Raw genomic sequence first — 57154 nt, 5'->3', positions numbered from 1 at the left:
AGGAAGCCAGGCCCAGGGTCAGCAGAAGCGTAATGACCACCGTCGCAGCCCACAGCCACCATTCCCGCCTTTCAATTCGGCTGTGATGGCTGCGGAACGTGCCGCCCCCAGCGTGGTTTTCGTCTTTCCCGGTCTGCGCTTTCAGTGGCCCCATACCGCTGGAATCCCTGCACGGCACCCACCAACTGCCATCTGTGGCTTTCTCCCCACGGCTCGTTTCAACTTACTGCGTCCGTGAGGGTTAGCCGGAGCGCTGGCACCCCCGCAAGCGCTGGTACCCCCGCGCCGGTGTCCCATCTCGGACTGCGCGTGGCAGTTCGAAACATAGGCCGTGACACAATCCTCCCTTCCAGCAGTTCTCGCCGCCCTAGCCCTTCCTTCCCGCACTGCCCGCTGCGCCATAACTCGCCGCACACACCCATCCTCCGCACAAGGCTGTCGCTCGCTGGCGGGGATTCTTCCTTCTTCACGAATCAGGGGTCGCGGGTCGCGGATCGCGCGCTCCGCGGGCGGCCCGCAACCTGCCAGGAAAGAAAAAACTGCGGTCGCTACGATTTGGTGAGGGCCTTCAGTTTGACCTGGTCGCCGACCACTTCCACCACGTATTCCACTTCCTTCACGCCCTTCTGCTTCTGCAGGTCGCTGGTCTTCTTGCGCACGAACTCCCGGAAATTCGCGCGCGTAAACTTCTCCGTCGGCTCCCCGGCCTTTTCCTTGGCGCTGATGAATGCCTGGTAGAGCTCTTCCACCTTCTCGCTCTCCTTCTCCGGCGCGGAGCAGCTGATGCGGAAGGCCGCTCCCTGCTCCGCAGGCTGCGCCGCGGCTTCCGCGGCGTGCCGCTGGGCGCGCTCCGCCTCGATCGCTTTGGCGGCCGCGCCGTAATGCCGCTCCACTTTGCCTTCTTCCTTCTGCTGCAGCCGCTTGCGGAAAATCTCTTTATACTTGGCGTAGGTTTGCGCGAGATTGTTGAAACGGAAGCTCTGCCCGAATTTCAACTGCCCCATGCGCTCGGAATAGCGCTTGATCAGCGAATCGATGCGCCATTCCACGTCCGTCGGAGGACGCTTGCGGCCTCCGCCGAAGAACTGGTCGTATTCAATTTTCAGCTGGCGGATGTCCTTCTCCAGCTGGCTCAGTTCTTCGTCAATGGTTGCCATCGGCGAGCCCTTCCACCGTCCATGCTAGGTGGCCCGCGCAGGTTGCGTCAATCGTAACAACCGCCGGGGATACGCATCGGGCAATGCGCGCCGCCGGTTCGCCCCGGCGGGCCCCCGCCGGCGCTCCGGCAATTGCTCCCCGGCCCCGCCTGTGCTGAAATGGCGGCATGGACCCTCGCGCCAAGCCGGCCCTCTCCCCCGCGCAAGCCGATCTCCTGCGCCAGTTGCCCTCCGTTGACGAGTTGCTCGCCCAGCCGCGCCTCCGCGCGCTCGCTTCCCGGGTGAGCCGCGGCCTGCTCCTCGAGGTAACGCGCGCTGCCCTCGCCGGCATCCGCACGCGCATCACCGGCGCGGAGGCGCGCACCGTCCTCGCGCTTGCTCCCGCGGAGATCGAGGCGCACATCACCGCCGAGGTCGAACGCATCCTCGCGCTCTCCCTCCAGCCGGTCATCAACGCCACCGGCGTCATCCTGCACACCAATCTCGGCCGCGCCCCGCTGCCCTCCGCCGTCGCCGACCACATCCGCCACGCCGCCACGCACTACAGCAACCTCGAATACGACCTCGATGCCGGCGCGCGCGGCAAGCGCGATGTCCACACCTCCCGCCTCCTCGAGCGCCTCACCGGCGCCGAAGCCGCCATCGTGGTCAACAACTGCGCCGCCGCCGTCCTCCTCTCTCTCGCCGCTCTCGCCAAAGGCGGCGAAGTCCTGGTTTCCCGCGGCGAGCTCATCGAGATTGGCGACGGCTTCCGCATCCCGGAGATCATGGCCGAAAGCGGCGCCATCCTCCGCGAAGTCGGCACCACCAACCGCACCCGCATCGAAGACTACGAGCGCGCCATCACCGACAAGACCCGCCTCCTCCTCCGCGTGCACCCCTCCAATTTCCGCATCACCGGCTTTACCGAGCGTCCCGAGCTCCGCGAACTCGCCGAGCTGGGCCGCCGCGCCAATCTTCCCGTCATGGAAGACCTCGGCTCCGGCTGCCTCGTGGACCTCTCCGCCAGCGGCGTCAGCGAACCCGTCGTCCGCCAGAGCTTCGAGGCCGGCGCCTCCCTGGTGGCCTTCAGCGGCGACAAGCTCCTCGGCGGCCCGCAGGCCGGCGTCATCGCCGGTCACAGCACCCTGGTCACCCGCATCCGCCGCTATCCCCTCTTCCGCGCCCTGCGCGTGGACAAGCTCACCATTGCCGCGCTGGAAGCCACCCTCGGCGCCTACCTGCGCGGCGCCCTCGACGAAATTCCCGCGCTGCGCATGATTCGTATGAGCCCCCGCGAGATCGGCCAGCGCGCCGAACAGTTTCTCGGCGCTCTCCGCCCCGCTCTCCCCCTCGAGGAACTCGAAGCGGACATCGTCGCCGGCGCCTCCCTCATCGGCGGCGGCTCCACTCCCGCGGAGTCCCTCCCCACCATGCTCCTGCGCATCGCCAGCGCCCGCCATTCCGCCGCGAAACTCGAAGAGCGCCTGCGCCGCCCTCCCGCCGGCGTCTCCGTCATCGCCCGCGTCGAGAACGACCGCCTGCTCCTCGATCTCCGCACCGTCTTCCCCGACGAGGAACCTGCGCTCGCCGCCGCCCTCTCCGCGGCTCTCCGCTGAAGGAACCCGCCCCATGCTGGCCTTCACCGTCCGCAACAACCGCCTCGTCCCTGCAAAAAAGCCTCTCCCCAAGCTCCGCCCCGGCTGGGCTCTCCTTCAGCTCCGCCTCGCCGGCATCTGCAACACCGACGTCGAGATCCTCCGCGGCTACCACAGTTTCCGCGGCACTCCCGGCCACGAATTCGTCGGCGAAGTCGTGGCCGTGCGCGGCGTCTCCACCCGCGAGAGCGCGCACTGGCTCGGCCGCCGCGTCGTCGGCGAGATCAACATCGCCTGCGCCGCCCTGGGCTTTCGCCCCGTGTGCCGCTTCTGCCGCCGCGGCCTGAAAACGCACTGCGCGCGCAGGAAGGTGCTCGGTATCGTCGCCCACAACGGCGCCTTCGCCGAATTCCTCGCCCTGCCCCTCGAAAATCTGCACCTCGTTCCCGATGGCCTCTCCGACGAGCAGGCCGTCTTCACCGAGCCGCTCGCCGCCGCCTGCCAGATCCTCGCCCAGCTCCCGGTGGCGCGCTTCCGCGACGCCGCCGTCCTCGGCGACGGCAAGCTCGCGCAGTTGATCGCCCGCGTCCTGCACTCCGTTATGCCGCGCGTCACCCTCTTCGGCAAGCACGAAGCAAAATTGGCCCTGGCACGCCTCGCCGGCATCCCCGTGCAAAAAGTCCGCGGCGACGCTTCCGACCTCCGCCGCATCAAGGAAAACTTTCCGCTGGTGGTGGAAGCAACGGGCTCGCCTAGCGGCCTGACTCTGGCGCAACACATCACCGAGCCGCGCGGCACCCTCGTCCTGAAATCCACCTTCCACGGCGCCGCCCCCGTTGAAACCTGGCCCACCGTCGTCAAGGAGCTCACCATCCTCGGCTCCCGCTGCGGCCCCTTCGCCAAAGCCCTCGCCCTCCTCCGCTCCGCCCACGTGGACCCCACCCCGCTCATCTCGCGCACATTCCCGCTCGTCCAAGCCCCCGCCGCCATCGCCTACGCGCAAAAACCCGGCGTCATGAAAGTCCTGCTAAGAATGGATTAACGCAGAGGCACAGAGTTAACAGTCGAAAGTTAAAAGTGGAAAGTTAAAACCTGAAGAGCCCTACCGCTAGACGTTTTTGCAAGTATCTCTCGGAATTTCCCTCTGCTTCTCTGCGTCCTCTGCGCCTCTGCGTTAAATCCCCTCTTACAGCCGGTTGATACACGACGCCACACACCCCGCCCCAAACCCATTGTCAATATTCACCACTGTCACATTCGACGCGCAACTGTTCAGCATCCCCAGCAGCGCCGCCACCCCGCCAAAGCTCGCGCCATACCCCGTGCTCGTCGGCACCGCGATCACCGGCACGCCCACCAGCCCGCCCACCACGCTCGGCAGCGCCCCTTCCATCCCCGCCACGCAGATGATCACCCGCGCCTCGCCCAGCTTCCCGCGATGCTTCAGCAGCCGGTGAATCCCCGCCACGCCCACGTCATAAATCTGCTCCACCCGGTTGCCCATCATCCGCGCCGTCAGCACCGCCTCCTCGGCCACCGGAATGTCGCTCGTCCCCGCGGACACCACCACGATCGTGCCCTTCCCGCGCATCACCCGCGTCCGCTCGATCGTGATCACCCCCGACAGCGCGTGAAATTTTGCCGCCCGGCCCGCCTTCCCGTTCAGCCGCCGCACCGCCGCGTAAATCTTGCGGTCCGCCCGCGTGATCAGGATGTTGTGCCGGGTGGCCTTCGCCCGCAGCATCGCCCGCACGATCTCCGCCACCTGCCCCGGCGTCTTGCCCTTCCCGAAAACCACCTCGGCAAACCCCTGCCGCAGCGCCCGGTGATGGTCCACCTTGGCAAACCCCAAATCCTCGAACGGCAGATGCTTCAGCCGCGCAATCGCCGCCCCGGTCGCGAGCTTCCCCGCGCCCACCGCCTCCAGAATCTTCACGATGTCCCGTTCGTGCATGGTTTCCCGCTGCGCATTCTACCACCCTCCCCGTCCAAACCCCGCCAGGTCCGGGTGGATATACTTCTGGTATTTTGCATCCAGGGAGGCTATATGAGGACAGTTATGAAGCTCCCTTCGCTCATTGCGGCTTGCGCGTTGTTCGCTTTAGCGTCTTCGGAACCATGGTCCGGGAATATGGCGGCTGCCGGCGATAAGGGTCTGGAAGCACAAAAGCTCCTGCAGCAAGCCGAAGATCTCACGGACATACGCTCATCGGGGAGTCGCTCGTTTCACCTGGCGGCTCGTGTGTACATGTATGAGGGAAAAGATCTGGCGGCGGACGGGACGTATGACCTGTTCTGGGCATCGCCAACCGCTTGGCGAGAGGAGATTAAGTTTGCGCATTTCTCCCAGGTTCGCGTCGCAATCGGCGACAAACTCTCCATAAGCCGTAACCCGCCCATTTTGCCGCTTGAGATTTTCCGGCTGCACGAGCTTTTGGATTTTCCAAACGTTCTCCATCCCAACCTGGCCGTTAAACCAGGCAAAGTGAAGGAAAGAACAAGAAATGGCTCGCGCGAGAGAACGATCGAAGTTGGATCCCGGATCGTCATCCTGGATGGGTCATCCCCAATCCCGATCCGCGTCGAATTCAAGAGCTTTCATTTTGAATACCAGTTCAAAGACTACGTGTCTTTCGACGGACGCCAATTTCCCCGAACCCTCGCCGAATTCATCTTGAATAGACCGCTGGTTCAGGTTCAAGTACAAAAACTTGAGCAAGCGGCCTTCGACGCTTCCTTTTTTATTCCGCCAAAGGATGCAACCGTGCTTCGCTGGTGCCCGCATCCGGAACCCGCGAAACTCGAGGACCTGGGCGCACTCTCTCTTTTGCCCTCGCAGCTTCGCGACGCTGCCCACCAACATGTTGCAGCCATCTACGGAATCATCGGAATCGACGGCAGGTGGCACGACCTTGCCGTGGTGAAGTCGGCTGGCAAAGAGGTGGATTCATACTGGATGGATCAAATGCTCCAGCAGCGCTATACCCCGGCCAAATGTGCCGGAGTCCCCGTTGAACAGGAGTCCGTGAAGGAACACCATTACGAATGGCTGGGACAGTTCATCGTCCCTAACTGATTAGCAGGGTATCGTCAATGCTTGTCAGCTAGAGTGACGGAGGGTTCTATCTCGGCCAACCCCAAGAGTGGCACAGCCATTCTTGGCTGTGCGCCTTTCCTGCTCGCTAAAACTCCCTGCAGGGGGTCAGTTCCCGATAAGCGTTAATCAGGAGCCACAAGGAACTGGCATTGCTCAATCGACAGGACTATTGTGCGTGCCGGGCCAAGTTGGGGATAAGGAGAACAGGTCATGGTGCGAGGTACTGAGTGGGTGCCGAGACCTCAATATCCTGCGAAACGGATTTCACTTCCAGTGAGTGGAGCTTATGCCGTTTTGCGGGGAACGCCGAGAAACTCAGCAGGTATTGGTTGTCAATAGATTCGACCAGACGAGAAACGAAGTCGCCCGATTCATCCAGAGAAACGATGTCCCCGCCTGTGTTTTGGCTCAGAGCACGGAGGTTTGCCGACTCCTGCTTACCCGGCTTTTTTGAGGGCATGGCAATGGGGAACACGGAAATACCCTCACGCTGAAGTACTGTTAGCGTGTGTTCAAGAGAATTGCGGCTGGCGTTGTCCCCACCGTCCGAGAACAGAAAAATTGCTCGCCGCGACGAAGGGTAATTTTTGGCTGAGGTGAGCTGCTGCTTGGCTGCGTGAACGATCGCGTCAAAAAGTGCCGTGGAACCCCGGGGATCTTCCTGGTTTAATATCTGCTCCGCTATTGGCGCGTCGACAAACTGATCATTCGTGGTGACCTCATCTCCAAACAAAATCAAGTAGCCGCGGTTGCCCTGTTTGGAAAGAGCGTTGAACAGTCTAATTGCTCCTGCAATTTGTGAAGACCTTATGCTCCGCATCGATCCGCTGGCATCCACCAACAGAGAAAAGATTAGGGGCTCATCCTTCACGGAACGGAGTTCCTTCACTTCGACGGAATGCCGGTCATCCCGAATGAGAAAATCACTCTTCGCAGGTGCCGAGACCGGGCTGCCGCCCTTACTGACAATCGTGATCAACACTTGGGCCCCGGGTTGCGAATCGTGAGAAGCGGCTGTAAGTGGATTAGGACCTGGAGTTTGAGAAGCTCTTTGAGAAACAGCCCCAAAGAAGATGATGGGTAGTAGAACGCCAACCAAGAAGCCAAGTCGGATAATTCGCATGAGATCGTTACTCTCCTGGAACAGTTAGGATTCTACACTTCAGAGGTCCCAACTTGTAGTGGTGCCGCGAGCGTCTTAGCAAAGCCCAACTAACTCCCGATAAGTCGGCTTATCGAAAACCGCCCCACCGCCCCTCCCGCCCCGCTTGACTTGCCCCCGATACCGCTGCGAGACTGACTTTTCCGTACCCAGACAAATAACCATGCCCAAAACTGAAGGCCAAATCATCACCGTCGGCGTCACCGGAGCCAGCGGCGCTCTCCTCGCGCAAAAGGCTCTCGCCCTCCTTGACGAAGACCCGCGCGTCGCCCGCGTCCATCTCGTCGTCACTGAAGCCGGACAGCGCCTCCTCGCCGAAGAACTGCTCCTCTCCTCCGGCGATCTGAAAAAACTTCCCGCGCGCCTCCTCGGCCGCCCCACCAAAAAGATCGCCGCCCTCCCCAATCAGGATATCGGCGCCGCCATCGCCTCCGGCAGCTACCCCGTGGACGCCATGCTGGTCATCCCCTGCTCCATGGGCACCCTCGCCGCCATCGCCTGCGGCCTGAGCGACGACCTCGTGTCCCGCGCCGCCGACGTCATGCTCAAGGAATCCCGCAAGCTTGTCCTCTGCGTGCGCGACACCCCCTTCAGCCGCATCCACCTGGAAAACATGCTCCGCGCCCAGCAGGCCGGCGCCGTCATCATGCCCGCCATCCCGGCCTTCTACCACAAGCCCAGAACCATCGACGACCTCGTTTCCCAATACGTCTGCCGCGTCCTCGCCCAGATCGCCCTCCCCCAGCAAATCATGTACCGCTGGGAAGGCAGTTCAAAAGTCAAAAAGTAAAAAAGTCACAAAGCCAGAAAATCTGAACAACTCAAAGGGGAAATACACTCCCCGGCTCTTCGAATTTTGGACTCTTGGACTTTTAAACTCTGGAACTCTTATACTTTCTTCCTGTCCCCATGACTCCCAGCCCCCACAGCCGCCTCCGCACCGTGCTCGAAATGATCAAGTTCGAGCACTCCGTCTTTGCCCTGCCCTTCGCGCTGACCGGCGCGTTGCTGGCGGCGCGCGCGACCACCCACACCTGGCCCGCTTGGCGCCAGATTCTCTGGATCGTCGTGGCCATGGTCGCCGCCCGCTCCGCCGCCATGACCATGAACCGCATCGCCGACCTCCGCTTCGACAAGGCCAATCCCCGCACCAGCCAGCGCCCTCTGGTTACCGGCGCTCTCTCCCTCGGCTTCGCCTGGGGCTTCACATTCGCCGCCGTGGCGGTCTTCTTCCTCGCCGCCTGGCGCCTCAATCCCCTGGCTCTCAAACTCGCTCCCGTGGCGCTCGCCATACTCTTCTTCTATTCCTACACCAAGCGCTTCACCACTTGGTCGCATCTCGTCCTGGGCTTGGCCCTCGGCATCTCCCCTGCCGCCGCCTGGATCGCCATCACCGGCGCGCTCGATCTGCGCATGCTCCTCCTCTGCGCCGCCGTCACCCTGTGGGTCGGCGGCTTCGACGTCCTCTACGCCTGCCAGGATGTGGCCTTCGACCAGCAAGCCGGCCTTTACTCCGTCCCCAAGCGCTTCGGCATCCCCCGCGCCCTGCTGATTGCCCGCGGAATGCACGTCGCCGTCGTCGCCCTTCTCGCCGCCCTCGCCGCCAGCTTCGCCCTGCCCTGGCCCGCCTGGGCCGGCGTCGCCGTCGTCGCCACGCTCCTCGCCTACGAGCACTCCCTGGTCCATTCCGACGACCTCAGCAAGCTGGACGCTGCGTTTTTCACCGTGAACGGCTATATTAGTCTCTTGTTCCTGCTCTTCTGGGGAGCCGCCGCCGCCCTCTGGCGCGGATGAGGGTGTTGCACGAATTCGATGGATTCGAAATGAGCGACCTGACCATCACCGACCAGCAACTGAAGCCCATCGCCGCCAAGGTGCTCGCCGGCGAACGCCTGTCCATCGACGACGGCATCGCCCTCTACCGCTCCCCCGATCTCCTCGCCGTCGGCTGGCTTGCCAACCACGTCCGCGAGCAGCGCCACGGCAACGTCACCTATTTCAACGTCAACCGCCACATCAATCCCACCAACGTCTGCGTCGCGCACTGCAAGCTCTGCGCCTTTGGCCGCGACCCCAACGCTCCCGGCGCCTACACCTTCGCCCTCGAAGAGATCTACCAGCGCGCCGAGCAGGGCGTCCGCGAAGGCGCCACCGAGTTCCACATCGTCGGCGGCCTGCACCCTGACCTGCCCTTCGACTACTTCCTGGAGCTCGTCCGCGGCCTCAAGCAGCGCTGCCCCGGCGTGCACCTCAAAGCCTTCACCATGGTCGAGGTCGGCTACTTCGCGCGCATCGCCAAGCTCTCCATCAAGGACACATTGCTCAAGATGAAAGAAGCCGGCGTGGATTCCCTCCCCGGCGGCGGCGCGGAAATCTTCCACCCCCGCGTGCGCAAGATCATCTGCGACCACAAGGTCAGCGGCCAGATGTGGCTCAACGTCGCCCGCCAGGCCCACCAGCTCGGCCTGCCCTCCAACGCCACCATGCTCTACGGCCACGTGGAAACCGAAGAAGAGCGCGTCGACCACCTCGTGAAACTCCGCGAGCTGCAGGATGAAACCCACGGCTTCGTCGCTTTCATCCCCCTGGCCTTCCACCCCGCCAACACCGCGCTCGCGCACCTTCCCCCGACCACCGGCTACGCCGACCTGCGCAACATCGCCGTGGCCCGCCTGCTTCTCGACAATTTCCCGCACATCAAAGCCTACTGGGTCATGCTCACCACCAGCATCGCGCAGATCTCCCTGCGCTTCGGCGCCAACGACCTCGATGGCACCGTCGTCGAAGAAAAGATCTACCACGACGCCGGTGCCACCACCGCTGAGTTCACCCCCCGCGCCGAGCTCGAGCGCCTCATCCGCGCCGCCGGCCGCGTCCCCGTCGAGCGCGACACCCTCTACCGCCCCGTCGACCGCTCCCAGCTGCCTCCGCCCCCCGCCGCGCGCCCCGGCGTCACCCTCAGCCTCAACGTCTGACGCTTTATGTCCATACGCGCCGGCATTTCACCCGGTGCTTTTCCGCATTCAACACTATTCATGAATGGTGTTGACTCTTCTCCATCCAGCGGGTATTTTTTAAAGGAGGGATCTTATGCGCCACCAATTTGTCCTCGACAAGAAAACCAACAAACTCCTCAACGAGCTCGCCTCCTACCGCGCCGGCAACCGCAGCCTGGTCGTCCGCGAAGCCATCCAGCGCTATGCCGACATGGAAGAGCATCTGGACAGGATCGAAGCCGACCCCGCCTTCCAGAAAATGATCGCCCAATCCGAAGCCGACATCCGCGCCGGCCGCGTGACACCCCATCGTGAAGTGAAAAAGATGTTGCACGCGAGGAGGAAGAAAAGGTGAAGGCCCGGGTCGTCTGGACCCGCACCGTCTGGGTACTTTTCCAGGAACTCCCCGATGAAGTTCAAGATGAGCTCCTGGAAAAAGTGCAGTACCTCGAGCCCTTTCCCCATCTATATCCCGTGATAATAAAGAGCCGGCGCTTCCGCCGCCACCGCTGGTTCCGCGCCGGAAATTGGCTGCTCTTTTACCGCGTGGCGGACAATACCGTCTACATCCGCGGCCTGTGGCCCGCGCGAATTCCCTAAACCCATGACTCATTCGTCGTTTTTGTACCTTGGCCCGCAAAAAGGAGAAACGCGCCGTGCGAACCATCGTCCTGCTGACCATTTCCAATATCTTCATGACCTTTGCCTGGTACGGCCACCTCAAATACCGCAGCGCGACGCTCTGGAAAGTCGTCATCGCCAGCTGGAGCATCGCCTTTTTCGAATACTGTTTTCAGGTCCCGGCGAACCGCATCGGTTCCTATCAGTTCTCTACCGCGCAGCTCAAGACCATTCAGGAAGTCATCACCCTCGGCGTCTTCGCCGTCTTTTCCGTGTTTTACCTGAAGGAGCAGTTGCGCTGGAACTATTTCGCGGGTTTCGGCTGCATCGTCCTGGCCGTCTTCTTCCTCTTCCACAAGTGGTAGGCTGGAGCCCGCAAAAGTCCGGGATGCATTTCCACGAGCGGGAAAGGCCGTGAAAGCCATTTCTGAAAGTGGTGCTAAACTAACGGCTATGCGACAGGTCGTCCTTTACCCCGGCGAAGATGGCTACTGGGTGGCGGATTGCCCCAGCCTTCCCGGCTGTGTCAGCCAGGGAAGAACAAAAGAAGGCGCCATTCAAGATATTCGCGAAGCCAGGGAAGACTATCTTCTCGCACTACAGCAAGATGGGCTCGCCGTTCCTCCCGATCATTGTGATGCGGTTCGCGTGGCGGCAGGAAAGTTCATGCCTTGAATATACCCCTCGAAGGGGCTCCGGAATCGAATTCTCTGGATTTAAAGAGAACGAAAAAGCCCAAAAGAGAGGAATCATGCAGCGAAAAGCTTCCGCGGTTTGGCAGGGCGGTTTGAAAGATGGGAAGGGCTCGATTTCGACGGATAGCGGCGTCCTGAAGCAAACGCAATATTCGTTCAGCACACGGTTTGAAAACGGCGCCGGCACAAACCCCGAGGAGCTCCTCGCCGCGGCACACGCCGGCTGTTTTACGATGGCGCTTTCCGCGCAACTGGGCAACGCGGGCATGACCGCCAGCAGGCTCGAGACGACGGCGACGATTTCGCTCGAAAAGCTGCCGGACGGCTTCGCGATCACGAAAAGCCACCTGGACCTGACCGCGCAAATCCCCGGCGCAGACAAAGCCAAATTCGACGCCGCAGTGAAAGCCGCGGAAACCGGCTGCCCGGTATCGAAACTCTTCAAGGCAGAAATCAGCGTCACCGCCCGGCTGGAATCCTAGGACTTAGAGGTTTTTGCCGGACATTCTCATCGAGCGTCTTCGTGGAACGTTCTTACCGGACGTTCTCCTTGAAAGGCCTAAATAGGTGCAATGCCGCACATGATTCCAGCTCCGGGAGTGTTCGCTGCAGGTGTCGCGATCTTTCTGATCGTGCTCTGGGATGCGTTCGAGGCGATCATTCTGCCGCGCCGCGTCACGCGGAAGTTCCGCCTCGCTCGTCTTTTTTACCGCTCCACCTGGAGCATGTGGAAATTCGTGGTCTGTCTCATCCCCACGCGCAAGACGCGCGAATCCTTGCTGGGTTTTTATGGCCCGCTCTCGCTCCTCGTTCTCGTCGGGGTTTGGGCGGTTGGCCTCGTGCTCGGCTTCGGGCTCATGCAATACGGCGCGGGGTCCGCGCTGGTGGTGACCGGCGGCCAGCCCGGGTTTCAGACCGATATTTATCTGAGTGGCACGACCTTCTTTACTCTTGGGCTGGGCGACGTCATTCCCCGGTCGGGTTTGGCCCGCGTCCTGGTCGTTCTGGAAGCTGGTTTTGGTTTCGGATTCCTTGCCGCTGTGATCGGTTACCTGCCTTTCATCTATGGGTCGTTCTCCAAGCGCGAAGTGAATATTTCCCTGCTCGATTCCAGAGCCGGCACGCCCCCCACCGCCGGCGAACTGCTTCGCCGTCACAGCTACGCCGACGGCCTGTACGCCCTCCGCGTTCTCCTCAAGGATTGGGAGCAGTGGTGCGCCGAGCTGATGGAGAGCCATCTTTCCTATCCCGTGCTCGCGTATTTTCGTTCGCAGCACGACAACCAATCCTGGATCGCTTCGCTCACGGCCATTCTGGACACGTGCGCGCTCGTTATCGTTGGTCTCGAGGGCGCTTGCGAGAAACAGGCAGAGCTTACTTTTGCGATTGCCCGTCACGCCGTCGTTGACCTTTCGCAAGTTTTCGGAACGGCGCCGAAGCCCCTGCCGCAAGACCGGTTGCCTGCGCAGCAGTTGCGCCAAATCCGCGACATCCTCGCGCAACACGGAATGAAACTCCATGACGGAGAACAAGCCGATCACAAGCTCACGGAGCTTCGCAGGTTGTATGAGCCCTACATCCATGCGCTGGCCAATTACCTGAACCAGACGCTACCGCCCTGGATTACCCAGAAAAAAGGCAAAGACAATTGGCAGACCACGGCCTGGGCGCAGTCCGCCGGGCTTATCGCGAAAGAAGTGGCCATGATCGTCGCCGATGACCATTTCTAGTTTTCTTGGAATGCCGCGGCTTGAAGCCGTATCTTTCGTTCGCTAATTTTTTCGCTGGAGAGGAACCATGAAAGCCATTCGCGTTCACGAATTCGGCGCGCCGGAAGTGATGAAGCTCGAGGAAATTCCCGCACCCAGGCCCGCAGCCGGCCAGGTCCTCGTCTGCGTGCACGCCACTGGCGTCAACCCCGCCGACACCTACATGCGCAGCGGCAACTACGCCATCAAGCCCCCGCTTCCCTACACTCCCGGCGTAGACGCCGCCGGCATCATCGAAGCCGTCGGCGCGGGGGTCACCCGCGTCAAGCCCGGCGATCGCGTCTACACTTCCGGCTCGCTCACCGGCACCTGCGCCGAATACGCCGTGGCTCTGGAATCCCAGGTGCATCCGCTCCCCGAGCGCATCAGCTTCGCGCAGGGCGCCGGCATCTACATCCCCTATGGCACCGCTTACCGCGCCCTGCGCCAGATCGCCCGCGCCCGCGCCGCGGAAACCGTCCTCGTCCACGGCGCCAGCGGCGGCGTGGGCCTCGCCGCCGTGCAGTTCGCCCGCGCCGCGGGCATGACCGTGCTCGGCACCGCCGGCACCCCGCAAGGCCTCGAACTCATCCAGCGGGAGGGCGCGCACCACGCCTTTGACCACCGCGCCCCCGGCTACACCGACGGCATCCTCAAAGCCACCGCCGGCCGCGGCGTTGACGTCATCCTCGAGATGCTTGCCAACGTCAATCTCGGCGCCGACCTCAAGCTCCTCGCCACCCGCGGCCGTGTCGTCGTCATCGGCAGCCGCGGCGACGTCACCATCACCCCGCGCGACGTCATGGTCCGCGAAGCCTCCATCCACGCCTTCACCCTGTGGGGCATCCCGCCCGCCGACGCCGCCGATGTTCACGCCGCCATCCTCGCCGGCCTCGACAACGCCACCCTCCGCCCCGTCGTCGGCAAGGAGCTGCCCCTCGCGGAAGCTCCCCGGGCCCACACAGAGGTCATGGAGTCCCACGCCTTCGGCAAAATCATCCTGATCCCGTAAGCGGAGTAGTAAGGTCGGACCCGCCGACCACCAAAAGCAAAATGCCGGGCTGAAGCCCGGCATTGCCTCAACTTCCATTCCTCGCTCTGCCAGCGCCGGCCTTCAAGCCGGCGGCTGTCTCTTTCTCTCGTACAAAAACTGCCCCGCCAGCAGCGCATAAAACGGCGCGTACACCAGCCACTGCAAAAACGGATCGAAGTGCCACTTCCCGTTGATCCCGTAATCCACCAGCACGTTGTACGACAGAAACTGCAGCACCGTCAGCAGCAGCCACGCCGAATTCGGATAAAAGCAGAGAAACGGCACCACCCACGTGAAGTACCACGAATACCCGTTCGGCGCGAACAGCAGGATCGTGCCGAACAGCAGAAACGCCGCCCGCTCCGGCTCCGCGCGCCGCGCCGCCAGCCACAGCGCCAGCCCCCACACCACCGCCACCCCTGCCAGCCCCGCCACCCGCGGATCCCCCGCCGCCCAGGCCATCACCGTATACAGGCTCGCGTGATAATTCCGGAACGTCGCCTCATAGGCGATCAGGTTCGCATGCAGCATCGGCAAACCCCGCCAGTACGGCGCCAGCAGCATCCCCGCCGTCGCTCCCGTGAGCAGCACCGCGACCCAGCCCTCTCTTTTCTTCGGCCAGCCCGCCCGCCGGATCCACAGCGGCAGCAGCACCACCGGAAACGCCTTGGCCAGCGCCGCCGCCGTCAGCGGAATCGTTGACAGCGCCGGATGCCGCCTTATAATCAGCAGTGCGGCTACCACCCCGGCTAACGCCAGGGCGTCGCTGTGTCCGCTGCCGGCAAACTCCACAATCACCAGTGGATTCCAGGCGTACACCGCCAGGCGGAAGACGCGATCTTCCGCGCGGCGAAAATGCCACGCCAGCAGCAGCAGAATCAGCAGGTCGGCCAGCAGAAACGGCGTCTTGAACCCCGTCGGCCCCGGCAGCACCTTGTCCGTCAGCCGGAAGATCAGTTGTGCCGCCGGCGGATAGATGGACGGCATATCCGCGGCGGGCATCCAGCGCCAGTGCGCATCGCGCAACGGCGCAAGCCGCGGGTCCAGCCCGGTTACGGCGTACGGATTCCAGCCGTGATTCTGGATGCGGCCGTCCCAGCGGTAATGGTGCAGGTCGTCGGAAAGCGACGGCTCGAGCGGGAACAGCGTCACGCGGAACACCAGCGCCGCGGCGATCAGCAGCAGATAGGCTCCCCGCGCCCGCGCCGACTGCTCCAGCAGGTACAGCGCCACGAGATACACCACGCCGGCGCACAGCGCCAGCGCGATGAACTCGATGACGTGCAGTTTCAGGTCGTTCAGATGATGCATCCGCGCGTACAGCGCTTCGAGCACGGCGCCGCCGCAGATCACGCTGCCGAGCTGGGTTCGGGAAGAAAAACGGCCGCTCATGGCCGGAGATTGTAACCGGAGAGAATCGAACCGTGTGGCGGGCACTTCATTTCGCGGTCTTCCTGGCGCAGCAGAACGCGCTCTCCCATTACTGGCAGAAGATCACCGACCGCACCTTCACCGGCGTCTATCACGCGAATTCCTTCGACCTCGCGATGATGATCCCCTACTTCATCGTCCTCTTCGTCCTGGCGGTCTACGGCCTGCATCGCTACTGGCTCGTCTACGAATATTTCAAGTACGCCAAAAACGTTCCCGCCGCGCCTCCGCCGGTCGAAAACTGGCCCAAGGTTACCATACAGCTTCCCATCTTCAACGAGCGCTACGTCATCGAGCGCCTCGTCGACGCCGTCGCCGCCTTCGACTATCCCCGCGAGCTCCTCGACATCCAGGTCCTCGACGATTCCACCGATGAAACCCGCGACGTCGCCCGCTCCTGCGTCGCGCGCCACGCCGCCCAGGGCCTGCCCATCGTCCACATCCACCGCACCAACCGCGCAGGCTACAAGGCCGGCGCTCTCGAAAACGGCCTGCAGACCGCGCAGGGCCAGTTCGTCGCCATTTTCGACGCCGACTTCATCCCCGGCCCCGATTTCCTCCGCCGCACCATTCCCTACTTCCTCAACCCCGAGGGCGGCCAGCGCATCGGCATGGTCCAGACCCGCTGGACTTATCTCAACAGCGACTACTCCCTGCTCACCCACGTCGAAACCATCCTTCTCGACGGCCATTTCGTCGTCGAACACGGCGCGCGCTCCCGCCGCGGCACCTTCTTCAACTTCAACGGCACCGCCGGCGTCTGGCGCCGCCGCGCCATCGACGATGCCGGCGGCTGGCAGCACGACACCCTCACCGAGGACACCGATCTCTCCTACCGCGCGCAGCTCAAGGGCTGGCAATTTCTCTATCTCCCGGAGATCGAGTGCGCCTCCGAGCTTCCCGTGGACATGAACGGCTTCAAAACCCAGCAGGCCCGCTGGGCCAAGGGCCTCATGCAGACCGCCAAGAAAATTCTCCCCCAGGTCTTCAAGTCCGCCGCGCCCTGGCACGTCAAGGCCGAAGCCTTTTTCCACCTTACCGCCAACATCAGCTACCCCTTCATGGTCCTGCTCTCCACCATGCTCCTTCCGGCGATGATCGTGCGCTTCTACCAGGGCTGGTTCCAGATGCTGGTTATCGACCTCCCGCTCTTCCTCGCCTCCACCTGCTCCATTTCCAGCTTCTATCTTGTCGCCCAGAAAGAGCTTCACCCCAAAACCTGGCCGCGCACCTTCCTCTACCTGCCTTTCGTCATGGCCACCGGCATCGGCATCTCCATACGCAACGCCCAGGCCGTCATCGAAGCTCTCCTCGGCAAGAAAAGCGAATTCGCGCGCACTCCCAAGTTCAACATTGCCGGCAAGTCCGGCTCCTTCGTCAAGAAATCCTACCGCAACAAAGCCGGCTGGATGCCCTACGCCGAAATCGCCCTCGGCCTCTACTTCGCCCTCACCATCGTCTACGCCGTCACCAACGAAAACTACGCCACTGTCCCTTTCCTCCTCCTCTTCGTCTGGGGCTACCTCTACACCGGCTTCATGTCTCTCGCCCAAACCTACTTCGCCCACCTCCGCTTCGGCGTCAACGCCCCCGAAATGCGCCCCGCCGCCTCCGGCGCCCCCGGCTTCTGATTCCCTCGCGCCTGTCGTTCTACGCACGCCTCCAGACCGCTGAATAGCGGTTGCGCTGCGCTCTCCAAGAGCGAACAATGTCTATGGGGACAAAATCCATGCCGCGCGCCCGCACACATCGCCTTTCCGCCGAAGAGCTCGCCAACGCCATCACCCACGGCATCGGCCTGGCGCTGAGTCTCGCCGGCTTCGTCGTCCTCCTGATCCTGGCGGCGATGCGCGGCGGCCCCCGGCACATCGTCAGCTGCGCCATCTACGGTGCCACCCTCGTCTGCCTTTACGCGGCCTCGACCCTCTACCACGGCATCCCCTCGCCGCGCCTGAAACGTGCCCTCCGGATCTTCGATCATTGCGCCATCTACCTGCTCATCGCCGGAACCTACACCCCTTTCTTGCTCGTCAATTTGCGTGGCGGCTGGGGCTGGTCGCTGCTGGGGATCGTGTGGGGACTCGCCATGGCCGGAATAATCTTCAAATTCCGCTTCGTGGACCATCTCCCATTCCTGTCCACCGCGGTCTATCTTCTGATGGGCTGGCTCGCCGTGATTGCCCTGAAGCCTCTCCTCGCCGCGGTCCCACCCAGCGGCCTGCTGTGGCTGCTCGCCGGCGGCCTGCTGTACACCCTCGGCGTCGTTTTCTACGCCTGGAAGCGGCTCCCCTACAACCACGTCATCTGGCACCTCTTCGTCCTCGCCGCCAGCGCCTGCCACTACGTCGCCGTCCTTTGCTCCGTCATCCTCCCCGCAAAAGCCTAAAAGCTCTCTCATAAATACTCGGACGACTAACCAAAAACCGTCATTCCGAGCGCAGCGATCGAAGATTCCGACCCGGTCGGAAGGAATCTCTCTTTAGTTTTTGTATTTATGAGATGCGTCCTAGCCCGCCACCGCACCGCACACCGGCGCGTGTCCACGGCTTTGCGGGCACTGGTCATGGAATTTAGTGATTTTTTTCATCTGCGTTGGGCGCTCACCGCGCTGGGGCTCTTCTTTCTCTCCCGCCTCTTCTCCGGAATGCACATCCACATTTAAGGGCGGGCATCAGCAAAAAATCTTCCCTGCAGGCAGGGGCGCAGCCTTGGTGACTTGGTTATGTATAAGCCTCGCCGACGGCGGTGCGCGGCGAAGAATCGCAGGGAGCGATGCAAGCCATCCGCACCGCATCCGTTCATGTTGGACACAGGCAGCGTCGATTAATCGAATTCACGCGTGCTTATTCCGAATTTGCGGACCTGCGTGGAGGCACTCCCTCAGGGATAGCGGCAAATTATGAAAATGTGCTTTGACGCCCCGAAGGAAAATTGTATACTGCACGCCTCCCTTTCTTTATCTCAGCCTGCGCCATTTTCCCTCCCGGGCGCGCGGAGGCCCCTCATGATAGTGCCTGTGTCTGACCGTCGTGTAGTGCGCCGCTACAATGTTAAAGCCTCACTGCGTGTGCGCATTTGGAAGTCCGTCATCCCGGAACAGCGAGCGGAATCGGAGAACCTCTCCGAGCGGGGAATTTTCTTCGCCACGGATTCACCGTTGCGTATTGGCGCCGCAGTCGACGTCCTTTTGAAAATGCCGGAGGAGATCACTGGCAAACCGACGACTGAATGGCTTTGCTCGGGTCACGTGGTACGACTCGTGCCGATCAATTCGCCGCGCGGTAAATTGGGTGTGGGCGTGCAATTTGATTGTTTTGAAATTGCGCGGGTGAAAGAACTTCGATCGGCTTGAGGCTGCTCGACCGAGAGCGTAGATCGAAGATGTCCTTCGTGAGCCTGGCGGACTTCCGCTCGGACTGAGTTGCGAATTCTGCGTGGGAGGCCGTCCGCGTTTCCCGCATCGAACGGACTGATAAATGGCCGAAGGTGAAGGGTGACATGCAAAGACGAGGTCTGATCGTGGATGATGAGACGGCGATTTGCGAAATGCTGGGGAAGGTTTTGGCTTCCGCCGGTATTGAGGCCCTGACTCTGACACGCAGTACCGAAGCTTCCGGTCTTCTCGACGAAGGAAAGTTCGATATGGTCTTCCTGGACTTACATATGGCCGCTCCCGATGGAATCGAGCTTGCCCGGCAAATGCGCCGTTCGGGATGGAACCGGACAACGCCGATCATCCTCATCAGTGACGATCAGCGTCCGAGCGCACTCTCGATAGGATTTGAGGCTGGCGCAAGCTTTTTTCTGTACAAGCCGATCGACAAAGACCGTTTGTTAAAGCTTGTTCGGGCGATACAGGGAACGATAGAAAATGAGAGAAGGCGGACCAGGCGCGTGGCGCTTCAGTGCAAGGTGGGACTCAAGTGTGGGACCGAAGAGTGGGACGGCGAAACGATTGATGTCAGCCTCAGCGGCATATTGGTCGAAGCTCCCCGGACCGTTCCGACTGGTTCCTCCGTGCACGTCCGCTTGTGTCTGTCCCACCGGATGAAGCCAGTCGTGGGCGCAGGGTCGGTCGTCCGCGTTATCGGCGGAAATCGAATGGGGATTCACCTGGATAGGCTGCCTCTCGTGGAGAGTGAGAGATTACAGGAATTTCTCTTGCCCATGATCCCCGGTGAATAGTCCAGAGGCCGGGCTCGTACCTGCGCAGAACTGGAACCCAATGCAAACCTCGAAAGCAGGATTGCTGTATATGGGCCAGCGCCTTATTCCTCCAAGAATCTGACTCCGATGATTACCAACGGGTGCAAACGATTCTTGGGGAGGTGTCGAGAACATCGTGCTGAGGAATTGGCGAATGGCCCACTCTTCCAGATTCTTCCTTTCTTCCTGGTGGCGCACGCAAAAGGGACGCCGCTTCTGCAAATTATCGGGAAGTAGTGCGATGGGGTGCCCCCATTCATGCGCAGCAGGAGTGGGGTTTTTCTCTTCGCTGTCCTCCCCATCCCCGAAATGCGTCCCGTCAATGGAAGCGCTGGCGGATGGGCTGTTGTTCCGGACTTACAGGGCTGCTGTGCACAGCCATCTGTGCGGCTTCTCCGCTTCGGTTCGATAGTAATACGCAAAATCTCCGAACCCCGTGCGTCCTCCGCAAGTGTACTTCGCTGTGCCAAACAACAAGTGCCCGATGCGGTGTGGCCAGTGACCCGAGGTGTCCACGATGTTGAGCGGTTGCACCTCCAGCGCCAGCCTTTCACCCGCCTTGCTCACCACCTCCACTTGGACCCCGGCTGGGACGCGCCCGCTCTCCGGCCAGTCAACGGCGAAATCCGCCGACTGCAGAAGATCGCGATTTCCGTTGCGCAGGATGTATCCGCAGAGTTGCTCGCGTCCATCCGTAAACCCCTGGGGATAGACATTCACCGTAAACGATTCGTCAAACAGCGGCCACAGCATGATGTACTGTTTCCACTTGGAACGTCCGCCCCAGCCCCACATCCGGTCGCGGTAGCCCAGGCTGTCAATTGCCATCGTCGCATTCTGCAATCGGACCTCGCCGGTGAACCTTCCGACCTGGTCAAAGTGGTTGCTGGATGCTCCCGCCTTCTCGGATTCCATCCACAATTTCGATTCCGCCCAGGAGTAGGGGGCGTGCACGGCGTCGAACTGGAGGTCCAACTGTATCTCTGGACCCACGTAGTAGACCTGCCACCGTTTCATCGGCTCCACGTTCTTCATGAGCACCGGGCCGAAGCTCAAGCGGTCTTCCTGAATATCCGCGGGGATGTGGTAATCCATTTTCATGTGATGATGCAGAACCCGATTCCCCTGGAACACCGCGGCGATTACGTCGGCGCGCTCCTGGTTGGGAAAAACGCCGAGGTAACATACGAACTGCAGATCATGCCGGCGGTCGTAGAAACCCCAGTACCAGGCTTCACGCCACCAGGGTTCCGCCCCGGTCGGGTGGATCAGATCATCCTGCGGTTGCAACATGGGTTCTCCAGAGGGCGCTGGCGAGTGTTCCGCCGGGCGGCACGGACTCCTCCCGCCGGGAACGGAGGCGCACAAGCCGGACCGAAGATGCTATCCTCAGCGAGCAAACAAGCGTTTGGTTGCAGACCGGCAAAGACTATCACAGGGCCTCAGAGCAGACCAGTTGCTTGGATGGGGAAATGGCCGCAAGAGTGGAGAGCGTCAATCGCGAGATTGCAGTCTTCGAAACGTATTTCCGCCGGTTTTTCCGGGGCGAGGACCGCTCCCATCTCCAGTCGCCCCTCTTCAATGTTCCCGGACGGTTGGTTGCGGGCTGCTGGGCCGATTACGAGTGCATGGGCGCGGTCTTCGAGCAGCTTCTGGCAACTATTCCAGCAGAGCAAATCGGCCGCCGGATGAAGGAAACAGCCGCGCGGCCGGGAATCTTTCACATCACCTGCCTCCTGGTGAGTTATCTGATCGCGCGGCAGCAGGAGATTCTCTTACGGCAGGTCGAAGGGTTGCCCTACAGTGACGAGAAGCGCCTGGAGGAGATGGATCTGCTCTTCGGAGCCGGCCGGACGATTTTGAGCGTGGCGCGCAACGATGGCCTGCATTTTCCGGGCGAAGCCCGGGATTCCATGCCCCTTCTCGATGCTGCCGCGCAGCAGGCGCTGGTGCGCCAATTGTGCGAACCCTCGCCGCAGGATCTCTCCTGGAGGCGCCGCGCCTGGGCGGCTCTCACCGCGTATAACTTCTTGTTCCATGGGGAAATGCGGGACGGCATTTTCAATCACGGGCCTTACGATCTTGGAGGCGGCCGCTGTCTGCTGGTCAAGGAGCTGACGGAGCTGCACAACGCCTATTTCCCATGGTCCGCCAGGATTCGCGGGCTTCCTGCGGGATTCGTGCGCGCCATGATCCTGCAGGACGTCGAATGCCGTTTCGATGTGCTCGGCGGTGTGGCCACGCAGCCGCAGGTATTCGACGATCGCATCGTTCTCGATGGGCTATTCGAAATATCTGCGGGCCGGCTGATCCCCGCCGATGAGTCTGCCGCAAAGAAGATCCTGGATGTTGTGTCGGAAAACAGCGGTGTCCTCTTTGAAGAATTCTGTGGCTGGGAGGAATCCCGGAAACTTCGCTACGGCACGCTCCTGCACGCGAATTTTCTGCGCGGTTTCTGGGAAATGATCCCCGGGAATGGCGCCCCGGAACTCGCTCGCCGCACCATTGCCGGTTACGAGCGCTCTGCGGAAGCGCACTTTTCCGAGCTGGCTGCCCGCCGCATTCCGCTGGTGATGGAGCACATCGCCAAGACCGCTGGACCGATTTTTTCGCCGCTGCATCTCTGAACAATCCGGCGCAGGAGGCTCCTCGTACGATGCATAAAGCTCAATCGCAGGTTACGATCTCGCGCTTGTGGGTTTTGCCCGGCGGCGATTTCACCGTGGATTACTCCTTCCTGGTGGAAGGGGGCGCCTCGCGAAATTATACGGTGCCTTGCCCCGCATTTCTCATCGAGCATCCTGCCGCGCTCGTTCTCTTCGATACGGGCCTCAGTCCCCGTGCGATCGATGACCCGGTCGGTTACTACGGGGAGGAGATCGCTCGAGCCATGAAACTCCGCTTCTCCCGGGAACAGCGGATTGACGCGCGGCTGGCGGTGCTCGGATACCGTTCCACCGATGTCCGCCATGTGATCATGTCCCATCTGCACATTGATCATGCGGGTGGAATGTGCCTGTTTCCCCACGCCACATTCCACGCGTTCGCCGATGAGCTGGCCGAAGCCCGGGCGGCGCGCCATGCGCCTCATGCCGTCTACCAGCGGGAGGATCTGGCTGCCGTCGAAAACTCCGCCTGGAAGCTCTACGACAGCGACGTGGATATCTTCGGAGACGGGAGCCTGCGGTTTTTCAAATTGCCTGGGCACAGCGCGGGCGAGGGGAGCCTCCTCGTCAGGCTCGCTTCTCGCAATCTCATGCTGACCGCCGATACCGTGCATGTGCGCGAAGCTCTCGAGCGTGAAAAGCCCACCCTTTTTGACTCCGATCCGGTTGCCGCGGTCCGCAGTGTGCAGCGGCTCAAGCAGTTGATCGCGGAGAACCGTGCGGATTCCTGGATCGCGCATGATGCGGAGGATTGGCAGCGCCATTGCACCTTCCCGAATCCGCTCGCCTGACTCAATTCCGCACTGCACCGCCGCGCGCGCCGCGTCCCCTCACTTGCCTTTTTTCGGAGTTTTCGCGAACGTTCGTAGGTACGTAACCAAATCCGCGATCTGTTTCTGACTCAAGCCGCGCTCCGCAAACGCGTGTGGATATTGCTTGTGGCCCACGCCATAAGCAATCGTCTTGAAGAGCTCTTCATCCGAAAGTTTCTGCACCGCGTCCGAGCGCAGGTCAGCCGGTTTGATCTTCATGCCGGCGTGGCCCGTCCCGTCCCCGTTCACTCCATGACACTTCACGCATTGGGCCTTGTAAGTTGTCTCCGCATCTTCCGCAGCGCGGGCCGGCAATAGAAACACCAGCAGCAATCCGCAAACGGCAAACAGTTCCCGCATGTTGACCTCCGCCCTTTCCTGCATTTCTTCTGCACAACCCTTGTTTAAGTAGCTTTGTTTTCCGCTCTCACACACTCTTGTTTTTTTCTCGAAAAATCAAGTCGTTTCGTTTCAAGCATAACCGCACTCTTTGTGAAAAGCACCAGGGTGGGGGTGCCCCCGGCCTTCCAATTTCGGGGCGCCGCCCACTTCGGATACAATCCTCCTGCCGCGCCACACGCGCGGCAAACCCACTTGCCCTGTGGGCCCAACATATCAATCGGTGGTGCCGAGGTGCATGCATGAGTGGTCGCTCGTGGCGCGTCAGCTTCTCTGGTCTTTGCCTTCCCCGGGCGGTTCTTTTGCCTCTGCTCTGCCTGGCCTTCGCTGCTCCCCCGGCCCTCGCCCAGCAGCGCCGCGAGCGCGAGCCCAACGCCGTCTACGCCGCGCGACGCGCCCGTCTCGCCGCACAGATTGACAGCCCCATCGTCCTCTGGGGCTTCACCGGCCGCGAAGAATCCTCGCAAAGCTACGTCTTCGCCCAGGAAGATAATTTCTATTACCTCACCGGCCACAACGAAGAGGGCGCCGCCCTGCTCCTCCTGCCGAAAGAGACCACCCCTGTTTGGGATGGCCCGCGCGAAATCCTCTTTCTCCCCCCGCGCGACCCGGCCAAGGAAAAATGGAACGGCGTGCGCCTTAGCCCCGAGGATTCCGGCATCAGCGAAAAAACCGGCTTCGCCGCCGTGCGCCCCTTTCCCGAGCTGCGCGCTACCGTCGAAAAACTCGCCACACTCTACCCCGCTTTCGCCACCATCCTCCCCTACCAGAGAGAGCTTGGCGGCTACCCCCACGAAAAAGACGTGGTCAGCTGGCTCCAGCAGGCGGCCCCGCAAGCCAAGCTGAAGGACGTCCGCGAGGCCATCACCGCACTGCGCGAGTTCAAGTCCCCCGGCGAGATCGCCTTCCTGCAGCGCGCCATCCATCTCTCCGTGGATGCGCACCTCGAAGCCATGCGCATGATGCGTCCCGGCCTCTACGAATATCAGGTCGCGGCGAAGATGGCTGAAGTCCATGCCATGGGCGGCGCAGAAGCCGAAGGTTACGCCCCCATCGTCGGCGCAGGTTTCAACTCCACCGTGCTGCACTACGACAAGCTTGCCCGCAAAATCGAGGACGGCGACATCGTCGTTCTCGACGTGGCCGCGCAGTTCTCCGGCTACTCCGCGGACATCACCCGCACTCTCCCCGCCAATGGAAAATTCACTCCGCGCCAGCGCGAAATCTACGAGATCGTCCTCGGCGCGCAGAACGCCGCCCTCGCCGCCCTCCGGCCCGGCATGGACTTCTGCCGCACCGGCAAAAAAAGCGTCTACAAAATCGCCTACGACTACATCAACTCCCACGGCAAGGACCTGCACGGCGAGCGCCTCGGAAAATACTTCATTCACGGCCTCGGCCACCACATCGGCCTGGACGTTCACGATCCCGGCGACGCCTGCCGCCCCCTCGAGCCCGGCATGATCGTCACCATCGAGCCCGGCATCTATATCCCCGAGGAAAACCTCGGCGTGCGCATCGAGGACGATGCCCTCATCACCGGCAACGGCTACCAGCTTCTCAGCGAGCGCCTCCCCCGCTCCCCCGGCGAAATCGAAAACATCATGGCCGAAGCCGCCAAGCAGCGCAAAGGCGGCAATTGACTCGGCTGAATATGGTCTTTATAATTGATATGGGGCTGCAGTTCGCCCCAGTGTCCCTCGAGTCATTCCGCGCGCAACCGCCGGTTATCCCGCGGGCCGTCGGCCGGAATTTCCGATACATCGCAGTGAGTAACAGGGAGATGTCGATCCGACTCGGTCGGGATCGCAAAAAACAATGGGCAATACCGTTAAAGCGACGCAACTCCGCCCCGGCATGGTCATCCAGCACGAGGGCCAGCTTTTCACCGTCTTCAGCACCGAGCACCGCACTCCGGGCAACAAGCGCGGCTCCATGCAGACCAGGATGAAGAACCTGCGCACCGGCTCGATCATCGACTACCGCTTCCGCGCGGAAGAGTTCGTGGACCGCGCCATCCTCGACGAGATCGAATTCGAGTATCTCTATCAGGAAGGCGATGACTTCCACTTCATGAACACGGAAACCTACGAGCAGATGCAGATGACCCGCGACGAGCTCGGCGAGTCCGTGTACTACCTGATTCCCAACACCGTGGTGAAGATCGAATTCTTCGAGGCCAAGGCCATCGGAGTGGATCTTCCGGACACCATGGACCTCAAGGTCGTGGACACCGAGCCCACCTTGCAGAAGGCCACCGCCAGCGCGGTGATGAAGCAGGCCAAGCTCGAAACCGGCCTGGTCATCAACGTGCCGCCCTTCGTCAACAACGGCGACACCGTGAAGGTGGACACTTCCGAAGCGCGCTACGTCCAGCGCGTCTGATTTTCTCTTCTTCCGGCGGCGCGGGCTTCCGTCCGCGCCCGCTTCCCCTCAGCGGCTCGTCGCTTTCGCCGTCTCTTCCGATAACACCCGCGCGAAAATCGCATCCACAAACCGCAACTGCCGCTGCAGGTCGAAGGTATTCGCCAGCGCCTTGGCGTCCAGGTACTTCGCGATGCGCGCATCCTTCTCCACGCGCTCGCGGAAACTGCTTTCGGTTTCCCAGGCGGCCATGGCGTTTTCCTGCACGGTCTTGTAGGCCTCGTCGCGGGGCATGCCCTTCTCCACCAAATCCTGCAGCAGTTGCCCGGAATAAACCAGGCCGTGCGTGGATTCGAGGTTGCGGCGCATGCGTTCCGGAAAGACGTGCATCTTGCCGATGATCTCGGTCATCTTCGCGAGCATGTAATCCACGAGAATGGCGGAATCGGGCAGGATGATGCGCTCGACGGAGCTGTGGGAAATGTCGCGCTCGTGCCACAGCGCCACATTTTCGTAGGCCGCGAGCATGTTCGCGCGCACCACGCGCGCGAGGCCGCAAATCTGCTCGCAGCCGACGGGATTGCGTTTGTGGGGCATGGCCGAACTGCCGCGCTGCTCGCCGCCGAAGGGTTCCTCGGCTTCGCGGACTTCGGTGCGCTGCAGGTGGCGGATTTCGAGGGCGATTTTTTCGAGGGTAGCGGCGATGAGCGCGAGGGCGCTGAGGTACTGCGCGTGGCGGTCGCGCTGGATCACCTGCGAGGCGACCGGGGCGGCCTCGAGGCCGAGGCGCCGGCAGATGCGCTCTTCGATTTCCGGGCCGAGGTGCGCGGCGTTGCCGACCGCGCCGGAGATTTTCCCGACGGCCATCTGCGCCGCGGCGTCGCGGAAGCGGCCGATGTTGCGCTGATTTTCCGCGAACCAGTTGGCGACTTTCAGGCCGAAGGTGATGGGCTCAGCGTGCACGCCGTGGGTGCGCCCAATCTGCGGGGTGTGGCGGAATTCCTGCGCGCGCAATGAAAGAATTTCGCCGAAGAGGACGAGGGCGCGCTCGATGAGATGCGAAGTGTCGCGCAACTGCAGGGCCTGGGCGGTGTCCACAACGTCGTTGGAGGTCATGCCGTAATGCAGCCAGCGCGCGGCGGCGGGATCGCCGATGGATTCGCCGACGACCATGGTGAAGGCGATGACGTCGTGCTTCACGCGGCGCTCGACTTCGAGAATGCGCGCGACGTCCACCTTGGCGCGGGCGCGCAGAGCGGCCGCGGCTTCGCGTGGCACCTGGCCGGCTTCGGCGAGCGTTTCCGCCGCGGCCAGCTCGACCTCGAGCCACTTCGCAAACTTGTTCGCGTCGCTCCAGACGCGGCCCATCTCTTCGCGCGTGTACCGTGGAATCAATCCTAGCTCCTGACGGCCGGCTTTCGAGTATTGCCGCAGCCCCGGAATTCCCGGAAAAGCTGCGCCTGGGGGGCAAGTCCCTGTCCCATCATAAACCGGAAGCGGGCTGGGCGCGAGGCGGAGATAGGCGGAAGGAGTCATGAGGGCTGGTTGGACTCCAAGCGCTCCGGGCGGGGAAGATCCAATATGACCTTGGTGCCGGGTGGGTCTTCGGGCGATTGTGCTTCGAGTTCCTTCTCGATGGCCGGGAGGGTGCGGAGGAGCTGGTTGGTGATGTAAGCCAGGACGGCGGCGCGGCGCGCGGAGATGCGGTTGTGCGCGAGATGGACGAGGAGCGCGGAGAGGAAGTCATTGATTTGAGAGGGGGATTTGAAGGCGGCAGGGTCCGTGGGAAGAACGGAGCTGAGGCCGGCATCGAGCCCGGCAGGCGCGGCGGAACGCGGCTGGGCGAGGCGCGAGGCGTGGCGGAGACAGTGCGGGGAGCGGGCGTCCGAGACGGGGAAACGGCAGCGGCGGCCGGAGGGCGAGTGGTATTGGCAGCGGGGCAAGTTCTGTTGCGAGTGGTGGTTAGCGGATTTGTGGGTCATAAGGCTCCTCGATGAAGCGGGGGGCGGGGGTGCCCACCCCGGGTGTTTTTGCAAAGAGTGCGGAAGACGATGAAGGCAAAAGGGTTGGAGCGCGCTCCTGTTCTTGGAAGAGCGGAAGAGTGCGCAAGAGATTGAGAAGAAAGGGAGATGAAGTGGCGAGAGACGAGTGGCGAGTGAAGAATTACATGCCAAGCAGGCGTGGCGGCGGGGCTGGGGGCGGGGAGCACGCGCCATGTTAGCATGGGATAGTTAGAGTGTCAATAGATTACTCTATGGTACTACTTTCGAATGGTCTGCGGTAGTACGTTCGAATGGATGATGAAGGAAACTCATCCAGTGAATCATTCAAATTCCAAACAAATGAAGAAATAGAATGATAATCTGAAGCCAAGATGAGCTCCGACGAGAGGGACGAATGACAGCATTCGACCGCATCACCCAGGAGGCTGGGGTTTTGGGTGGAAAGGCCTGTCTTCGCGGCATGCGCGTCAGGGTGGGCATGATTGTCGGACAAATCGGCGCGGGCCGCCGTCTCTCTTTGCACACCAGTGTGGACGATGAGCTTTACAGAGAGAGTACGCCCAGCTTGGCTTGGGGAGTAATACGAATATGAGTAACGGGACGATGTATCAACAGATTGCTCTGAATCGTAATGATGCACCTGAACTAAGGGAGTGCGTTGAACGAACCGTCCAGCAACTGCTGCGAGAAGAAACTTCCGCACAGCGCCCCGGAATCCTTTTAGGCAAAATCCAGAGTGGCAAGACTCGCGCGTTTTTGGGAGTTATCGCCTCGGCTTTCGACAAGGATTATGACGTTGCGGTGATTCTGACAAAAGGGACGGTTTCACTTGCTAAGCAAACTCTCAATCGTGTGCAGAAGGATTTCGCTCCCTTCCTAGCAGATGACGTGGATTCTGTCCATGTATTCGACATCATGGCACTTCCCCAGCTCACTCCCTACGAGCTTGGTCATAAACTGATCTTTGTGGTGAAAAAGGAAGACGACAACCTACGCCGACTCCTCAAGGCATTCGCAGATTTTCCTGCGCTTCGGGAGAAGAAGGTACTTATTATCGACGACGAGGCCGATTTCGCCTCACTCACATTTCGCAGAAAAGAAGGCATCGTCACTGTTGGTGTCATCGCCGGCCAGATTGACAATCTTCGGAAGGTAGTGCGGTCTTCGAGCTTCCTTCAAGTAACGGCTACGCCATATTCGCTCTATCTGCAGCCTGAGGAAGCTGCGGTCCGAAACGGCAATCCACTCTTCTTGCCCAAGAGACCCGCGTTCACTGAGATTCTTCCTACGCACCCCGATTACGTTGGCGGTGACTACTATTTTGAGAAGAGCAGCGACCCGGACTCCACAGCATTCTATTTCTACGAGGACGTGTCGGTGCCGGAGCGGGACGCGCTGAAGCTGGAAGATCGCCGACGCCTAAAGATTGAGGATATCCTGAACGAAAAGAACGTGACCATTCTGCGATTGGCAATCGTCAATTTTGTCATGGGAGCTGCAATTCGCCGGATTCAACAACAAGAGAGCGGCCAGCCGACCAGGAAGTATAGCTTCCTTTTTCATACTGAACAGGCACGGAAATCGCACGATTGGCAGGAGGAGGTTGTTACTGCCATTCGGGACCAACTCGTTGAGGCGGCGCAGAAGAACAATCCCCGCTTAGATTTAATCCTCAGAGAATCCTACGACGACTTGAAACGGTCTATGACATTAGGCGGGGACACTATGCCCGATTTCGCGACGTGCGCGGCTGCTGTCCGCCGGGCCCTCACTGACGGCTTTCTGATGATTACCAAGGTGAACTCAGACAAGGATGTCGCAGAACTACTCGACGACAAAGGGCAACTGAAACTCCGCACCCCAATGAACATTTACATCGGTGGTCAAATTCTCGACCGAGGAATCACCATCGCGAACCTGATCGGATTCTATTACGGCCGCAATCCTCAAAAGTTCCAACAGGACACTGTTCTTCAACATTCGCGCATGTACGGAGCGCGTCCTAAGGAAGATCTCTCTGTCACCAGGTTTTACGCTCCTCGGCATATCTATCAGGTCATGCAGAGGATTCACGAATTTGACTCAGCCCTGCGTGATGCCTTCTTGAGTGGCGCGCATGATCGCGGCGTGTATTTTATTCGCCGGGATATTACGGACCGCTTGATGCCTTGCTCACCGAACAAACTAATGTTTTCCAAGCTGACATCGGTGCGCCCAGGTCGCCGCTTGCTCCCCATTGGCTTCCAAACTGTAGCCATGTCTGTGGGAAAGAAAAAGCTTGATCAGCTAGATCAAAGAATTGGAACTCTGGTTGGCAGTCTGGACGGCAACGGACTCATTCCCCTGGACACTGCAGTGAAGCTCTTGGAATTGGCGTACGAAAACTTGGCATTTGATGAGGAGCACGAAGATGATCGGCGTGCTCACATCGCCGCGCTTGAACACCTATCGAAACAGGCGAAGGATCTCGCATACAAGGACCAGGTATTCCTGATCGCGGCTTCGGATCGCGACGTTGCGAGAATGCGTGCAGAGGGACGTTTCTCGAACGCGCCAGATACGAAGCAGCAGGCTGATTTTGCATATGACAAGGCCAAGAGTGTCCCGGTGCTCATGATGATGCGACAAAACGGAACCGAAGCGAAGGGGTGGCGCGGACTGCCTTTCTGGTGGCCAGTCATCGTAGTGCCTCGTGACGCCGTCACGTCTGTCTTCGCTGCCGAAACGCCGGCGGCGGACGCGGCAATTCCTCTCGCAGGAAGGAGTGGCAGTCCCTCAAGTTCTTCTGCTCCAGCAACCTAACTGTGATAGCTACAAGGAGAGACTTTCATATGGCACGACATTCAGTTGAATTCCGGACGCCGGCACTAGACGTACCCAAGGTCGATGTAGTTTTTCGTGTCAAAGAGAATGGTCAAGCTTTCGGTCGCCTGCGCATTTCTAAGGGCGGCGTAGAATGGATGCAGAAGAGCGATAGCAAGAAAGCGTTTCACATGAGTTGGGAAAGACTGGATGGCAAATTTGTGAAACATGGAATCAAAGGCAAGACTCGCTCGAAAAGAAAGCGATAAAACATTTGCAGGAAGCATGACATTCAGATCAGTCTTCTTTTGACACCTATTAGTGGCCTAGACTCGCCGCCGCGCTCACCGGCCATTCCGATGACTTCCGAACCGCCGCCGGCATCCATCATTCCCTCAGCGAACTCTACCTGCTCCTCGCCCAGAACCGCATCTCGCCGCGGCGCGCCGCCGTGTTCACCTGCGGATTGATTGCGGGGCTCCCGACCAAGTCGGGATAAATTCCGCCCCGCTTCTATAAGTTCAGCTCCCGGCCATCGAGCAGGAGCGCGACGCGGAATCCTCCCCGCACTCCGCCGACCCCGTCATTGTGCTGGATGTTGCCCGGCCATTGCGCGCGCCCCTACAAAGAATTCGGAGAGGGCTGGGGTTGTGCCCGGAGCGGAGAGTTGCTCACCCGGCAAGCGAAGAGAGATTCCTCACATCGCTTCGCTCCGTTCGGAATGACGGGGCGGGTTTGGGATTGTTCAGGAAGAGGGCCCCGACAAGGTCGGGGCGAGCTATCCTGGGCGGGGCGAAAAGGGCGGGGCTCCCGACCAAGTCGGGACAAGTTCCGCCCCGCGCCTACAGGCTGGGGGGCGGGCACGGCGTGCCGTGCCCCTACAAGGAATTCGGAGAAGGCTGGGCGAGCTGCCCGGGCGGGGCAAGCCCCGCCCCTACAGGGAATATTGGGGGAAAGGCGTCGCTAAGGCTGGGGCGGCTCAACGGGGACGAGCTGGGGGACGACTTCGAGGGCGCCGCGCTCGATCCAGCCGGCGCGGATGCGGACTTTCACGAAGCCGGCGGGCGCGCCCGGCGGCGCGGGCAGTTTTTCGAGCGGGGCGCGATAGACCAATGTGCCTTCCAGGGGATCGCCGCCGGGCTTGGCCAGCGGGCGGATCGGTGCGGGGCCCTCGGAGGTGTTGAGGAGCTTCCAAGGCTCGGCGTCGAAGTTGCGCGCGGCGGCATCCGCGAGATCGTCGGCGGCGAGCCAGGCGTCGTAGGAGTCCCTGGTGGCGATTTCAAAGAAGGCGGCGTTGGCCCAGAGAACTTCGTAGCCGCCGGGCTTGGCGCTGGCGCCGGATTTTTCGCCGGGCTTGTTGGTGAGCAGCACGGGTTCCGCCAGAGTGACCGTGGGCACGATGCGCCAGCAGTTCCAGGCGCCGTCCGCGGCGCTGGTGCAAATGCCCTTGCCGGTGGCGACCCACGTTCCGCGGAGAGCCGTGACGACGGCGCCCTGGAGCGGGGTGCCCGCGGGGGCGATCTTTTCGATCTGGCGCGTCGAGGGATGAAAGCGCACCAGCCCCGCGCAGGGGCGCACCACGCCTTCATTCTGGCGGCGCGTGCCGAGCAGGAGCGCATCGGGCGCGGCGACGACGAGATGGGTGACCGCGCAGGCGGCCAGTTCCGGAGGCTGGAAGACGGCGGCTTCCCCGGTTTTCACGTCGAAGCGCACCAGCGTGCCGATGCCCAGCTCGCTTTCGCCCGTGGAATGGCCCACGCCCACCCAGAGCGAATCGCCGGCGGCTTCGACGGCATAGAGGATGGGGTCGCCGACTTCCAGATCCTGGCTGAGCTTGGCGGCGGTGAGGCCCTTGATCTGGCGCTGCAAAACGGGCAGCCAGGCGGCGACCAACTGCTCGCGGGTCCAGAGAACTGCCGTGGCCAGAGGCTCGGCGGCGCCCGTGCGGCGGAATTCGAGGGTGGCGCGCTCGTCGTCGGAGGCGCCCGTGAGGGTGTAGTCCTCGCCGCCCAAGGTGAGCGAAACTTTTTTGCGGCGCACCTCGGCTGGCCCGGCAGCATCTGCGCTGCGCGCAACGCTCCATCCGGAAGCGGGCGTGAATTTGTAGGTAAAAGCCCGGGCTTGAAAAACGGTTTCCGCTGCGCCGGTTTCGATGGAAGAGGGGGCGAGGAAGAGGAGGTTGCGGGAGATTTCGGCGGCGTCGGCGGGACGCTCCTGCGAAAGAGCGGGAGGCAAGGAGATCAGGAAGTAAAGAAGCAAGGAGAGAGAGAAAAGGCGAATGTAGAAGTGTGCGGAAGAGCGCATAGGAGGATGCTAACAGAATTGGCGGAGAGAAGGCTGGGGCTTGCGCAAAGGGGAAAGGCGGGGGTCGGAGATGCGCAATTTAGAAACCGACGCAAATGTATGGGAGACGCCATCCGTTGAGATCCTTTCCGGCCGGTCCGGAATCTGCGATCGTCCCGGTAAAAGACACCGGGACTCAGGATGACAAGCGCTTGCTTTTTCGCCTTCCGCTAGTGTTTTGTCTCACAAATTTGCTGCATATGTTTGGGTCGTCCTCAGGGGTTAAAACCCCTGAGGTTCCCGCAACTTAATGTCGGAGCTGAAGCTCCGACCCCCTCAGGAGAAATGAAAGATATTCCCGAGACCCAGCACTAGCGGAGGAGGTCCTCGAGCTGGACGCGGGCGTCGGTTTTGGCGTCGCGGTATTTGACGATGACGGCGGCCTGCAGGGAGAGGCCCCAGTGCTTGCCGGCGGGATGGGAAACGGCGCGGGAGCCCGGGACGACGATGGCCTCTTCGGGAATGATGAGCGGCTCGGTGCCGGTGGCGGTGTAGACGGCGTCGCGGACGAGGTCGTAGACGGGAATGGAGCGGTTGAGGATGGTGCCGGTGCCCAGGACGGCGCGGCGTTTCACGACCGTGCCTTCATAGACGCCGGAATTGCCGCCGAGCAGAACGTCGTCTTCGAGGATGACCGGGAGCGCGCCAACCGGTTCGAGAACGCCGCCGATCTGCGCGCCGGCGGAAACGTGGCAGTTGCGGCCAACCTGGGCGCAGCTCCCGACGAGCGCGTGGGAATCGATCATGGTGCCTTCGCCGACGTAGGCGCCGACGTTGACGAACATGGGGGGCATGCAGACGACGCCGCGGCCGATGTAGCTGCCGTCGCGGATGCTGGAGCCGCCGGGGACGACGCGCACGCCGTCAGAGAGCGTGAGGGGGCGCACGGGATAGGTGGACTTATCGAAAAAGGGCTGAAGAGCGGGGGTTGTTGTCAGTGCGACCGCAGAGCGGTCGACGGACATGTCCACGACCGTGCCCATGCGGAAGCCCAGGAGAATGCCCTTCTTGACCCAGGCGTTGGCGCGCCAGCCGGACTTGGAAGCGGGATCAGGCTCGGCGGCGCGGACTGCGCCGCGGTTGAGCGCGTCCTTGAACGCGGCGAAGAGGCGGAAATGTTCTTCGGTGTACTGCGCGGGAGGCGCGTCGAAGAGCCGCTCAACTTCACGCGCGACCGCGAAGCGGTCAACTGGCGATGGCAACATGCGTCCTCTCCACGAGACCCAGGGATTCGAGGACGCCGCGAATGCGCGCCTGGCTTTCCGCGCGCGGGGGAACGAGCGGCAGACGCCAGACGGGTTCGAGCAGGCCCATCATGGCCATCGCCGCCTTCACCGGAATGGGGTTGGACTCGGCGAAGTTCACTTCCATCAGGGGAAGATAGCGGCGATAGAACTGGCGCGCGGCGGAAAGATCGTTCTGCAGGCAGAGCCGCGTCAGGCAGGCCATCTCCGCGGGGATTTCGTTGGAGACGACGGAGATGACGCCGCGTCCGCCGAGGGCGATGAGCGGGAGGGTGAGGGCGTCGTCGCCGGAGAGAACGAGAAAGCGCTCCGGCACGGCATTGAGGATGGCGGCCATCTGCGAAATATTTCCGGAGGCCTCCTTGATGCCGACGATGTTGTCGATGGCGGCCAGGCGCTGGACCGTGGCCGGCTCGATGTTCACGCCGGTGCGGCCCTGCACGCTGTAAAGGATGATGGGCAGGGGCACCGCGGCGGCGATGGCGCGATAGTGCTGGTAGAGGCCTTCCTGCGTGGGCTTGTTGTAGTAAGGGGTGACGGAGAGAAGGCCGTCCACGCCGAGGGCGGCGAGTTCGCGGGCCATGGCGATGACCTCGGCGGTGTTGTAGCCGCCGGCGCCGGCGAGCACGGGGAGCTGGCCCTTGGCCAGCTCGACGGTGATCGCCACGACGCGCAGGTGCTCCTCGCGGGTGAGCGTGGGACTCTCCCCGGTCGTGCCGCAGGGCACGAGGAAATCCACGCCCGCTTCCATCTGCCGGCGGATGAGCCGCCGCAGGGTTGCCTCATCGAGCGAAGCGTCGCGCCGAAAGGGGGTGACCATGGCCGTACCGCATCCTGTAAACATCGCCTGTTCCTCCTGGAGAATTACCCGGCGTCCAATTCGCCGAGAATTTCGCGAAATTCGAAAAGACCTTTTTTGCCGAGCACCCAGCGCGCGGCGCGCAAGGCGCCGCGGGCAAAGCCTTCGCGGCTGCGCGCGGTGTGGCGCAGGGTGACGGTGTCCGCCGGAGAATCGAAGCCGATCTCGTGCGTTCCGGGATGCGCGCCGGCGCGGCTGGCGCTGAGGTTCACCGGGCGGGCGTAGCCGCTGCGGAGCATCTCCTCGGCCAGTTTGCGCAGGGTGCCCGAGGGCGCGTCTTTTTTCGCGGCGTGGTGAATCTCCCAGCCCCAGGCTTCGTATTCCGGGTGTTGCGCGAAAAGCGCGGCGGCCTGCGCGACGACCTGGAGAAAGAGATTCACGCCGACGGAAAAGTTCGCGCTCCAGACCAGGCCGGCGCCGCCTGCGGCCACCGCAGCGCGGACGGCGGGAAGCTGTTCGAACCAGCCGGTGGTGCCCGCGACGGCGGGGAGGCCGAGCGCGGCCAGGCGGCGGAGATTTTCGGCTGCGGCATCGGGAGCGGAAAACTCGAGGGCCACGTCCACGCCGCGGAGAGTTTCGCGGGTCAGCCCCGCGCCGCGCGGATTGCTGGTGCTGTCGAATTTCGCGCGCACGGCGAAGCCATATTCCGGCGCAAGCTGTTCGATCAGCCGCCCCATCTTCCCGTAGCCGACGATGGCGATGCCGTGGGTCATCGGGCGATTCCCTGCCCGGTGGCGAGAAGCTGCTTGACCATGCGCGCGTAGATTTCCACGGCTTCCGATAATTCCTTCTTGGAAATGCGTTCCTCGGCGGTGTGCGCCACATGAATGTTGCCCGGGCCAATCAGGAAGGGCGTTCCCCAGGCGCCGGCGAAGGTGGGGATATCGGTGGTGAAGGCGACCACCGTGGTGGGCAGGCCCTCAAGAGCGGCGAGGCGCAGCGCGGGCGTGTAGAGGACTTCGCGGGCTTCGGCGCGGTTGGCGGCGGCCGCAGAGACGGCTGTGCGGAGTTCCGCGGGATCGCCGACGAGGCGGAACATGATTTCCGCCTGGGCGTGGTCGGCGACGACGTTGGGGGCGCGGCCGCCGGAGATGGTGCCGATATTCAGGGTGCTGCGGCCGAGCAGCGGATCTTCGGGCAGGGGAATTTGCCGGATGTCGTGCAGAACATCGAGAAGCGCGTGGATGGCGGAATGGCCGAGCTCGGGATAGGCCGAGTGCGCGAGTTTTCCCTGGGCGGTGATTTCGTAGCGCAGCGCGCCCTGGGAGCCGAGCGCCAGACGGTTTTCGGTGGGCTCGCCGTTGATGAGGAAGCGCGAGCCGCGGGGATTCGCGGCGGCAGCTTGGGCACCGGCGCTGTTGCGCTCCTCGCCGACGACGAAGAGCAGGCCGAAATTGCGGGTGCCGCCGGCCAGGAGTTTTTCCGCGGCGGCGATCATGGCCGCGACGATGCCTTTGGCGTCGCAGGCGCCGCGGCCCCAGAGGAAGCCGTCATCCTCGCGGGAAGCGAAGAAGGGCGGCACGGTATCCATGTGCGTGGAGAGGGTGACCACGGGCTGGCCCCAGCAAGCGAAGACGTTGTTGCGCTGCGGCCCGGCTTCCATCTGCTCGAGATGCCCGCCAAAGGAGTTGACGAGGGGCGAGAGATGCCGCAGCAGGAAGTCGCCGACCTGCTGCTCGTGATTGGTGACCGAGTCGATGTCCACGAGGGCACGCGTCAATTCAAAAAGATTCATTTGCACCGGGCATTTCAGGGGGAAACGAAACGAGAAGGAGAAACCGCGAGGTAAGGCTCGGGGCCGCTGCCACTCGATAGCGCTCCACCCGTTTTCACGGATGACAGTGGACAGGCCTTAGACCTGAGCCCCCAACCGCTGCGGTTTCAGCGAACGCAGCGACTTCGGCGGAAAACTGCTGTGCCCCTTTGGCCAGGAGCTCCGATGCTGCTCGGAACTGCGCGCCCGGCTACTGATGGCTTCCGCGCCTCTACCAAGAACTTAGAAAGTGTAGGGGAGGGCGCCAGGAGTGTCAATGAAAGTTTGGGATAGGAGATAGGGCCGTTCAAAACGGCCAATTTTGCACTAGTGTGGTGCAATTTGCGGCGGGGATGCCCGCAAAGCTCATGGCGTGTGTCGGCGGCGCGAGGCCAACGCGGTGATTTCACTTGTCCGATAAATGCTGCGTTTATCGGGACCTAGATGGTTAGATCCGAGTGGCCGACGATACACACGTGGGCCAACGGTCCAGGGCATCAATGGTCGTGTTTCCTAGGAAGGGGCCATTTGCTAAAATCGAGCAATGACATCGAGGGATAAGACAGGGCACAACGCGGGTGATCCAGGTTCGGTCGAATCGTGGCTGGTCTCGGCAGGACGGGACCGGCGCCCCGGCTCGCCGCTAAATGTACCGCCATGCCCGGCGTCGAACTTCGTGCTGGGCGAGCGCCGTGCGTACTCTCGCGACGACGGCACGCCGAGTTGGGAGGCACTGGAAGAGATCGTCGGCGGCCTCGAAGGTGGCTCTTCGGTCTCCTTCGCCTCCGGCATGGCGGGGATCGCGGCGATTTTCGATCAACTCCACACAGGCTCGGTCGTGGCCTTGTCGGACGACTGCTACCAGGGTGTCGCGGGACTCGCCAAAGCTGGCCAAAGCCGCGGCCGGTGGACCGTGCATCGCGTCGCCGTGGCCGACACCGCAGGCTGGATCAAGATGTGCGGCGTGGCCGACTTGATTTGGCTGGAGTCGCCTTCAAACCCTCTGCTGACAGTGGCTGACCTGGACGCCATCTGCGCCGCACCGCGGAAGCGTGGCGCGATCCTGGGCGTGGACAACACATTCGCTACGCCGCTCAATCAGCGTCCACTGGCGCTCGGGGCCGACGTGGCTGTGCAATCGGTGACGAAGTTCATCGGTGGACACTCGGACCTACTCGGCGGTGTCGTCACCGTGCGCGACGCGAACCTGCTGGCCGCGCTGCGGCAGGCCCGGGAGCTGGCGGGTGCAACACCCGGCACCCTCGAAACGTTTCTCGCGGTCCGCGGGGCTAGGACGCTGGCGCTGCGGCTGGAGCGTGCGCAGCGCAACGCGATGACACTGGCCGAGCGCCTCGCGCGTCATCCAAACATCACTCTGACGCGCTACCCCGGCCTGGCGAGCCACCCAACTCACGAGGCCGCGCGACGCCAACTCAAGGGCTTCGGCACGATTATCTCGTTCGACGTGCGTGGCGGCGCCCCCGCCGCTGACGCCGTATGCGCCGGGCTGCAGCTCATCCAACACGCAACCAGCCTGGGCGCGGTCGAGTCCACCATCGAACGGCGGGCCAGCATTCCTGGGCAGGAGCACCTGCCTCCGGCGCTGCTGCGGCTGAGCGTGGGTATCGAGGCCGTCGAGGACCTTTGGACCGATCTGGATCGAGCGCTGCGCAACATGGCCGTATGACGGGCTACTCGGAAACAATCTGTCAGCGAACTGCCGTAAGTCCTGATAAGTCGTTTACCAGGACCTGACCCCGATTCTGCCAAGTTGCCCCGCGTAAATGCGGAGACAAATTCAGGCTATAATGCGACGCATGGCACGATGCCTACTTGCGGCTTCCCTGTGTGCAGTAATTGCTGTCGCTTCCTGCTCGCAGCGCACGAGTATGCAGAGGGTCGCCGACAGAGGAACATCCACGCTCAAGAATCGCATCCCTCCTGCGGACTCGAATAAGTACCGCTCCGTTGTGGATGCGCGTGATTGGCTGAATCCCTATCTGATGGTGCAAGCCAACGGGATTGATGCCCGACCAAGCAGCGCCGCTACGGACACGCCAACGATGTCACCTGCGGACGTGGTCGCGTACTTGGAAAAATTACCGTCCATCGCATGGCCCTATGGCCTCGTCGTAGCAGTGCAAGAGAACGGAGTACGTGCCCCCGGCGACAATGCCTCAATCAAGCGAAATAGAGAAGAATTGGTACGCCTTTTGGAAGAAGCTGGGGTCAAGGTGGAATTGTGGCCTCCAGCTTAGAAGGCTACCGTCCGTGCACCGACTTCTCCGGTAAGCGCGTTTATCGAGATGTGGGACTAATTGTTGAAAAGGTCTTCGTTACAGCATCCGAGTCTGCCGTGCCTAATCCGTTGGAGGTCCCATTCGAAAGGCGAACAAGCTCGGCATGAGCTATGAGCGAATAGGTTCCTGCTTTCAACTGAGGTGAGGAACCGTGCACTCGAATTGACTTATTCGGGGCAAGTGCATAAGAGCTCGTTGGGTCGTCGTCTCGCCCATATAGCTTTGCACTTAGCGGGACAGACTCTATCCTGACCAAACCCCCGTTTCGATTTTTCAGATACTGGTCCCTGATTGCGTCTGAGGTCAACCATAAGGTAAGGACCTCCGTCCCCTCGTTATCGGGGTTAACAAGAATAGAAGGAAGTTTGATGGGTTCAGTCCCGACGTTGGTAATTATGAAATCAACGACTGTTGTTCCGTCGGGTCGCAGTTCACCGGTTGGAACCTGCAGCTCAAGCCGAATAGGCAGACCCGCTGAGTGGCCCGGAGTAGGGGAGCCCGGAAAGGGGCCACGGCCCCGGACGGGACCCGACTGCTGTTTCGTTGCATCTATGGTCAATTGGTCTTGTTTGTCTTGCGCCGACCCAACGAGAACCGCGTCGGTACACAGAAGCACGACTAGGGCCACGAATAATTTCAATCGATCCATATGTTCCTCGCCAAGACGAGGATCGCGTACGAGTGGTCAGGTGGCAGTATAGCGCGATGTAGATGGAACGCTTGCTGCCAAGTCCTGATAAGTCGGATAACCGGACAAGTGGAATCGCCGCGTTGGCGTCGCGGCGCCAGCGCACGCGCATGAGCTTTACGACGGCCCTATCTCCTATCCCGTCAATGAAAGTTCGGAGGGGAGGAGGTAAGGAAAAAGTTAGCAGGCTGCGAAAAAAGGGCTAGAACAAGTGCAGGGGCCGTTTCCAGGCGGGCAAAGCATAAAAACAAGATGCCGGGCTAAAGCCCGGCATCTACAAAACCGGAAGGAAAAGGAGTTTTCCGCAGCACACTAGAGATCGAGGGGCTGGAGGGGGAGTTGCTGGGAGGCGATGAGGAGTTCGCCGCGGAAGGGGGCTTCGGGGGGGCGGCGGTTCAAGGCTTCTTCGGCGGAGATGCGCGCCAGCTCGGGGTTGTTGTTCTGCTCGGAGAGATGGGCGAGGACGAGAAAGCGGGCGCGGGCGTCGAAGCCTTCGGGATCGCAGAGATATTCGCTGACCGCATGATTGGAGAGATGCCCGGTGCGGCTGAGGACGCGCTGCTTGACGACCCAGGGATAGGGGCCGACCTTGAGCATGTCCAGATCGTGATTGGATTCGAGCATGAGGCAATCGGCGTCGCGGAGGTGGTGCTTGACGAGCTCAGGCATGTAGCCGAGATCGGTGACCAGAGCCATCTTGCTGCCGTTGCTGCGGAAGGTGAAGCCGATGGGATCGGCGGCGTCGTGGGGGATGGCGAAGGCGTGGACCTCGATGTCGCCGACGGTGAAGCACTGGCCGGCGTGAATGGTTTCGACGGCGGCGAGGCGCTTGCCGAAAGTGTCCGGGAGGGTGCGCTGGAGGGCGTCCAGGGTGGGCTCGGTGACGTAGAGCGGGGCTTTCCACAGGCCGAGGACCTGGGGAAGGCCGCTGCAGTGGTCGGTGTGCTCGTGGGAGATGACGATGCCGTCGAGGCCATCGAGGTCGATGCCGAGGGCGGCGAGACGGGCGAGGGTTTCGCGCTTGCCGAGTCCGGCGTCCACGAGGAGGCGGGTGTGCGGGGTCTCGAGCAGGGTCATGTTGCCCGAGCTGCCGGACGCCAGAATGGATACGCGCAAGCCGATCGGTCACCCCGGGGAAAAAGCCGCAGGGCTATCGCCCCGCGCTACAACTCCTACAACTTGCAGGATGATGGCAGAGCGGTGCGCGCGCGTCAACCACGTCCTTACAAAGATCCCGTCACAGCAAAGCAGTTACTCTAATGCGAATACAGCTGTGACGGTGGCGGATTCCTCTACCTTTGCGGGAAACAAGTGAATAGGCAGAGGCGGGGGCGGCGGCATGACCGCGGACATTTGATACATGCTGCCTCCGCCCCCTCCCGCACCAAGACCTCGGCGTAATAACTCCGGCTCGATGTTACTCAAGTAGAGAAGATCACCCAGCTTTGCACCCATTTGCTTGGCCATCTGCTCGGCGACAGTACGTGCCCTTTGCAGCGCGGCGACATTTGCCTGCTCTCTAAGTTTTTCCGGGGCTAACACAACCCAATTGACCTCTTCCACTACATTTGCGCCGCTGCGGATGGCCAGCTCCAGAATCTTTTCGGAAGCAGAGACCGGAACGGCGACCATCCACTCCTGGTTCGCGACGAATTCGCCAAGGGTTGTACTATTCGATCTATATTGAGTGTCGCGCGTGCGATCCACACGAATGGTTTCCGTTGCGATCGCGTCCTTGGGAACACCAGCATCCTGCAAAGCTTTCGTAATTTTGTTGGCTACTTGAACGTTTTGCTCAACAGCCGTCTCGTGAGTGGCGGCATAGTTCCTGTACCCGATGTGAAGCTGTGCTATTTCCGGTTCAACTTTCACTGTTTCCCTGACACTAACCTCAATGGTCTTGTTGGAGCGGTTGACCTGGACTTCCTGGGCGTGAGCAATCGAGAAAGCAAATAGGATAGCCGTACACACCGGCAACCCATAACGCGTATGCATACGCATCCTCCATAGGACCGCAGTTAGAAGTTATAGACCCAACGATACAGTACCCTACAGATTTGTTGGACACCACAGGTTGCAGAAAAGTTGCATGCCGGCTCACACACCGGACGGATAGAACTCTTTCCCCGATGCGAAGGTTCAAAACCTAGCAGGCGAGGCGGTTGCGGTCGAGGGAGAAACCGTTGAGATTGCCGAGGACGGTGATGGCGATCTGCTCGGGCTGGAAGAATTCGCAGGCGATGGCGTGGACCTCCTCGCGGGTGACGGCTTCGATGGAGAGGAGGATTTCGTCGAGGGAGTAGAAGCGGTCGAAATAGAGCTCCTGGCGGGCGAGATTGGACATGCGCGCGCTGGTGGATTCGAGGGAAAGCATGATGGAGCCCTTGAGGTGGTCCTTGGCGCGGCGCAGCTCCTCGACGCTGACGGGAGATTCCTTCATGGCCCGGAATTCCCGGACCACGAGGTCGACGACCTGGCCGGTAGTTTCGAGAGCGGTGGCGGCGTAGACGCTGAGCATGCCGGCGTCGGAATAGGGAGTGAGCTCGCTGAAGACGGCGTAGACGAGGCCGAGCTTTTCGCGGATGTTCTGGAAGAGGCGGGAGGACATGCCGCCGCCGAGGAGGTTGTTGAGGACGGCGACGGCGAAGCGGCGCTCGTGGGCGAGGGGATAGGAGGGCACGCCGAGACAGAGGTGCACCTGCTCGAGGTCGCGCATTTTTTCGAAGCGGATGGGCGCTTCGGTCTGCGGGGCCCGGGGGCTGGCGATGGGGCCCGCGGGAGGCACGGCGGAAAATTCGCGCTCGGCCAGCTCCAGGACGCGCTCGTGGGTGACATTGCCCGCGGCGGTGAGGACCAGGCGGTCGGGAGCGAACCAGGAGCGGTGGTAGGCGAAGAGCGCTTCGGCGCTGAAGGCGCGGACGCTCTCCGGGGTGCCGAGAATGGGGCGGCCCAGGGGGTGGTTGGGCCAGAAGCCCTGGGTGAAGAGCTCGTGCAGGACGTGCTCGGGGCTGTCCATATCCATCTTGATCTCTTCGAGGACGACCTGCTTTTCCTTCTCGATGTCCGCGGGGGCAAAGAGCGGACGGAGGATCAGGTCGGAGATAACGTCGAAGGCGATGGGCAGGTGCTCGTCGAGGACCTTGGCGTTGAAGCAGGTGAGCTCTTTGGCGGTGAAGGCGTCGAGCATGCCGCCGACGGAGTCCATGGAGCGGGCGATCTCCTCGGCGGAACGGCGCTCGGTGCCCTTGAAGACCATGTGCTCGAGGAAATGGGCGAGGCCGTTGTGCGCGGCGGGCTCGGAACGCGAGCCGGTGCGCACCCAGACGCCGACAGAGACAGAACGCACGTGGGGCATAGTCTCGGTGACGACGACGAGGCCGTTGGGCAGGACCTGGCGCTGGATGTCGCGTATCTCCGTGTGCATTGTCCAATTTTGACACAGGCGGGCGGGAAAGGCGAAATAACAGTGGGAAAGACGCCGGCTACCCGCCTGCGCCAGGAAAAATTCCGGCCGGAGCTACAGGAGCTTTTCGGCGGGGTTGAGGCGGCCATATTCGCTGGTGTAGTGGAGGGGGACGTCGGCGTAGGTGCCTTTCTCGCGGAGGTAGACTTCGCAGCTGTCGAAAGGCTTGGAATAGACGTGGATGCTGACGGCGCGCTGGGCGTATTCGGGGGGATTGAGGACGATGTGGACGGGCTCGGCGGGATCGACGCAGGCGGACTGATCGGGGGTCATCTCCACGACGCCGGCGGGGAAGATGCGGCAGGTGCCGCGGGCGGGGTCGCGAGCTTCGACGCGGAAATTCTGGATGCGCAGACGGCCGATGGGAGCGGCCATCCAGCAGTACTGATCGCGGTGATTGTGGATGCGGCTGCCCTGGCCGATCTCCCAGCAGATGGCCATGCACTCGAAGAGGCTGTTTTTGAAGATGAGGTTGCGAGTGTAGTTGCCCTGGGAGAAGAAGAGATAGGGGGCGAGAGTAGCGGGCTGGATGGCGTGCTGAGAGAAATAGGCGTGGACGCGCTGGATGGTGAAATCGGGCTCGGGAATGGCGGCGAGGCCTTCGACCCACTGTTGAATCGGCAGCCGGTCTTTTGCCGGTGTGATCGCCGAGCGGTCAGCCATCGTGTATCCCCCGCGCCCGGGCTTGCGGGCGGCACAGGCAGGGGATTATAGCGTTTTGGGGGGCGGTTGTGCGCGGGGCGGCGGGGCGGGGGCCGGCAAGGGCGCAGCGAGGCGCGTGTTAAGATGAAGAGTGAGGTAGCTGAGCAGGCTGATGGCAACGGAACTACTGGGGAAATCGAAAGAAGAGCTGCGGGGATACTTCGCGGGGCTGGGCGAACCGGGGTATCGCGCGGTGCAGGTGTATCACGCGCTGTACGCGGAGCGGAAGTTCGACTTCGCGGAGATGAGCAATCTGCCGGCGGGGCTGCGCGCGCGGCTGAGCGAAGAGGCGCGGATCACGCTGCCGGAGATCACGCGGCGGTTCGTCTCGCAGGACGGGTCGGTGCGCTATCTCTTTGCGCTGGCGCCGGGCGAGGAAAGAGGCACGGCGCGGGCGGCGTCGGTCGAAGCGGTGTTCATGCCCAGCGAGGGGCGGCAGACGATCTGCATCTCGACGCAGGCGGGCTGCGCGGTGGATTGCCACTTCTGCCTGACAGCGCAACTGGGCCTGGTGCGCAACCTGACGGCGGGGGAAATCGTGGCGCAGGTGCTGGTGGCGCTGGAAGAGCACAAGGGACAGCTCGCGCCGCAGACCAACGTGGTGCTAATGGGCCAGGGCGAGCCGCTGCTGAACTACGACGCGGTGATGGGGGCGGTGCGCATCCTGCTGGACCAGCAGGGCGTGGGGCTTTCGCCGAGGCATGTGTCGCTCTCGACGAGCGGGATCGTGCCGGGGATCGAGCGGCTGGCGCAGGAGAAAGTGCGGCCGCGGCTGGCGATTTCGCTGAACGCGTCGAACGACGAGCAGCGCGACGCGCTGATGCCGATCAACCGCAAGTACCCGCTGGCGAAGCTGATGGAGGCCTGCGAGAAGTATCCGCTGCGGAAGTGGGAGCAGCTGATGTTTGAATACGTGCTGCTTGGCGGGGTGAACGATGCGCCGGAGGATGCGCGGCGGCTGGTGCGGCTGCTGGCGAAAGTGAAGGCCAAAGTGAACCTGATCCCGTGGAACCCGGGGGAGCTGCCCTATCGCGAGCCTACGCCGAGCCGGATCGAAGATTTTCACAGCATTCTGCTGGCGAAAGGCGTGCCGGTGTTCGTGCGCTATTCGCGGGGACGGGACGTGATGGCGGCGTGCGGGCAGCTGGCGCTGGTGGAGATTGCGGGGACGGAAGTGGAAGTTAAGGGATAAGAGTTGAGAGTTGAAAGTTGAAAGTTGAAAGCAACCCCACAGGGTTGCTTTTTTGTTTGTGGGGTGGAACTTTCAACTTTTAACGGGCTGCGGAAAAAATAATCATCGTCATCCGGAGTTTATTCCCGGCCCGCAGAATCGTAACGTGACGCATTGCAGACACTGACAGTTGAGATCCTTTCCGACCGGGTCGGAATCTTCGATCGCTTCGCTCAGGATGACAATCGGTAATTTTGGCACAGATTGTGGACTGTGACTGTCGACTGTTGACTGTTAACTGTTGACTGTTAACTTTTTGCTTTGCGGCGTGAATCCTCACGAATCCCAATGACGGCCATGAGGCGGCCGGACTGCGGGCCTTCCTTGCGGTAGCTGAAGAAGAGATCGGTGCGGCAGGCGGTGCACAGGCCGCTGACGAAGATGTTTTTTTCGGGAAGGCCGGCGTCGAGGAGCTGCGCGCGATTGGCCTGGCGCAGATCGAGCAGAACGTTTTTCGGGGGCGGCTGGTGGCCGGGGGGCATCATGTTCATCCACTGCAAAGGGTTGGGCTCATCGCCAGTGCGCAGTTCGTCGAACCATTCCGCGGCCCGGGCAAACTGGGAAGAGAAATCGCGGGCGACTTCGGTGCCGACCTCGTAGCAGCAGCCGCCGATGGCCGGGCCGAGCGCGGCGACGAGATCTTCGGGGCGCGTGCCGTACTCCATGCGCATGCGGCCGACGGTCTTCTGCACGATGCGGCGGAGGGTCCCGCGCCAGCCGGCGTGCACGGCGGCGACGGCGCGGCGGCGGGTGTCCGCGAGAAGGATGGGCACGCAGTCGGCGGTCTGCACGGCGAGAAGCAGGCCGGGACGATCGGTGGCGGAGGCGTCGCCGCGGCAGGGCTCGGGCGGGGCGGCGTCGAAGAGGCGGATGACGTCGGAATGGAACTGGCGCAGGGACACGAGGGGCATCGCGGCGGCATCCGCGGCGCGGAGGAAGCGCTTGCGGTTTTCGATGACGTTTTCGCGGGTGTCCCAGTCGGTAAAGCCGAGATTCAAGACACGCTCGTCTTTCTCACGTGCGACCGCAGAGCGGTCGGCTTCACGTGCGACCGCAGAGCGGTCGACAAGTGTGCTGACGCCGCCGGGGCGGGTGCTGAAGCCGTGGACGAGCCAGGGAATTTTATCGAACGGCGCGGCGCGCAGAACACGCACGCTGCCCCTGGCGAGGAGCTTCCAAGGCGGGGAGACCGGCGCGGTCTTGGCGCTGCGGGCGGGCGAGCGCCGCTCGGATTGTCTTTTGGCTGTGGGCACAGGCTTACCAGTATAATCGCAGAGCGGTGGCGGGCTGAAATCGGGGAGAGCAATTCTGCTCGTGCGGAAGCGGGCGGGGCGGCAGGAGGCGGCGTGATCGTCGGACTGGGCGTGGACATAGCGGAAGTGGAGCGAGTGCGAACGGCGATCGAGCGGCATGGGGAGACGTTTCTGCGGCGGATTTACACGCCGGCGGAGCGAGCGTACTGCGAGAGGTACCGCAACAAGTACGAGCGCTACGCGGGGCGCTTCGCGGTCAAGGAAGCGGCGATGAAAGCGCTGGGGACGGGCTGGCGGCGGGGGATCCACTGGACGGACATCGAAGTGGCGCGGCAGAAGGGCGGGAAGCCGTCGCTGGAACTGCACGGGGCGGCGCGCACGATCGCGGACGAGCTGGGGGTGAAGCACATCGCGCTGAGCCTCACGCACACCGCGGCTCAGGCGCTGGCGCAGGTGATCTTCGAGGGGTAGGACGCAGCAGAGGCAGGCTTTCCCACAGTTTCCGCCAGCAGGCAGTTCCCTTCTTCGCTCATTATCCGGACATCGAGCCAGTGATTGGAGGGCCAGTCGCCGGGGACGCGGACGCGCAAGTAGTTGGTGGAGATGGCAGGGGTAGCGCCGGGGGCGGCGTCTTCGGCGCGATGGAGGGTGAGGACGCGCAGGGCGCGGCCGAGCTGGAAGCGGCGAAAGGCGGCAGCTTTTTCTTCGCCGAGGGCGCGGAGTTCGCGGGCGCGGCGCTTGATGACAGCGGCGGGGACGTGGCCGGGGAGCGCGGCGGCGTGCGTGCCGGGGCGCGGCGAATAAGAGAAAACGTGGAGATAGGTGAAGGGGAGGCCGCGGAGGAAAGCCAGGGTGGCGGCGTGGTCGTCCTGGGTTTCGCCGGGAAAACCGGTGATGACGTCGGCGCCGAGAGCGGCGTGCGGGAGGCGCTCGTGGATGCGCCGGACGCGCATGGCATAGTGCTCGGCGCGGTACCAGCGGTGCATGGCGGCCAGGATGCGGTCGGAGCCGGACTGCAGCGGGATGTGGAAGTGCTGGGCGAGGCGCGCGGTGGAGGCGACGAGGGCGATGAGCTCCTCGGTGACGTCGAGCGGCTCGATGGAACTGACGCGCAGACGCTCGAGGGGGGTTGCGGAGAGGATCTGCCGCAGGAGGCCGAGGAATTCGACGCGCGGAGAGAGATCGCGGCCGTAGGCGCCGAGATTGATGCCGCTGAGAACGACCTCGCGATAGCCCGCCGCGGCCAGCTTGCGGATTTCCTCGAGGACGGCGGCGGGCGGGAGGCTGCGGCTGCGGCCGCGCACGAAGGGGATCACGCAGAACGAGCAGCGGCTGTTGCAGCCGTCCTGAATCTTCAAGATGGGGCGGGTGTGGCCGGCCCCGCTGCCATCGGGGCCGGGTTCCCCGCCGAAGACGGGAGCGACGAGCATGCCGCTCTCATCGAGGATGCTGCCGGTGAGGATCTGGGCGGGGCTGTGCGCGGGGGGCTGCGGAAGGAGCTGCGCGAGGGGAAGAAACGCGCCGTCACAGGCAGGCGCGGCCGCGGGAGGCTGGGGAGCCGAAGCGAGACTGGCGGCGAGGCGCGGGATTTCCGGCTTGTGGGAATTGCCAACGACCCAGTGGACGCCGGGGAGCGCGGCGAGATCTTCGGGAGCGCGCTGGGCGTAGCAGCCGGTGACGATAATGCGCGCGGCGGGATTGCGGCGATGAATGGAGCGGATGGCGTCGCGGGCCTGGGCATCGGCCGCGGCGGTGACCGTGCAGGTGTTCACGATGACCACGGCGGCGGCGGCATCGGCGGCGGGGGAGCAGCCTTGCTCACACAACTGGCGCGCGATGGCCGCGGCGTCCGCCTGGGTGGCGCGGCAGCCGAACTGTTCGATGTAGAAAGTGGCCATGGTGCGTAGCCCGGAGCGTTCCCGGGGAAAGGCGATGACCGCTTCGCGGTCACACTTGGTAGGATACCCGGGCGAGGTGCGGCGGGCAAAGCCGGCCGAGAGGTGCGCGGGGCGAAACACGCGGCCGGGAGATTTCTTTACTCTCCGGCGGGCGGACCGCTACAATTCTCGCTTCATTATGACTGCGCCACGCTACAATCCCGCCGCGTTGATCGATCCGACCGTTTCCGTGGTCATTCCCGTTTACAACGAAAAGGGCACCATCGAAGAGATTCTGCGCCGCGTGCTGGAAACGCCGCAGCGCAAGGAAGTGGTGGTGGTGGACGATTGCTCGACGGACGGGACGCGGCAGATTCTGGAGAAGATGCAGGCGCGGCAGGCGCAGGGCGCGGCCGCGGTGGAGGCACAGGACGGCCGCGAGGCCATTCCGCTACAGGATCTGCGCTTTATCTTTCAGGAGAAGAATCAGGGAAAGGGCGCGGCGCTGCGGCGGGGCTTTGCCGAGGCGCGCGGGGAGATCGTGCTGGTGCAGGACGCGGACCTGGAATACGACCCGCGCGATTATCCGAAGCTGCTGGAGCCGCTCCTGGACGGGCGCGCAGACGTGGTCTACGGGTCGCGGTTTCTGGGCGGGCCGCAACGCGTGCACTACTTCTGGCATTACGTGGCCAACAAGGCGCTGACGCTGCTTTCGGACATGCTGACCAACCTGAAGCTGACGGACATGGAGACCTGCTACAAGGTCTTCCGGCGAGAGGTCCTGGCGGGCATCCGGCTGCGTTCCAACCGCTTCGGGTTCGAGCCGGAGATCACGGCGAAGATCGCCAAAGGCAACTGGCGCGTGTACGAAGTGCCGATTACCTATGCGGGGCGGACGTACGAGGAAGGCAAGAAAATCACCTGGCGCGACGGGCTGCAGGCGCTGTGGTTCATCTTCCGGTACCGGATGTTCGACTAGAAAATTCCCCGGCCTGTTCCCTACTCCGGATAGCCATGGGGATGGGCCAGCTTCCAGCGCCAGGCGGTTTCCACGATATTTTCGAGCGAGGAGTGCCGGGGCTCCCAGTGCAGCTCGCGGCGAAGCTTTTCGGCGCTGGCCACGAGCACAGCGGGGTCGCCGGGACGGCGCGGGGAGAGCTTGTGGGGAATGGGCCGGCCGGTGATGCGGCGGGCGGCTTCGATGACTTCGAGGATGGAATAGCCGCGGCTGTTGCCGACATTGAAGGCGTTGCCGGTGACGCGGGCGATGGATTCGAGGGCCAGGACGTGAGCCTCGGCAATGTCCAGGATGTGCACGTAGTCGCGGACGCAGGTACCGTCGGGCGTGGGATAGTCGGTACCGAAGACCTCGACGCAGGGGATGTCGCCGGCGGCGGCGGCGAGCACGCGGGGAATGAGGTGGGTTTCCTCGCGATGGGCCTCGCCGAGGGCGGGGGAGGCGCCGGCGGCATTGAAATAGCGCAGGACGACATACTGCAGGCCGGTGTACTGGGCGTAGTCAGCGAGAATCTGTTCGAAGACCAGCTTGGATTTGCCATAGGGATTGATGGGCTTCTGGGGGTGGTCTTCGGGAATGGGAACGATCTGCGGCTCGCCATAAGTGGCGGCGGTGGAGGAAAAGATGAACTGGGCGACGCCGTGGCGGACCATGGCGTCGAGGAGATTGACGCCGCAGGCGACGTTGGCGGCAAAAAAGGTGCTGGGCTCGCGCATGGACTTGGCGACGAGGGCTTCCCCGGCAAAATGCATGACGGCATCGAAGCGGTGCTGGGCGAAGACGCGGTCGAGATCCGGGCGGTTGGCGAGATCGGCGTGGACGAAGGCAGCCTGCGGGGGAACGGCCGCGCGGTGCCCCTCCTGCAGGTTGTCGAGAGCCACCACGCGCATGCCGCGGGCGAGGAGCACTTCCGCGCAGACGCTTCCGATATAGCCTGCGGCACCGGTCACCAGAATGTTCACGCCGAGTAGTCCCCCTTCCCGAGGGCAACGAAATTCTTCGCCAAAACAAACTAACAGGAAGGCGGAAACTTGTCAGCGCGAAAGAGGACCGCGTGGCTGCGGAAGCCGCCCCTGTGGAACGACCGGGTTGCAATACTTGAAGTTGCGATTCTTTCCGACCCGGCCGGAATCTTTCCGACCCGGCCGGAATCGGAGATCGATCGCTCCGAAAACCAATCCGAGGCGCAAAGAGCGCGCCGCGCTTGACAATTCCAATTTTCCGGCACGGTTAAGCCTGGGAGATGCGGCGCTGAAAACAAAGGAGGATGAGGTCCGCGCGGCGGCGCACGCCGAACTTGCTGAGCAGGTTGGAAACGTGAAATTTGACGGTGCGCTCGGCGATATTCAGTTTGCTGGCGATTTCCTTGTTGGCCAGATTTTCGAGCAGCGATTCCAGGACTTCCTGCTCGCGGCGGCTGAGATTGGCCACGGAGTCCGTCTTCATGCGGCGGCCCTGTCCGACAAGGATGGAATCCACGAAATTGGAAAGCAACTGGCGGGGCACCCAGAAACCGCCGCGGGCCACCAGGGGCAGAGCCCGGGAAAGCTGCTCGCGCGCTTCGGCATAGGTGAGCAGGCCCTTCACGCCGGTGCGCAGCATGGCATAGCTGTTGGCTTCGTCATGCTTTTCGCCGACGACGATGAGCCGGGAACCGGGATAGCGTTCGAGAAGGTTGGTGAGCAGGGCGCCGGTGGCCTGCCGCGCAGCATGCGCGTCCACGACATAGATCTGGGCCTTGGGCGGATCGAGCTGGCGGAGATCCGGGGCGAGAGTGGATTCCAGCTGCTTGCTGATCACCTTAAACTGGGGCTTGGCCAACAGGCGCTCGAACTCGTTCAGCACCAGCGGATGCGGAGAGAGCAGGCAAACGGTCAAGCGGGGTTGTGCTGTTTTTGCAGTGCTCACGAGATGCTCACGGACCCTCAGCGTAGTCAATTCCGGCGGTGCGGGCAAGAAAGTTCGGCCAGTGTGTACCCGAACCGTTACGTGACCGATACCCTCTAACGCGGTTCCGCGGGCAGTCTGCGCTCTTCCGCCCCGAGGGGACCCCGAATGATGAGCTTCCCCTGCGAGGCCCCGGGACACGAACAGATGCGACCGGACCGCAGTATAGCACCGCCCTTTGCGGGCACCAGGAGCAGCGGCGCGGAAGACGCCAAAGAAGCAACGGCTTGACGGGGGCCAGGCGGGGGCCTTGTGGGGGGTTCGATTCCCCGGGGGAGACCGCGTACAATGAGGTTGCCAGATGTGCCGCCGGGCCGGCTCCGCACGGGCTGCCGGCGGTGCGGAAGATTACCCTTCAAGGAGTCAGTACTTTCCCGCGGATGCCAGACTTGACCGAAACTGCCCGTACGCTGCGTGAGCTGCTCGCGCAACGCATTCTCGTGCTCGACGGGGCGATGGGCACGATGCTGCAGGCGCGCGAGCTGACGGCGGAGGATTTTGGGGGCGCCGCGTTCGAGGGCTGCAACGAGAACCTGGTGCGCACGCGGCCGGACGTGGTCCTGGACATCCACCGGCGCTACCTGGCCGCCGGGTCGGACATTATCGAGACCAACACGTTCGGGGCGACTTCGCTGGTGCTGGCGGAGTACGGGCTGGCGGGCGAGGCGCGGGAGCTGAACCGCATCGCGGCGCAACTGGCGCGGCAGGCGGCGGACGCGGCGTCCACGGGGGCGAAGCCGCGCTTCGTGGCCGGGGCCATGGGACCGACGACGAAGGCGATTACGGTGACCGGCGGAGTCACCTTCGACGAGCTGTGCGCGACGTATTACGAACAGGCGCGCGGGCTGGTGGAAGGCGGGGCGGACCTGCTGATCCTGGAAACCTGTCAGGACACGCGCAACATCAAGGCCGGGGTGCGGGGAATCCACAAGCTGGGACGGGAGCTGGGCTGCGACGTGCCGTTCCTGATTTCCGTGACCATCGAGGCCATGGGCACGATGCTGGCGGGGCAGAACGTGGAAGCCCTGTGGGCCTCCTTGCGCCACGCGCGGCCGCTGGCCTTCGGGCTGAACTGCGCGACCGGGCCGGAATTCATGACCGACCACATCCGGACGCTCAGCCAGCTCACCAGCGAATTCATCTCCTGCTATCCGAACGCGGGGCTGCCGGATGAAGAGGGCAAGTATCTGGAGACGCCGGAGTCGCTGGCGGGGCAGTTGGCGAAATTCGTGGAGCACGGCTGGCTGAACCTGGTGGGCGGATGCTGCGGAACGACGGACAAACATATCCGGGCGATCGCGCAGATGGCCGAGGGCAAAGCGCCGCGGCGGCCGCCGAGGCCGGCACATCGCGCGGTCTATTCGGGGATCGAGATGATCGAGGCGGAAGAGAGCACGCGGCCGCTGCTGGTGGGCGAGCGGACCAACGTGATCGGATCGCGGCTCTTCAAGCAGCTGGTGGCCGAAGAGAAGTGGGAAGAGGCCAGCGAGATCGCGCGGCGGCAAGTGCGCGGCGGGGCGCAGATCGTGGACGTGTGCCTGCAGAGCACGGAGCGCGAGGAAAGGAAGGATATTCCGGCGTTCTACGAAAAGCTGATCCGCAAGGTAAAAGTGCCGGTGATGATCGACACGACGGATGCGGCGGCGATCGCGCTGGCGCTGACCTACCTGCAGGGCAAGGCGATCATCAACTCGATCAATCTGGAAGACGGCGAGGAGAAGTTCGAGCGGGTGATGCCGCTGGCCCGGGAGTTCGGCGCAGCGGTGGTGGTGGGCTGCATCGACGAGGACAAGCAGCAGGCGCAAGCGTTCACGCGGGAGCGCAAGCTGGCGATTGCGCAGCGCTCCTACAAGCTGCTGACGGAGAAATACGGCCTGGCGCCGGAGGACATTATTTTCGACCCGCTGGTCTTCCCCTGCGCCACGGGCGATGCCAACTACATCGGCGGCGCGGTGGAGACGATGGAAGGCATCCGGCTGATCCGGCAGGAATTGCCGGAGGCGCGCACGATCCTGGGGATCTCCAACGTGTCGTTCGGGCTGCCGACGGGCGCGCGGGAAGTGGTGAACTCGGTCTTTCTCTACTACTGCACGAAAGCCGGACTGGACCTGGCGATCGTGAATGCAGAGCGGCTGGAGCGCTTCGCCTCGATTCCCGAGCACGAACGGCGGCTGGCGGAAAATGTGCTGTTCCAGCACCCGCCGCAGGACGTGCCGGCGGACCATCCGCAGGCGGCGCTGCTGCGCGAGGCGCCGGCGGACTGGCGGCAGCAACCGCTGGAGCAGCGCACCGCGCTCAACCAATTCCACATCGCGGCGATTGCCGAACATTTCCGGACGGCGAAGAAAAAGGAGAAGGCGGCCGCGGCCGCGCTGCCGCTCGACCAGCGCCTGGCCCACTACATCATCGAAGGAACGCGCGACGGCCTGATCGAGGACCTCGAGCGCAAGCGCGCCGAGGGCGCGGCGCCGCTGGAGATCGTCAACGGGCCGTTGATGGAGGGCATGGCCGAGGTGGGGCGGCTGTTCAACGCCAATGAGCTGATCGTGGCAGAGGTGCTGCAGTCGGCGGAAGCGATGAAGACGGCGGTGAGCTACCTCGAGCAGTTCATGGAGAAGGCAGACACCGCGGCGCGAGGCAAAGTGCTGCTGGCCACGGTGAAAGGCGACGTCCATGACATTGGGAAGAACCTCGTGGAGATTATCCTGAAGAACAACGGCTACGAGGTGATCAACCTGGGGATCAAGGTGCCGCCGGAGGAGCTGATCCGGGGTTATCAGGAGCACCATCCGGACGCCATCGGGCTCTCGGGGCTGCTGGTGAAGAGCGCGCAGCAGATGGTGGTGACGGCGAGCGACCTGCGCGACGCGGGGGTGGAGGTGCCGCTGCTGGTGGGGGGAGCCGCGCTGTCCGGGAAATTCACACGGCAGAAGATTGCGCCCAGCTACGGCCAAGCGGTGTGCTACGCCAAGGACGCGATGACCGGATTGCGGCTGATGAACGAGCTGACGGACCCGGCGAAACGCGAAGCCGTGCTGCGCGAGCACACGGCAGGCGCGGAGACTGCGGGAGCCGCCGCCAGCACGGCCGCGGCCGCGGAAGAAGTGAGGGCGACGGCGCGGTCCGCACGAGTGCGCACGGACCTGCCGATTCCGCCGGTGAGCACGCTGGAGCGCAAGGCGCGACTGGTGCCGGATCTGCGCGAGATCTGGAGCTACATCAACCCGTACATGCTGTTCGGACGGCACCTGGGCTACCGCGGCGACTTCGAAAAGCAACTGGCGGCGCGCGAGCCGAAGGCCCTGGAGCTGTTCGAGGGCATGGAAGAGATCAAGCGCGAAGCGGCGGAATTCATGAAGGTGCACGCGGTGTGGGAGTTCTTCGAGGCGGAAGCCGAGGGGAACGCGATCCGGCTGTATGCCCCGGGCAAGGCGGAGGCGGCACACATGTTCGTGTTCAAGCGGCAGCGCACAGGCGACCGGCTGTGCCTGGCCGACTATGTGCTCCCGACGCAGAAGGGGATGCGCGACCATGTGGCGCTGTTCGTGGTGACCGCCGGCGCGGGGATCCGCACGCGCGCGGAAGAAGCCAAGAACGCCGGGTACTACTTCAAGTCGCACGGGCTGCAGGCGCTGGCGCTGGAGACGGCGGAAGCCTGCGCGGAATGGCTGCACCGGCGCATCCGCGAGGACTGGGGCTTCCCGGACCCGCCGCAAATGGCCATGCCAGAGCGCTTTACGGCGCGCTACCGCGGCAAACGATACAGCTTTGGCTATCCGGCCTGCCCGGACCTCGAAGATCAGGCTGGAATCTGGAAATTGCTGCGGCCGGAGGAGATCGGTGTGCAGCTCACCGAAGGCTTCATGATGGACCCCGAGGCCAGTGTCAGCGCCATCGTCTTCCACCACCCGGACTGCGCCTATTTTAGCGTGGGCGATGACGCTGAAGCGTAGCTTCCCGGGGAATAACTACTGCGTCGGCCTGACGACGCCTGCGAGCCCGAGACTGCCTCGGCAAACAAAATCCCGCCCCAAAAAGAAGACTCGCCGTCCGAGGAGCGAGGGCGAGTCTGTATGTTTTCGGAGTTGAAAGTATGCCAGTAGTTTTCGGCGGGTGTAGTGCACCCCGCTAAAACTGGACAGGTAGTTTAGGTATGAGTAAGGGCCTCCGAGAACAACGGAGGAGGTATGGGCAAGCGCGAGCGGATGCAGAGGACGGCGGAGGAGAAGAGGAAGATCGTGTGACCTGCTCGCCGTCCGGCTTAACGAGAACTTCAACGTCTGCCAGACAAGACTGGCGGACGCCGCCTCTTCCATCAAGGTTGCGGCGATTGGCTTGCTCGCCGCCCCGAGCTACGGGCTCGTCAGGGCGTTACCGTCAAGCTCGCGCTCCTAGTTGTGCCGTTTAGCGCAGCAGAAATGGTAACTGTCGTGCTGGCCGCCACCGGAGTCGTCGTCACCGTGAACGTGGCACTCGTCGCTCCCGCCGCCACCGTCACGCTGGCCGGCACCGTAGCTACCGAAGTTTTGTTGCTCGTGAGCGTCACCACTGCCCCACCAGCTGGAGCCGCGCCATTCAGGGTTACCGTACCGGTGGAGGAGGTCCCGCCGGTTACGCTGGATGGACTGAGCGTGAGCGAAGAGGGAGTCGGCCGAGAGACCGTCAAGCTCGCATTCCTAGTCGTGCCGTTTAGCGCAGCAGAAATAGTAACCGTCGTGCTGGCCGCCACCGGAGTCGTGGTCACCGTGAACGTGGCGCTCGTCGCTCCCGCCGCCACCGTCACGCTCGCAGGCACTGTCGCTGCCGAGGTGTTGCTGCTCGTCAGCGTCACCACGGCTCCACCAGCCGGAGCCGCGCCATTCAAGGTTACCGTACCGGTTGAGGAGGTCCCACCAGTTACGCTGGATGGGCTGAGCGCGAGCGAGGAGGGAGTTGCCGCTCTGACTGTCAAATTCGCAGACCTTGTCGTGCCATTGAGCGTGGCGGAAATGCTTACCGTCGTGTTGGCCGCCACCGGAGTCGTCGTCACCGTGAACGTGGCGCTCGTCGCTCCCGCCGCCACCGTCACGCTGGCCGGCACTGTGGCGGCCGAGGTATTGCTGCTCGTGAGCGTCACCACGGCTCCGCCTGCCGGAGCCGCGCCATTCAAAGTCACCGTACCTCTCGACACTGCTCCCCCGACTGGGTTGTTTGGACTGAGTGAGACCGAAGAGAGAGCTGCCGCTCTGACTGTCAAATTCACAGACTTTGTCGTGCCATTGAGCGTGGCGGAAATACTTACCGTCGTGTTGACCGCCACCGGAATCGTGGTCACCGTGAACGTGGCGCTCGTCGCTCCCGCCGCCACCGTCACGCTGGCCGGCACCGTGGCTGCCGCGGTATTGCTGCTCGCCAGCGTCACCACCGCTCCGCCCGCCGGAGCTGCGCTGCTCAGGGTCACCGTCCCGGTGGAAGAGGCTCCCCCGGTCACCGCGGTCGGACTCAAGCTAACAGATGACACGGTGACCGCCGGCGGATCTACCGTCAGCGTAGCTCCCTGCGTCCCGTTGTAGGTTCCGGAGATGGTTACGGGCGTCGCTACACTCACCGCCAGGGTGGTCACCGTGAACGTGGCGCTCGTCGCTCCCGCCGCCACCGTCACGCTGGCCGGCACCGTGGCTGCCGCGGTATTGCTGCTCGCCAGCGTCACCACCGCTCCGCCCGCCGG

General features: G+C 62.7%; 52 protein-coding genes (1 of these 52 cut by a window edge). 29 read left to right on the top strand and 23 right to left on the bottom strand.

What is annotated here, in order from left to right:
- Positions 1–154 carry the 5' end (the start) of a PAS domain S-box protein gene (locus LAN61_03545; protein ID MBZ5539578.1) on the bottom strand. Its footprint begins 2108 nt before the window's first position, so the window shows 154 of its 2262 coding nt (coding positions 1–154); it begins with the start codon at positions 152–154; its stop codon lies off the left edge, out of view.
- Between the two features lie 394 nt (positions 155–548).
- On the bottom strand, positions 549–1157 hold the full coding sequence (locus LAN61_03540) for a hypothetical protein (GenBank protein MBZ5539577.1): 609 nt from the start codon (positions 1155–1157) through the stop codon (positions 549–551).
- 167 nt (positions 1158–1324) lie between these two features.
- Between LAN61_03540 and selA the strand changes: the two genes are divergently transcribed.
- Together selA and LAN61_03530 are read left to right on the top strand one after the other, a co-directional pair.
- Positions 1325–2755: an L-seryl-tRNA(Sec) selenium transferase gene (selA, locus tag LAN61_03535; GenBank protein ID MBZ5539576.1), complete on the top strand. Its 1431-nt coding sequence runs from the start codon at positions 1325–1327 to the stop codon at positions 2753–2755.
- A gap of 13 nt (positions 2756–2768) precedes the next feature.
- Complete coding sequence (locus LAN61_03530) at positions 2769–3776, top strand: alcohol dehydrogenase catalytic domain-containing protein (GenBank protein MBZ5539575.1); 1008 nt, start codon at positions 2769–2771, stop codon at positions 3774–3776.
- 144 nt (positions 3777–3920) lie between these two features.
- Here the strand turns inward: LAN61_03530 and larB are convergent, their stop codons facing one another.
- Complete coding sequence (gene larB / locus LAN61_03525; protein MBZ5539574.1) at positions 3921–4688, bottom strand: nickel pincer cofactor biosynthesis protein LarB; 768 nt, start codon at positions 4686–4688, stop codon at positions 3921–3923.
- Between the two features lie 105 nt (positions 4689–4793).
- On the opposite strand from larB, the gene LAN61_03520 reads away from it, so the two are divergent.
- Positions 4794–5810, top strand: coding sequence for a hypothetical protein (locus tag LAN61_03520; protein MBZ5539573.1), 1017 nt, complete (start codon positions 4794–4796; stop codon positions 5808–5810).
- A 229-nt stretch (positions 5811–6039) separates the two neighbouring features.
- On the opposite strand, the gene LAN61_03515 is transcribed toward LAN61_03520, so the two are convergent.
- Positions 6040–6954, bottom strand: coding sequence for a VWA domain-containing protein (locus LAN61_03515; protein ID MBZ5539572.1), 915 nt, complete (start codon positions 6952–6954; stop codon positions 6040–6042).
- 202 nt (positions 6955–7156) lie between these two features.
- Between LAN61_03515 and LAN61_03510 the strand changes: the two genes are divergently transcribed.
- The 9 genes from LAN61_03510 to LAN61_03470 all read left to right on the top strand — a co-directional run bounded on the left by LAN61_03510 (position 7157) and on the right by LAN61_03470 (position 14065).
- Entirely contained in the window at positions 7157–7783 is a 627-nt protein-coding gene (locus tag LAN61_03510) for a UbiX family flavin prenyltransferase (protein MBZ5539571.1), read from the top strand.
- 119 nt (positions 7784–7902) lie between these two features.
- Positions 7903–8787 carry a putative 4-hydroxybenzoate polyprenyltransferase gene (gene ubiA / locus LAN61_03505; GenBank protein ID MBZ5539570.1) on the top strand — a complete coding sequence of 295 codons (885 nt, stop codon included), beginning with the start codon at positions 7903–7905 and terminating at the stop codon, positions 8785–8787.
- A gap of 29 nt (positions 8788–8816) precedes the next feature.
- Positions 8817–9968, top strand: a complete 1152-nt coding sequence (gene mqnE, locus LAN61_03500) for an aminofutalosine synthase MqnE (GenBank protein ID MBZ5539569.1) — start codon at positions 8817–8819, stop codon at positions 9966–9968.
- Positions 9969–10083: 115 nt separating this feature from the next.
- Positions 10084–10344: a hypothetical protein gene (locus LAN61_03495; protein ID MBZ5539568.1), complete on the top strand. Its 261-nt coding sequence runs from the start codon at positions 10084–10086 to the stop codon at positions 10342–10344.
- Positions 10341–10589 (top strand): hypothetical protein, encoded by a 249-nt coding sequence (locus LAN61_03490; GenBank protein ID MBZ5539567.1) that lies wholly within the window; start codon positions 10341–10343, stop codon positions 10587–10589. The genes LAN61_03495 and LAN61_03490 overlap by 4 nt, the downstream gene beginning before the upstream one ends.
- Before the next feature lie 56 nt (positions 10590–10645).
- The gene (locus tag LAN61_03485) at positions 10646–10975 is read left to right on the top strand and encodes a DMT family protein (GenBank protein MBZ5539566.1); all 330 of its coding nucleotides are present in this window, start codon (positions 10646–10648) and stop codon (positions 10973–10975) included.
- Positions 10976–11361: 386 nt separating this feature from the next.
- On the top strand, positions 11362–11787 hold the full coding sequence (locus tag LAN61_03480) for an OsmC family protein (GenBank protein ID MBZ5539565.1): 426 nt from the start codon (positions 11362–11364) through the stop codon (positions 11785–11787).
- Positions 11788–11886: 99 nt separating this feature from the next.
- Entirely contained in the window at positions 11887–13035 is a 1149-nt protein-coding gene (locus LAN61_03475) for a potassium channel family protein (protein MBZ5539564.1), read from the top strand.
- Positions 13036–13102: 67 nt separating this feature from the next.
- Positions 13103–14065, top strand: coding sequence for an NADPH:quinone reductase (locus LAN61_03470; protein MBZ5539563.1), 963 nt, complete (start codon positions 13103–13105; stop codon positions 14063–14065).
- 102 nt (positions 14066–14167) lie between these two features.
- Here LAN61_03470 and LAN61_03465 read toward each other — a convergent pair whose 3' ends face one another.
- Positions 14168–15478, bottom strand: coding sequence for a hypothetical protein (locus LAN61_03465; GenBank protein MBZ5539562.1), 1311 nt, complete (start codon positions 15476–15478; stop codon positions 14168–14170).
- Positions 15479–15633: 155 nt separating this feature from the next.
- On the opposite strand from LAN61_03465, the gene LAN61_03460 reads away from it, so the two are divergent.
- The 4 genes from LAN61_03460 (at position 15634) to LAN61_03445 (ending at position 19702) form a co-directional block, all read left to right on the top strand.
- The gene (locus tag LAN61_03460; GenBank protein ID MBZ5539561.1) at positions 15634–17148 is read left to right on the top strand and encodes a glycosyltransferase family 2 protein; all 1515 of its coding nucleotides are present in this window, start codon (positions 15634–15636) and stop codon (positions 17146–17148) included.
- Between the two features lie 98 nt (positions 17149–17246).
- Positions 17247–17903: a hemolysin III family protein gene (locus LAN61_03455; protein MBZ5539560.1), complete on the top strand. Its 657-nt coding sequence runs from the start codon at positions 17247–17249 to the stop codon at positions 17901–17903.
- A 618-nt stretch (positions 17904–18521) separates the two neighbouring features.
- Positions 18522–18869: a PilZ domain-containing protein gene (locus LAN61_03450; protein ID MBZ5539559.1), complete on the top strand. Its 348-nt coding sequence runs from the start codon at positions 18522–18524 to the stop codon at positions 18867–18869.
- A gap of 167 nt (positions 18870–19036) precedes the next feature.
- Positions 19037–19702 (top strand): response regulator, encoded by a 666-nt coding sequence (locus LAN61_03445; protein MBZ5539558.1) that lies wholly within the window; start codon positions 19037–19039, stop codon positions 19700–19702.
- A gap of 378 nt (positions 19703–20080) precedes the next feature.
- Here LAN61_03445 and LAN61_03440 read toward each other — a convergent pair whose 3' ends face one another.
- On the bottom strand, positions 20081–21016 hold the full coding sequence (locus LAN61_03440) for a hypothetical protein (protein MBZ5539557.1): 936 nt from the start codon (positions 21014–21016) through the stop codon (positions 20081–20083).
- A gap of 179 nt (positions 21017–21195) precedes the next feature.
- Between LAN61_03440 and LAN61_03435 the strand changes: the two genes are divergently transcribed.
- Positions 21196–22350 carry a hypothetical protein gene (locus LAN61_03435; protein ID MBZ5539556.1) on the top strand — a complete coding sequence of 385 codons (1155 nt, stop codon included), beginning with the start codon at positions 21196–21198 and terminating at the stop codon, positions 22348–22350.
- A 95-nt stretch (positions 22351–22445) separates the two neighbouring features.
- Positions 22446–23180 carry an N-acyl homoserine lactonase family protein gene (locus LAN61_03430; protein MBZ5539555.1) on the top strand — a complete coding sequence of 245 codons (735 nt, stop codon included), beginning with the start codon at positions 22446–22448 and terminating at the stop codon, positions 23178–23180.
- Between the two features lie 39 nt (positions 23181–23219).
- On the opposite strand, the gene LAN61_03425 is transcribed toward LAN61_03430, so the two are convergent.
- Entirely contained in the window at positions 23220–23636 is a 417-nt protein-coding gene (locus LAN61_03425; GenBank protein MBZ5539554.1) for a cytochrome c, read from the bottom strand.
- Between the two features lie 266 nt (positions 23637–23902).
- Between LAN61_03425 and LAN61_03420 the strand changes: the two genes are divergently transcribed.
- Both LAN61_03420 and efp read left to right on the top strand, forming a co-directional pair.
- Positions 23903–25243: a Xaa-Pro peptidase family protein gene (locus LAN61_03420; protein ID MBZ5539553.1), complete on the top strand. Its 1341-nt coding sequence runs from the start codon at positions 23903–23905 to the stop codon at positions 25241–25243.
- Between the two features lie 175 nt (positions 25244–25418).
- Positions 25419–25985: an elongation factor P gene (gene efp, locus LAN61_03415; GenBank protein ID MBZ5539552.1), complete on the top strand. Its 567-nt coding sequence runs from the start codon at positions 25419–25421 to the stop codon at positions 25983–25985.
- A gap of 48 nt (positions 25986–26033) precedes the next feature.
- Here efp and purB read toward each other — a convergent pair whose 3' ends face one another.
- Positions 26034–27359 (bottom strand): adenylosuccinate lyase, encoded by a 1326-nt coding sequence (gene purB / locus LAN61_03410; GenBank protein ID MBZ5539551.1) that lies wholly within the window; start codon positions 27357–27359, stop codon positions 26034–26036.
- Between the two features lie 137 nt (positions 27360–27496).
- Positions 27497–27946, bottom strand: a complete 450-nt coding sequence (locus LAN61_03405) for a hypothetical protein (GenBank protein ID MBZ5539550.1) — start codon at positions 27944–27946, stop codon at positions 27497–27499.
- Between the two features lie 415 nt (positions 27947–28361).
- Between LAN61_03405 and LAN61_03400 the strand changes: the two genes are divergently transcribed.
- From LAN61_03400 to LAN61_03390, 3 genes are read left to right on the top strand one after another with little or no spacing between them, the layout of a single operon-like run.
- Entirely contained in the window at positions 28362–28559 is a 198-nt protein-coding gene (locus tag LAN61_03400; GenBank protein ID MBZ5539549.1) for a DUF433 domain-containing protein, read from the top strand.
- A complete protein-coding gene (locus tag LAN61_03395; GenBank protein MBZ5539548.1) occupies positions 28556–30769 on the top strand; it encodes a Z1 domain-containing protein in 2214 nt (737 codons plus the stop codon). Before LAN61_03400 ends, LAN61_03395 begins: the two co-directional genes overlap by 4 nt.
- Before the next feature lie 29 nt (positions 30770–30798).
- Entirely contained in the window at positions 30799–31038 is a 240-nt protein-coding gene (locus LAN61_03390; GenBank protein MBZ5539547.1) for a hypothetical protein, read from the top strand.
- A gap of 694 nt (positions 31039–31732) precedes the next feature.
- Here the strand turns inward: LAN61_03390 and LAN61_03385 are convergent.
- The 5 genes from LAN61_03385 to LAN61_03365 form a co-directional block, all read right to left on the bottom strand.
- Positions 31733–33073, bottom strand: a complete 1341-nt coding sequence (locus LAN61_03385) for a hypothetical protein (protein ID MBZ5539546.1) — start codon at positions 33071–33073, stop codon at positions 31733–31735.
- 350 nt (positions 33074–33423) lie between these two features.
- Positions 33424–34317 carry a 2,3,4,5-tetrahydropyridine-2,6-dicarboxylate N-succinyltransferase gene (locus LAN61_03380; GenBank protein ID MBZ5539545.1) on the bottom strand — a complete coding sequence of 298 codons (894 nt, stop codon included), beginning with the start codon at positions 34315–34317 and terminating at the stop codon, positions 33424–33426.
- Complete coding sequence (gene dapA / locus LAN61_03375) at positions 34298–35200, bottom strand: 4-hydroxy-tetrahydrodipicolinate synthase (protein ID MBZ5539544.1); 903 nt, start codon at positions 35198–35200, stop codon at positions 34298–34300. Before dapA ends, LAN61_03380 begins: the two co-directional genes overlap by 20 nt.
- A 20-nt stretch (positions 35201–35220) precedes the next feature.
- Positions 35221–35928 carry a dihydrodipicolinate reductase gene (locus LAN61_03370; GenBank protein MBZ5539543.1) on the bottom strand — a complete coding sequence of 236 codons (708 nt, stop codon included), beginning with the start codon at positions 35926–35928 and terminating at the stop codon, positions 35221–35223.
- Positions 35925–36950: a M20/M25/M40 family metallo-hydrolase gene (locus LAN61_03365; GenBank protein ID MBZ5539542.1), complete on the bottom strand. Its 1026-nt coding sequence runs from the start codon at positions 36948–36950 to the stop codon at positions 35925–35927. Before LAN61_03365 ends, LAN61_03370 begins: the two co-directional genes overlap by 4 nt.
- 562 nt (positions 36951–37512) lie before the next feature.
- Between LAN61_03365 and LAN61_03360 the strand changes: the two genes are divergently transcribed.
- A complete protein-coding gene (locus tag LAN61_03360) occupies positions 37513–38655 on the top strand; it encodes a PLP-dependent transferase (protein MBZ5539541.1) in 1143 nt (380 codons plus the stop codon).
- Between the two features lie 1613 nt (positions 38656–40268).
- On the opposite strand, the gene LAN61_03355 is transcribed toward LAN61_03360, so the two are convergent.
- The 4 genes from LAN61_03355 to LAN61_03340 form a co-directional block, all read right to left on the bottom strand.
- Positions 40269–41033, bottom strand: a complete 765-nt coding sequence (locus LAN61_03355; GenBank protein ID MBZ5539540.1) for an MBL fold metallo-hydrolase — start codon at positions 41031–41033, stop codon at positions 40269–40271.
- Positions 41034–41207: 174 nt separating this feature from the next.
- The gene (locus tag LAN61_03350) at positions 41208–41951 is read right to left on the bottom strand and encodes an SIMPL domain-containing protein (GenBank protein MBZ5539539.1); all 744 of its coding nucleotides are present in this window, start codon (positions 41949–41951) and stop codon (positions 41208–41210) included.
- 151 nt (positions 41952–42102) lie between these two features.
- Positions 42103–43380: an insulinase family protein gene (locus tag LAN61_03345; GenBank protein ID MBZ5539538.1), complete on the bottom strand. Its 1278-nt coding sequence runs from the start codon at positions 43378–43380 to the stop codon at positions 42103–42105.
- 93 nt (positions 43381–43473) lie between these two features.
- On the bottom strand, positions 43474–44082 hold the full coding sequence (locus LAN61_03340; GenBank protein MBZ5539537.1) for a cysteine dioxygenase family protein: 609 nt from the start codon (positions 44080–44082) through the stop codon (positions 43474–43476).
- A 151-nt stretch (positions 44083–44233) separates the two neighbouring features.
- Here LAN61_03340 and rlmN point away from each other — a divergent pair, with 151 nt between their 5' ends.
- Positions 44234–45313: a 23S rRNA (adenine(2503)-C(2))-methyltransferase RlmN gene (gene rlmN / locus LAN61_03335; GenBank protein ID MBZ5539536.1), complete on the top strand. Its 1080-nt coding sequence runs from the start codon at positions 44234–44236 to the stop codon at positions 45311–45313.
- A 287-nt stretch (positions 45314–45600) separates the two neighbouring features.
- Here rlmN and pgeF read toward each other — a convergent pair whose 3' ends face one another.
- A complete protein-coding gene (gene pgeF / locus LAN61_03330) occupies positions 45601–46764 on the bottom strand; it encodes a peptidoglycan editing factor PgeF (GenBank protein ID MBZ5539535.1) in 1164 nt (387 codons plus the stop codon).
- Between pgeF and LAN61_03325 the strand changes: the two genes are divergently transcribed.
- Entirely contained in the window at positions 46699–47076 is a 378-nt protein-coding gene (locus tag LAN61_03325) for a holo-ACP synthase (GenBank protein ID MBZ5539534.1), read from the top strand. The genes pgeF and LAN61_03325 overlap by 66 nt on opposite strands.
- Here LAN61_03325 and mtaB read toward each other — a convergent pair.
- Positions 47043–48623 (bottom strand): tRNA (N(6)-L-threonylcarbamoyladenosine(37)-C(2))-methylthiotransferase MtaB, encoded by a 1581-nt coding sequence (gene mtaB / locus LAN61_03320; protein ID MBZ5539533.1) that lies wholly within the window; start codon positions 48621–48623, stop codon positions 47043–47045. The two genes, LAN61_03325 and mtaB, sit on opposite strands and share 34 nt — an antisense overlap.
- A 58-nt stretch (positions 48624–48681) precedes the next feature.
- On the opposite strand from mtaB, the gene LAN61_03315 reads away from it, so the two are divergent.
- On the top strand, positions 48682–49461 hold the full coding sequence (locus LAN61_03315; GenBank protein ID MBZ5539532.1) for a glycosyltransferase family 2 protein: 780 nt from the start codon (positions 48682–48684) through the stop codon (positions 49459–49461).
- Positions 49462–49481: 20 nt separating this feature from the next.
- On the opposite strand, the gene galE is transcribed toward LAN61_03315, so the two are convergent.
- Positions 49482–50462, bottom strand: a complete 981-nt coding sequence (gene galE / locus LAN61_03310) for a UDP-glucose 4-epimerase GalE (GenBank protein ID MBZ5539531.1) — start codon at positions 50460–50462, stop codon at positions 49482–49484.
- Positions 50463–50730: 268 nt separating this feature from the next.
- Positions 50731–51408 carry a response regulator transcription factor gene (locus LAN61_03305; GenBank protein MBZ5539530.1) on the bottom strand — a complete coding sequence of 226 codons (678 nt, stop codon included), beginning with the start codon at positions 51406–51408 and terminating at the stop codon, positions 50731–50733.
- A 419-nt stretch (positions 51409–51827) separates the two neighbouring features.
- Here LAN61_03305 and metH point away from each other — a divergent pair, with 419 nt between their 5' ends.
- Positions 51828–55400, top strand: a complete 3573-nt coding sequence (metH, locus tag LAN61_03300; GenBank protein MBZ5539529.1) for a methionine synthase — start codon at positions 51828–51830, stop codon at positions 55398–55400.
- Between the two features lie 410 nt (positions 55401–55810).
- Here the strand turns inward: metH and LAN61_03295 are convergent, their stop codons facing one another.
- Positions 55811–56113 (bottom strand): hypothetical protein, encoded by a 303-nt coding sequence (locus tag LAN61_03295; protein ID MBZ5539528.1) that lies wholly within the window; start codon positions 56111–56113, stop codon positions 55811–55813.
- Positions 56114–56129: 16 nt separating this feature from the next.
- Here LAN61_03295 and LAN61_03290 point away from each other — a divergent pair, with 16 nt between their 5' ends.
- On the top strand, positions 56130–56999 hold the full coding sequence (locus tag LAN61_03290) for a hypothetical protein (GenBank protein MBZ5539527.1): 870 nt from the start codon (positions 56130–56132) through the stop codon (positions 56997–56999).
- The last annotated feature ends 155 nt before the right edge of the window (positions 57000–57154 follow it).

Source organism: Terriglobia bacterium (genome assembly GCA_020072785.1).
Classification (GTDB): domain Bacteria; phylum Acidobacteriota; class Terriglobia; order Acidiferrales; family UBA7541; genus Acidiferrum.
This window is presented reverse-complemented; position numbering and strand designations above follow the sequence as displayed.

Bases quoted from the DNA above. Each gene is read 5' to 3' on its own strand.
- LAN61_03540 (MBZ5539577.1), bottom strand. From the start codon at position 1,157: ATGGCAACCATTGACGAAGAACTGAGCCAGCTGGAGAAGGACATCCGC.
- selA (MBZ5539576.1), top strand. From the start codon at position 1,325: ATGGACCCTCGCGCCAAGCCGGCCCTCTCCCCCGCGCAAGCCGATCTC.
- LAN61_03530 (MBZ5539575.1), top strand. From the start codon at position 2,769: ATGCTGGCCTTCACCGTCCGCAACAACCGCCTCGTCCCTGCAAAAAAG.
- larB (MBZ5539574.1), bottom strand. From the start codon at position 4,688: ATGCACGAACGGGACATCGTGAAGATTCTGGAGGCGGTGGGCGCGGGG.
- LAN61_03520 (MBZ5539573.1), top strand. From the start codon at position 4,794: ATGAAGCTCCCTTCGCTCATTGCGGCTTGCGCGTTGTTCGCTTTAGCG.
- LAN61_03515 (MBZ5539572.1), bottom strand. From the start codon at position 6,954: ATGCGAATTATCCGACTTGGCTTCTTGGTTGGCGTTCTACTACCCATC.
- LAN61_03510 (MBZ5539571.1), top strand. From the start codon at position 7,157: ATGCCCAAAACTGAAGGCCAAATCATCACCGTCGGCGTCACCGGAGCC.
- ubiA (MBZ5539570.1), top strand. From the start codon at position 7,903: ATGACTCCCAGCCCCCACAGCCGCCTCCGCACCGTGCTCGAAATGATC.
- mqnE (MBZ5539569.1), top strand. From the start codon at position 8,817: ATGAGCGACCTGACCATCACCGACCAGCAACTGAAGCCCATCGCCGCC.
- LAN61_03495 (MBZ5539568.1), top strand. From the start codon at position 10,084: ATGCGCCACCAATTTGTCCTCGACAAGAAAACCAACAAACTCCTCAAC.
- LAN61_03480 (MBZ5539565.1), top strand. From the start codon at position 11,362: ATGCAGCGAAAAGCTTCCGCGGTTTGGCAGGGCGGTTTGAAAGATGGG.
- LAN61_03475 (MBZ5539564.1), top strand. From the start codon at position 11,887: ATGATTCCAGCTCCGGGAGTGTTCGCTGCAGGTGTCGCGATCTTTCTG.
- LAN61_03470 (MBZ5539563.1), top strand. From the start codon at position 13,103: ATGAAAGCCATTCGCGTTCACGAATTCGGCGCGCCGGAAGTGATGAAG.
- LAN61_03465 (MBZ5539562.1), bottom strand. From the start codon at position 15,478: ATGAGCGGCCGTTTTTCTTCCCGAACCCAGCTCGGCAGCGTGATCTGC.
- LAN61_03460 (MBZ5539561.1), top strand. From the start codon at position 15,634: ATGATGATCCCCTACTTCATCGTCCTCTTCGTCCTGGCGGTCTACGGC.
- LAN61_03455 (MBZ5539560.1), top strand. From the start codon at position 17,247: ATGCCGCGCGCCCGCACACATCGCCTTTCCGCCGAAGAGCTCGCCAAC.
- LAN61_03450 (MBZ5539559.1), top strand. From the start codon at position 18,522: ATGATAGTGCCTGTGTCTGACCGTCGTGTAGTGCGCCGCTACAATGTT.
- LAN61_03440 (MBZ5539557.1), bottom strand. From the start codon at position 21,016: ATGTTGCAACCGCAGGATGATCTGATCCACCCGACCGGGGCGGAACCC.
- LAN61_03435 (MBZ5539556.1), top strand. From the start codon at position 21,196: ATGGCCGCAAGAGTGGAGAGCGTCAATCGCGAGATTGCAGTCTTCGAA.
- efp (MBZ5539552.1), top strand. From the start codon at position 25,419: ATGGGCAATACCGTTAAAGCGACGCAACTCCGCCCCGGCATGGTCATC.
- LAN61_03405 (MBZ5539550.1), bottom strand. From the start codon at position 27,946: ATGACCCACAAATCCGCTAACCACCACTCGCAACAGAACTTGCCCCGC.
- LAN61_03400 (MBZ5539549.1), top strand. From the start codon at position 28,362: ATGACAGCATTCGACCGCATCACCCAGGAGGCTGGGGTTTTGGGTGGA.
- LAN61_03395 (MBZ5539548.1), top strand. From the start codon at position 28,556: ATGAGTAACGGGACGATGTATCAACAGATTGCTCTGAATCGTAATGAT.
- LAN61_03390 (MBZ5539547.1), top strand. From the start codon at position 30,799: ATGGCACGACATTCAGTTGAATTCCGGACGCCGGCACTAGACGTACCC.
- LAN61_03385 (MBZ5539546.1), bottom strand. From the start codon at position 33,073: ATGCGCTCTTCCGCACACTTCTACATTCGCCTTTTCTCTCTCTCCTTG.
- LAN61_03380 (MBZ5539545.1), bottom strand. From the start codon at position 34,317: ATGTTGCCATCGCCAGTTGACCGCTTCGCGGTCGCGCGTGAAGTTGAG.
- dapA (MBZ5539544.1), bottom strand. From the start codon at position 35,200: ATGTTTACAGGATGCGGTACGGCCATGGTCACCCCCTTTCGGCGCGAC.
- LAN61_03370 (MBZ5539543.1), bottom strand. From the start codon at position 35,928: ATGACCCACGGCATCGCCATCGTCGGCTACGGGAAGATGGGGCGGCTG.
- LAN61_03365 (MBZ5539542.1), bottom strand. From the start codon at position 36,950: ATGAATCTTTTTGAATTGACGCGTGCCCTCGTGGACATCGACTCGGTC.
- LAN61_03360 (MBZ5539541.1), top strand. From the start codon at position 37,513: ATGACATCGAGGGATAAGACAGGGCACAACGCGGGTGATCCAGGTTCG.
- LAN61_03355 (MBZ5539540.1), bottom strand. From the start codon at position 41,033: ATGACCCTGCTCGAGACCCCGCACACCCGCCTCCTCGTGGACGCCGGA.
- LAN61_03350 (MBZ5539539.1), bottom strand. From the start codon at position 41,951: ATGCATACGCGTTATGGGTTGCCGGTGTGTACGGCTATCCTATTTGCT.
- LAN61_03345 (MBZ5539538.1), bottom strand. From the start codon at position 43,380: ATGCACACGGAGATACGCGACATCCAGCGCCAGGTCCTGCCCAACGGC.
- LAN61_03340 (MBZ5539537.1), bottom strand. From the start codon at position 44,082: ATGGCTGACCGCTCGGCGATCACACCGGCAAAAGACCGGCTGCCGATT.
- rlmN (MBZ5539536.1), top strand. From the start codon at position 44,234: ATGGCAACGGAACTACTGGGGAAATCGAAAGAAGAGCTGCGGGGATAC.
- pgeF (MBZ5539535.1), bottom strand. From the start codon at position 46,764: ATGCCGCTCGATCGCCGTTCGCACTCGCTCCACTTCCGCTATGTCCAC.
- LAN61_03315 (MBZ5539532.1), top strand. From the start codon at position 48,682: ATGACTGCGCCACGCTACAATCCCGCCGCGTTGATCGATCCGACCGTT.
- metH (MBZ5539529.1), top strand. From the start codon at position 51,828: ATGCCAGACTTGACCGAAACTGCCCGTACGCTGCGTGAGCTGCTCGCG.